Source organism: Ramlibacter tataouinensis TTB310, from assembly GCF_000215705.1.
Lineage (GTDB): Bacteria > Pseudomonadota > Gammaproteobacteria > Burkholderiales > Burkholderiaceae_C > Ramlibacter > Ramlibacter tataouinensis.
On sequence record NC_015677.1, the window covers coordinates 3188079 to 3245383 of the forward strand.

Annotated in this window: 45 protein-coding genes, 1 tRNA gene and 4 pseudogenes (2 of these 50 cut by a window edge); 13 read left to right on the plus strand and 37 right to left on the minus strand. The window is 67.4% G+C overall.

Annotated elements, in window-relative coordinates:
* The 6 genes in view from nagA to RTA_RS20405 are tightly spaced (at most 20 nt apart) and all read right to left on the minus strand, a layout consistent with a single transcriptional unit that may run on beyond the window.
* Positions 1-864, minus strand: the 5' portion of a protein-coding gene (gene nagA / locus RTA_RS15340; protein ID WP_013902335.1) for an N-acetylglucosamine-6-phosphate deacetylase. It extends 255 nt beyond the left edge of the window; 864 of the gene's 1119 nt are visible here — the first part of the coding sequence; its start codon is at positions 862-864; its stop codon lies off the left edge, out of view.
* A gap of 10 nt (positions 865-874) precedes the next feature.
* Positions 875-1918 carry an ABC transporter ATP-binding protein gene (locus RTA_RS15345; protein ID WP_013902336.1) on the minus strand — a complete coding sequence of 348 codons (1044 nt, stop codon included), beginning with the start codon at positions 1916-1918 and terminating at the stop codon, positions 875-877.
* 10 nt (positions 1919-1928) lie between these two features.
* Positions 1929-2969, minus strand: coding sequence for a Gfo/Idh/MocA family protein (locus tag RTA_RS15350; RefSeq protein WP_041675646.1), 1041 nt, complete (start codon positions 2967-2969; stop codon positions 1929-1931).
* 2 nt (positions 2970-2971) lie between these two features.
* Positions 2972-3814: a carbohydrate ABC transporter permease gene (locus RTA_RS15355; RefSeq protein ID WP_041675647.1), complete on the minus strand. Its 843-nt coding sequence runs from the start codon at positions 3812-3814 to the stop codon at positions 2972-2974.
* A 6-nt stretch (positions 3815-3820) separates the two neighbouring features.
* Positions 3821-4786, minus strand: a complete 966-nt coding sequence (locus RTA_RS15360; protein ID WP_013902339.1) for a carbohydrate ABC transporter permease — start codon at positions 4784-4786, stop codon at positions 3821-3823.
* Between the two features lie 20 nt (positions 4787-4806).
* The gene (locus tag RTA_RS20405; RefSeq protein ID WP_081466295.1) at positions 4807-6066 is read right to left on the minus strand and encodes an ABC transporter substrate-binding protein; all 1260 of its coding nucleotides are present in this window, start codon (positions 6064-6066) and stop codon (positions 4807-4809) included.
* Positions 6067-6297: 231 nt separating this feature from the next.
* On the opposite strand from RTA_RS20405, the gene RTA_RS20410 reads away from it, so the two are divergent.
* From RTA_RS20410 to RTA_RS20820, 3 genes are all read left to right on the plus strand, one after another.
* Positions 6298-7209 carry a glucosamine kinase nucleotide-binding domain-containing protein gene (locus tag RTA_RS20410; RefSeq protein WP_081466296.1) on the plus strand — a complete coding sequence of 304 codons (912 nt, stop codon included), beginning with the start codon at positions 6298-6300 and terminating at the stop codon, positions 7207-7209.
* A 992-nt stretch (positions 7210-8201) separates the two neighbouring features.
* The gene (locus tag RTA_RS20815) at positions 8202-11375 is read left to right on the plus strand and encodes a hypothetical protein (RefSeq protein WP_143762993.1); all 3174 of its coding nucleotides are present in this window, start codon (positions 8202-8204) and stop codon (positions 11373-11375) included.
* Between the two features lie 598 nt (positions 11376-11973).
* Positions 11974-14202 (plus strand): hypothetical protein, encoded by a 2229-nt coding sequence (locus RTA_RS20820; protein ID WP_013902343.1) that lies wholly within the window; start codon positions 11974-11976, stop codon positions 14200-14202.
* 112 nt (positions 14203-14314) lie between these two features.
* Here the strand turns inward: RTA_RS20820 and RTA_RS20415 are convergent, their stop codons facing one another.
* The 4 genes and pseudogenes from RTA_RS20415 to RTA_RS15390 all read right to left on the minus strand — a co-directional run bounded on the left by RTA_RS20415 (position 14315) and on the right by RTA_RS15390 (position 18329).
* The gene (locus tag RTA_RS20415; RefSeq protein WP_081466297.1) at positions 14315-15076 is read right to left on the minus strand and encodes a VOC family protein; all 762 of its coding nucleotides are present in this window, start codon (positions 15074-15076) and stop codon (positions 14315-14317) included.
* 244 nt (positions 15077-15320) lie between these two features.
* A pseudogene (locus RTA_RS20420) lies at positions 15321-15705 on the minus strand (efflux RND transporter permease subunit); the annotation flags it as partial.
* Positions 15702-16911: pseudogene (locus tag RTA_RS21505) on the minus strand (efflux RND transporter periplasmic adaptor subunit). The pseudogenes RTA_RS20420 and RTA_RS21505, both read right to left, overlap by 4 nt.
* A gap of 527 nt (positions 16912-17438) precedes the next feature.
* The gene (locus tag RTA_RS15390) at positions 17439-18329 is read right to left on the minus strand and encodes a helix-turn-helix transcriptional regulator (protein WP_013902348.1); all 891 of its coding nucleotides are present in this window, start codon (positions 18327-18329) and stop codon (positions 17439-17441) included.
* 27 nt (positions 18330-18356) lie between these two features.
* Here RTA_RS15390 and RTA_RS15395 point away from each other — a divergent pair, with 27 nt between their 5' ends.
* A complete protein-coding gene (locus tag RTA_RS15395) occupies positions 18357-19247 on the plus strand; it encodes an SDR family oxidoreductase (RefSeq protein ID WP_013902349.1) in 891 nt (296 codons plus the stop codon).
* A 294-nt stretch (positions 19248-19541) separates the two neighbouring features.
* Here the strand turns inward: RTA_RS15395 and RTA_RS15400 are convergent, their stop codons facing one another.
* Positions 19542-20018: a winged helix-turn-helix transcriptional regulator gene (locus RTA_RS15400; RefSeq protein WP_013902350.1), complete on the minus strand. Its 477-nt coding sequence runs from the start codon at positions 20016-20018 to the stop codon at positions 19542-19544.
* A 101-nt stretch (positions 20019-20119) separates the two neighbouring features.
* Here RTA_RS15400 and RTA_RS19905 point away from each other — a divergent pair, with 101 nt between their 5' ends.
* Entirely contained in the window at positions 20120-21481 is a 1362-nt protein-coding gene (locus RTA_RS19905) for an alpha/beta fold hydrolase (protein WP_013902351.1), read from the plus strand.
* An 84-nt stretch (positions 21482-21565) separates the two neighbouring features.
* Positions 21566-21967, plus strand: a complete 402-nt coding sequence (locus tag RTA_RS15410; RefSeq protein ID WP_013902352.1) for a LysR substrate-binding domain-containing protein — start codon at positions 21566-21568, stop codon at positions 21965-21967.
* Between the two features lie 34 nt (positions 21968-22001).
* Here the strand turns inward: RTA_RS15410 and RTA_RS15415 are convergent, their stop codons facing one another.
* The 6 genes from RTA_RS15415 to RTA_RS15440 form a co-directional block, all read right to left on the minus strand.
* Complete coding sequence (locus tag RTA_RS15415; RefSeq protein WP_013902353.1) at positions 22002-24206, minus strand: TonB-dependent receptor; 2205 nt, start codon at positions 24204-24206, stop codon at positions 22002-22004.
* 27 nt (positions 24207-24233) lie between these two features.
* Positions 24234-25694 (minus strand): ABC transporter permease subunit, encoded by a 1461-nt coding sequence (locus RTA_RS15420; protein ID WP_013902354.1) that lies wholly within the window; start codon positions 25692-25694, stop codon positions 24234-24236.
* 13 nt (positions 25695-25707) lie between these two features.
* Positions 25708-27105: an ABC transporter permease subunit gene (locus RTA_RS15425; RefSeq protein WP_013902355.1), complete on the minus strand. Its 1398-nt coding sequence runs from the start codon at positions 27103-27105 to the stop codon at positions 25708-25710.
* A gap of 2 nt (positions 27106-27107) precedes the next feature.
* Positions 27108-27812, minus strand: a complete 705-nt coding sequence (locus tag RTA_RS15430) for an ABC transporter ATP-binding protein (RefSeq protein WP_013902356.1) — start codon at positions 27810-27812, stop codon at positions 27108-27110.
* Positions 27813-27915: 103 nt separating this feature from the next.
* Positions 27916-28347 (minus strand): hypothetical protein, encoded by a 432-nt coding sequence (locus RTA_RS19910; RefSeq protein WP_013902357.1) that lies wholly within the window; start codon positions 28345-28347, stop codon positions 27916-27918.
* A 73-nt stretch (positions 28348-28420) separates the two neighbouring features.
* Positions 28421-28909, minus strand: coding sequence for a Fur family transcriptional regulator (locus RTA_RS15440; RefSeq protein WP_013902358.1), 489 nt, complete (start codon positions 28907-28909; stop codon positions 28421-28423).
* On the opposite strand from RTA_RS15440, the gene RTA_RS15445 reads away from it, so the two are divergent.
* Positions 28908-29510: a hypothetical protein gene (locus tag RTA_RS15445; protein WP_013902359.1), complete on the plus strand. Its 603-nt coding sequence runs from the start codon at positions 28908-28910 to the stop codon at positions 29508-29510. The genes RTA_RS15440 and RTA_RS15445 overlap by 2 nt on opposite strands.
* Positions 29511-29641: 131 nt before the next feature.
* On the opposite strand, the gene RTA_RS15450 is transcribed toward RTA_RS15445, so the two are convergent.
* A complete protein-coding gene (locus RTA_RS15450; protein WP_013902360.1) occupies positions 29642-30526 on the minus strand; it encodes a LysR family transcriptional regulator in 885 nt (294 codons plus the stop codon).
* Positions 30527-30655: 129 nt separating this feature from the next.
* Between RTA_RS15450 and RTA_RS15455 the strand changes: the two genes are divergently transcribed.
* Both RTA_RS15455 and RTA_RS15460 read left to right on the plus strand, forming a co-directional pair.
* On the plus strand, positions 30656-31390 hold the full coding sequence (locus tag RTA_RS15455) for an MBL fold metallo-hydrolase (protein WP_013902361.1): 735 nt from the start codon (positions 30656-30658) through the stop codon (positions 31388-31390).
* A 23-nt stretch (positions 31391-31413) separates the two neighbouring features.
* Positions 31414-32151, plus strand: a complete 738-nt coding sequence (locus RTA_RS15460) for an MBL fold metallo-hydrolase (protein ID WP_013902362.1) — start codon at positions 31414-31416, stop codon at positions 32149-32151.
* Here the strand turns inward: RTA_RS15460 and RTA_RS15465 are convergent.
* The 6 genes and pseudogenes from RTA_RS15465 to serS all read right to left on the minus strand — a co-directional run bounded on the left by RTA_RS15465 (position 32148) and on the right by serS (position 36622).
* A pseudogene (locus RTA_RS15465) lies at positions 32148-33190 on the minus strand (CaiB/BaiF CoA transferase family protein). The gene RTA_RS15460 and the pseudogene RTA_RS15465 sit on opposite strands and share 4 nt — an antisense overlap.
* A gap of 14 nt (positions 33191-33204) precedes the next feature.
* Complete coding sequence (locus tag RTA_RS15470; RefSeq protein ID WP_013902365.1) at positions 33205-34224, minus strand: phosphonate dehydrogenase; 1020 nt, start codon at positions 34222-34224, stop codon at positions 33205-33207.
* A 448-nt stretch (positions 34225-34672) separates the two neighbouring features.
* On the minus strand, positions 34673-34816 hold the full coding sequence (locus RTA_RS21530) for a copper resistance protein CopC (protein ID WP_143762995.1): 144 nt from the start codon (positions 34814-34816) through the stop codon (positions 34673-34675).
* A 23-nt stretch (positions 34817-34839) separates the two neighbouring features.
* Positions 34840-34938: pseudogene (locus RTA_RS21075) on the minus strand (transposase domain-containing protein); the annotation flags it as partial.
* A gap of 228 nt (positions 34939-35166) precedes the next feature.
* Positions 35167-35257 (minus strand) — tRNA-Ser (locus tag RTA_RS15475).
* Between the two features lie 48 nt (positions 35258-35305).
* Positions 35306-36622, minus strand: a complete 1317-nt coding sequence (serS, locus tag RTA_RS15480; protein ID WP_041675652.1) for a serine--tRNA ligase — start codon at positions 36620-36622, stop codon at positions 35306-35308.
* A gap of 144 nt (positions 36623-36766) precedes the next feature.
* Between serS and RTA_RS15485 the strand changes: the two genes are divergently transcribed.
* A complete protein-coding gene (locus tag RTA_RS15485) occupies positions 36767-36979 on the plus strand; it encodes a CsbD family protein (protein WP_013902368.1) in 213 nt (70 codons plus the stop codon).
* A gap of 119 nt (positions 36980-37098) precedes the next feature.
* Positions 37099-37491: a thrombospondin type 3 repeat-containing protein gene (locus RTA_RS15490; protein ID WP_143762996.1), complete on the plus strand. Its 393-nt coding sequence runs from the start codon at positions 37099-37101 to the stop codon at positions 37489-37491.
* 8 nt (positions 37492-37499) lie between these two features.
* Here the strand turns inward: RTA_RS15490 and RTA_RS19915 are convergent, their stop codons facing one another.
* From RTA_RS19915 to RTA_RS15510, 4 genes are read right to left on the minus strand one after another with little or no spacing between them, the layout of a single operon-like run.
* A complete protein-coding gene (locus RTA_RS19915; protein ID WP_013902369.1) occupies positions 37500-39899 on the minus strand; it encodes a DUF3482 domain-containing protein in 2400 nt (799 codons plus the stop codon).
* On the minus strand, positions 39896-40834 hold the full coding sequence (locus tag RTA_RS15500; protein WP_013902370.1) for a threonine/serine dehydratase: 939 nt from the start codon (positions 40832-40834) through the stop codon (positions 39896-39898). Before RTA_RS15500 ends, RTA_RS19915 begins: the two co-directional genes overlap by 4 nt.
* Positions 40824-41780: a 4-hydroxy-3-methylbut-2-enyl diphosphate reductase gene (gene ispH / locus RTA_RS15505; RefSeq protein WP_013902371.1), complete on the minus strand. Its 957-nt coding sequence runs from the start codon at positions 41778-41780 to the stop codon at positions 40824-40826. The genes RTA_RS15500 and ispH overlap by 11 nt, the downstream gene beginning before the upstream one ends.
* Entirely contained in the window at positions 41777-42256 is a 480-nt protein-coding gene (locus tag RTA_RS15510; RefSeq protein WP_013902372.1) for an FKBP-type peptidyl-prolyl cis-trans isomerase, read from the minus strand. Before RTA_RS15510 ends, ispH begins: the two co-directional genes overlap by 4 nt.
* A gap of 66 nt (positions 42257-42322) precedes the next feature.
* Between RTA_RS15510 and radC the strand changes: the two genes are divergently transcribed.
* Together radC and RTA_RS15520 are read left to right on the plus strand one after the other, a co-directional pair.
* Complete coding sequence (gene radC / locus RTA_RS15515) at positions 42323-43000, plus strand: RadC family protein (protein ID WP_041675654.1); 678 nt, start codon at positions 42323-42325, stop codon at positions 42998-43000.
* Positions 43001-43008: 8 nt separating this feature from the next.
* Positions 43009-43653 carry a Smr/MutS family protein gene (locus RTA_RS15520; protein WP_013902374.1) on the plus strand — a complete coding sequence of 215 codons (645 nt, stop codon included), beginning with the start codon at positions 43009-43011 and terminating at the stop codon, positions 43651-43653.
* On the opposite strand, the gene RTA_RS15525 is transcribed toward RTA_RS15520, so the two are convergent.
* The 9 genes in view from RTA_RS15525 to RTA_RS21510 are tightly spaced (at most 60 nt apart) and all read right to left on the minus strand, a layout consistent with a single transcriptional unit that may run on beyond the window.
* A complete protein-coding gene (locus RTA_RS15525; protein ID WP_013902375.1) occupies positions 43634-44665 on the minus strand; it encodes a M48 family metalloprotease in 1032 nt (343 codons plus the stop codon). The genes RTA_RS15520 and RTA_RS15525 overlap by 20 nt on opposite strands.
* 22 nt (positions 44666-44687) lie before the next feature.
* The gene (locus RTA_RS15530) at positions 44688-45278 is read right to left on the minus strand and encodes a LemA family protein (RefSeq protein WP_013902376.1); all 591 of its coding nucleotides are present in this window, start codon (positions 45276-45278) and stop codon (positions 44688-44690) included.
* 52 nt (positions 45279-45330) lie between these two features.
* Entirely contained in the window at positions 45331-45735 is a 405-nt protein-coding gene (locus RTA_RS15535; protein ID WP_013902377.1) for a group II truncated hemoglobin, read from the minus strand.
* 31 nt (positions 45736-45766) lie between these two features.
* Positions 45767-46462 (minus strand): alpha/beta hydrolase, encoded by a 696-nt coding sequence (locus tag RTA_RS15540; protein WP_041675655.1) that lies wholly within the window; start codon positions 46460-46462, stop codon positions 45767-45769.
* Positions 46463-46465: 3 nt separating this feature from the next.
* On the minus strand, positions 46466-46948 hold the full coding sequence (locus RTA_RS15545; RefSeq protein ID WP_013902379.1) for a Phasin (PHA-granule associated protein): 483 nt from the start codon (positions 46946-46948) through the stop codon (positions 46466-46468).
* Between the two features lie 3 nt (positions 46949-46951).
* Complete coding sequence (locus RTA_RS15550; protein WP_013902380.1) at positions 46952-47320, minus strand: hypothetical protein; 369 nt, start codon at positions 47318-47320, stop codon at positions 46952-46954.
* Positions 47321-47368: 48 nt separating this feature from the next.
* On the minus strand, positions 47369-49915 hold the full coding sequence (locus RTA_RS15555; protein WP_013902381.1) for an ABC transporter permease: 2547 nt from the start codon (positions 49913-49915) through the stop codon (positions 47369-47371).
* Between the two features lie 60 nt (positions 49916-49975).
* A complete protein-coding gene (locus tag RTA_RS15560) occupies positions 49976-56302 on the minus strand; it encodes a type I polyketide synthase (RefSeq protein ID WP_013902382.1) in 6327 nt (2108 codons plus the stop codon).
* Positions 56303-56318: 16 nt separating this feature from the next.
* Positions 56319-57305 carry the final stretch of a MupA/Atu3671 family FMN-dependent luciferase-like monooxygenase gene (locus RTA_RS21510; protein WP_438865683.1) on the minus strand. Its footprint extends 1377 nt past the window's final position, so 987 of the gene's 2364 nt are visible here — the last part of the coding sequence; its start codon lies beyond the right edge, outside the window — the gene reads right to left on this strand; the stop codon is at positions 56319-56321.

Genomic DNA, 57305 nt, shown 5'->3' on the forward strand with positions numbered 1-57305 from the left:
ACCTCCCATGCACTTCGTGACCGGTTGGCCGCCCAGCTGATAATCACCGTCGGGCATACCAGCAGCTGCCGTTGCGTCGGTTACGCAATACAAGTGCGGGATGGCCCTCAACGCTACGCGCATGGCGCCGGGATGCACATGCAGCAAGTCCGGGATCAGCTCCGCATATTCGGCGTGCGCCAAGGCTGCGCCCACCATTCCGGGCGCGCGGTGGTGAAGCGGACTCATCGCATTGAACAAGTGCGTGAAACCACCGGCGCCAGCCATCATGGCCGCGACGCCCTCTTCATAGGTTCCTTCGGTGTGGCCACACTGGACCACGATGCCCATCGCCTTGAGTTGGCGGACGAACGCGATGTTTCCCGCCACCTCAGGCGCAAGCGTCAATACTCGGATGGGTGCCCGCGCGTGCAGATCTCGCACCTCGTCGATGTTACCGACGCGCACGCAGTCAGGCTGCGCACCGAGACGCTTCGGATTCAGGTAAGGACCCTCTAGGTGCACGCCAAGGAGCCGGGCCGCGGCTATAGGCCGTCGGTCTAGCGCGCCACGCAACGCTTCGAAGGTTTGTAGAAGCAACTCGGGAGATGCCGCCACCGTTGTAGCTAGTAGCGAAGTCGTTCCATGCCGAGCATGCAGTTTGCAGATGCGTTCGATCGCTCCGGGACCGTCCATCACATCGGCTCCTGCCCCGCCGTGGACATGCAGATCGACAAAGCCCGGCAGCACTACCACATCGTCTTTGGCAGGACGGATGACGGCGTCGCCGACCACCTCAGAAACTCGGTCGTCAAAATTGATGGCGCCGCGCACCCATCCGCTCGGGGTGAGCACGCAACCGTGCTCACGGTTGTGCTGGTTCATGGACAACCCGTCAGGCGTGGGCACGCAGCGGCATTACCTCGCTGGCAATGCTTGACGGCAGCCGCTGCCCGGCCGCGTCGAAGCGCAACAGCTTGCCCGGTAGCGGAGTCACGCCTACGGTATCGCCGACCGCGGGCGCTGCTTCACCAGCCGTACGGACAGTTAACTTCCCGATATCTTTTATGGCGACGATGATGTGGCAGTCTGCCCCGAGGTACTCCACGTGCTGAACCGTCCCGCTCCAGCGTGGCCGCTCTTGAGTCAAGCGCAGGTGTTCGGGACGCACCCCGACGGTGGCGGCACCAAGAGGGGCTGCCGCATCCTCGGTGATGAAATTCATTTTTGGTGAGCCGATAAAACCCGCTACAAACAGGTTAGCCGGCTCGTTGTAGAGCTGTGCCGGAGTACCAACCTGTCCGACGCTTCCACCTTCCATAACGACGATGCGATTGGCTAGCGTCATTGCTTCGACTTGATCATGGGTCACGTAGATGATGGTCGCGCCGAGCGTGCGATGGAGTTGTGCAAGCTCTAGCCGCGTGTTAACGCGCAACGCTGCATCGAGGTTAGAGAGCGGTTCATCAAATAGGAACAGCTTCGGCTGGCGCACGATGGCGCGGCCGATCGCCACCCGCTGCCGCTGTCCACCGGACAGCTGCGCCGGCCGACGCGTAAGCAGCGGCTCCAAAGCCAGCGTCTCGGCAGCAGCCCGGACGCGACGTTGAATCTCTTCGCGCGGCACCCGCTCCTGCTTGAGCGCAAGACTCATATTGTCTGCCACGCTGAGATGAGGGTAAAGGGCATAGCTCTGGAAAACCATAGCGATGCCGCGTTTGGCAGGCGGAACTCCATCCATCAGCCTTCCATCGATTCGCAAGTGGCCCGCGCTGTGTTCGTCTAGGCCGGCGATGATGCGTAGCAAGGTCGACTTACCGCAGCCTGAAGGTCCCACTATCACCAAGAACTCGCCTTGAGCAACTTGGAGATTGACCTGGTCAAGCACCTGATACTCGCCGTACTTCTTTCCAACGTTCTCAATATCTAGAGCATGCATGATTGTTTTCCTACAGGTCGACGGCGCAGCGCTCGCGCATGCTGCGCTGCGCGGCCAGTACGATCTCAAGCGAGCGAATGGCATCCTCGTGGTGTGCCGTTAAATCCCAATCGTCTCGGATCGCGCTGGCCAAGAAGACCTGCTCTCGATCACACAGCGACTGGTGATCAACCTGTTCTGTAATGGGCAAGACAGACTCGCCCTGGGGCGTGCGCAACCTAAGTTGGCCTGCTTTGGTGTGGTTCTCGATATCTGTCGAGTCGGCCGATTCGCTCATCACCAGTGACACCGCTCCGCTTGGGCTGATCACGTCCTTGATCATGGCCGCCGTGCCGGACATCATTGGCCCCCATCCAGCTTCGTACCACCCGACTGATCCGTCATCGAACAGCACTTGCAAATGGCCGTAATTAACCTGCTCTGGCGCGATGTCATTAGCCAGCCGCACGCCCATACCGCGCACCTGCACCGGGCGCGCATCTGTAATCTGGCACATGACATCGACGTAATGAACGCCGCAATCCACGATTGGAGGCGTTGCTTGAAGCAGTCGCTTGTGGATCTCCCACGCTTCTCCCGAGGAAGGCTGATTTAAGTTCATGCGCATCACGTACGGTGGGCCCAGGCGGCGCGCCGCGCGAATAAGCTCAGTCCAGGATGGGTGATGCCGCAGGATATAGCCGATCACCAGCTTTCTGCCTGTGCGTCGCGCCACTTCGACTACCTCCCGCGCGGAACTCACAGTAAGCGCCAGGGGCTTTTCTACGAACACATGGGCGCCCGACTCCAAGGCACGGATGGCGAGTTCCGCATGGGTGTCCGTGTACGTATTGATGGATATCACATCCGGCCGTAAGGCCAATGCGGCCTCAAAGCTTTCAACCCTCGGGTACCTTGCAAGTTCCGCGGGCAATTCGACTTGGCCACGGTTGTGCAATCCGATCACTTGGTAGTCGGGCAGACTATGGTAGGCCACCGCGTGGGAACGCCCCATTTGCCCCAAGCCGATGACGGCGACTTTGAGCGCCGGAGTGGTTTGACTTCTATTCATTTTTACTTGATGGCGCCAGAGGTGATGCCTCGGATCAGCCCCTTCGAAAATACGAGGTAAAGCGCAAGCACCGGAAGAATGCTCAGCGTCAGTGCGGCTAGCACGGAGTTCCAGTCGGTGACGTCCTGACCGATGAAGGCTTGGGCACCCAAGGTTAAGGTTTTAGTGTCCTCGCCCGGCGCCAAAATTAGCGGAAACCAGAGATCGTTCCACATCGGAATCATCGTAAACACTGCCACGCTCACCATCGCTGGACGCAGCAGGGGCAGCACCAGCCAGAAAAAGATGACGTACTCCGATAAGCCGTCCACCCTGCCCGCGTTCTTCAAATCGTCCGAGACAGTTCGCATGTACTCGGCCAAGATGAAAATGGCCATTGGGAGACCCTGAGCGATATAAACCAAGACGAGCGCCGTGCGTGTATTCACCAATCCACTCGCCACCATTAGCTCAAGGATCCCCGGCGTTCCTAAGCGGATTGGCACCATGATGCCCATGGTGAAGAACAAGGCAGTAAGGCTATTGAGTTTGAACTTGTACTCGGACAGCGCGAACGCAGCCATAGAGCCAAACAGTATCGTGCCTCCAAGCGCAACGAGAGTGACACTAAAGCTGTTCATGAAATAGGCATCAAAGTTGCCGTTGGCGAAGACCGTCCGGAACCCGATGAGGTCGAATGTTCCCGTTGTCGGCGGCTCCAGAGGTGCACCGAAGATTGCATCACGCGACTTGAACGCGTTCATCACGATGATCGCGATTGGCGCCAGGGCCAGCACAGAAAAGAATGCCAAGATGGCATGTGCCACAAAGTGGTTGCCCGAAAAGTTGTCTCTTGCAGCAGACATGACCGCTTAGAACTGGTATCGCACCAGCTTGCGTTGGACGAAGAACAGGAAGCCGCAAACCACCATCAGAACAATAAGGAACATCATGGTGGCTACAGTTGCACCCATGTGTGGATCTCCTAATTGGAGCTGGGCGCCAAATAGCGTCCGGTACAACAGAGTTCCAAGAATATCGCTCGAAAAATTTGGTCCCGCGAGAACTCCCTGAGCTGTATAAACCAGCTCGAAAGAGTTGAAATTAGACACAAAGGTAAGGATTGTGATGACGCCGATTGTCGGCCATAGCAGCGGCAGGCGAATTCGAAAGAACTGCGCGAGGCCGGTGATGCCATCTACCTCTGCCGCCTCGAGTACCTCGGCAGGAATGGCCAGCATAGCCGCATAGCTCAGCACCATAGGGATGCCGACGTATTGCCAAACGGAAATGAAACCTAATGCCGTCAACGCGTATTGCTCCTTACCGAGCCAAGGCTGGAACAAAGACTCAAGACCCACGGCCGCCAGCAGTGTTGGCGCAACGCCCCACAACGGTGACAAGATCAATTTCCAGACGAAACCGATGATCACGAATGACAGCATGGTCGGCATGAAGATGGCGGTGCGGTAAAGGCCGGCGGCGCGCAAACCCCGCACGGAAAGCAGTGCTGCCAGAAGCACGGCTAGCGGAATCATCACCAGTAGGTGTATGGAAAAGAACCATATGCTGTTGGCCAAGGCGTTCCAGAACTGCGCCGCCCACCGCTCGTCTAAGATCAACACACGAAAATTCGCTAAACCGGCGTATTCCCGATCGTGCGCCGCGCCACGGAAGAACGCCAGCCGGAATGTCTCAGCCAACGGCAAGGCCATCAGCAATGTATAGATTGTCAGCGCCGGCGCTAGGAATATGGCAATGTGCCAGCGAACCGGGCGGGTGGACTGTGAGGCTTGGGCCTGCCCATTGCCCACCGGCTGAAGAATGGCGGTAGCCATGCTCTCGTTCGTGTTGTTTATTACTGAGCTGGCTTGTACCAGCTGCTGAGGCCCTTCTGAAGCCGCTGAGCGGCAGCTTCTGGCGTTAAGGTGCCATTGATGACGCCCGCACCCACAACCCAGAATTCATTCTCCAGATTGGGTGTGCCTCTAGAAAGGATTTGATAGGTCGGGCGGATAGTGGATTCACACTTACTCCTCCAGGTAAGAAATTCCTTCGCCAGCGGATCACGCAATTCCACGGGAGCTTTGTTCAAGCTGAAGAAACCCGGGAGCGCATTAGAGTACAAAGCCGCAAATTCCTTGGAAGCCACCCATTCAAGAAAGACCTTTGCCTGCGCGGCATGAGGTGACTTTGTATTTAAGCCAAGGCCGAGGTCCGGATGGTCGGAAATGAAACACTTATCGCCGGCCTTGGCGACGGGTGGCGGAAATGCTCCCATCGGGAACTTAGCCTGCTTGTTGAAGCTGGCTATCTCCCAGGAACCGGCTGGATACACAGCCGCCCTCCCGAGCGTGAACAGGTTCTGGCTGTCAGGGTAAGTCTGCGCCTCGAACCCGGTTGCCAGGTAAGGTTTCCACTTGGCCAGCAACCGGAAAGGCTCCACAAACTGCGGATCGGTCAGCTTCGCCTTGCCCGCTAGCAACGCCCGACGTCCTTCTTCACCCTTATAGTAGTTCGGCGCGATGTTCTGGTAACCCATGGATGCGGTTTCCCAACCATCCTTCGTGCCCATGGCTAATGGAACGAGCCTTAGCTTACCTTTGAGCTTCGAAAGCACATCGAAGAACTCGCCTTCCGTTGTCGGCGGACTCACCCCAGCTTTGGCGAATGCATCGCGGTTGTAGATGAACCCGTGGATAACTGAAGCGATTGGCACGCAAAAGGTGACCTTGCTGTCGTCAGTGCTCCATGCGGCTTTAGCCACCGGCGCGAAGTTCTCCATGCCCTTGAGTTCGTTGAGCGCGGCCAAACGCCCGCTCTTATAAAGCTCCAGGGAGGCGTCAAAAGGCCGGCAGGTGATGAGATCTCCAGCAGTTCCGGCATCAAGCTTGGAGTTCAGCGCGGCGTTGTACTCCGTTGGTGCTGTGGGCGCAAAGCGAACCTTGATGTCAGGATGCTGCTTCTCAAACGCGGGAATGATCTGGTCACGCCAGATCGCCAAGTCGTCATTGCGCCAACTTTCGATGGTCAAGGTCACGGGCGCAGCGCCCGCCGTAACGCTTAGGCCCGCCGTCAGCAGACCCAGAATCTTTAAGGAAAGCTTGTGTTTGCTCATGTCTCCACTTTCGTTTGATGTCGTAGCACGTCATCTGACTGAAACCTCTGCGTCATCTGAACGCAACGGCAGTGTGGCAGCCATGCCGTCAAGGCGGTTGTCTTTGCCGAGCGGAGACTGATACAAAAATGGCGTTCTGCCCGATCCGCCCTGGCTAACGCCACATCCGTATCAGCGATCGCGCGCTCAGCACAACATGTTTGGACCTCTGGTGCATCCAATGTGCGTGCTATGCAACTGGAATACAGATTAGGTGTGGATGGCGGGGGCACGGGTTGCCGTGTACGCCTCACCGATCGCTCTGGTAACGTTCTTGGCGAAGGCTACGCCGGGCCTGCTAATTTAGCGCTGGGGCTGGATTCGACACTGCACTCAGTGTTGAACGCGGTAACCCAAGCGCTCGGTGCAGCGAACCTGCCGAGCTCGGCATTGGCGCGTACCTGTGCTGGTCTTGGCCTCGCTGCAGGGAACGTCGCGAAGCTTCGGCAGGCATTCGCGCAACTCTCACTGCCATTCGGAGCAGCCGTTATTCGGTCAGATGCAGAGGTGGCTTGCCTTGGCGCCCACAACGGCCAAGCCGGAGCCATCCTGATCTTAGGGACCGGCAGTCAAGGTGTGCTCCACGAGGGCGGCCGCTTCATCACGGTTGGCGGCTGGGGCTTTGCGCTTTCCGACGCAGGCTCGGGCGCAATCCTCGGACGTGAGACGGTACGTCGAGCCTTCAGCGCCCTTGAAGGGATTGAGCCCAGCTCAGGGTTGACGGAGACCGTAATCAACCGTTTCGCACACGACCGTTCTGCCATGCTGGAGTGGGCAACAAGCGCTCAGCCCAAGAATTGGGCAGAGTTTGCACCCCTGGTCTTCGAGCGTGCGAAGCAGTTAGACCCCGTCGCGCTCGAGCTGGTGCGCGACAGCGCGCGCTCGGCCGAAAAAATGCTAGAGCGGCTGAAAGCCCTAGGCGCCCAGTGCGTTTGCCTCATGGGGGGGCTGGCAGAGCCGATTAAGCCCTACTTGAGCGCGCCATACAGTACGCTACTTGTCCCCGCACAGGGCGACGCACTACACGGAGCGTTGTTGCTAGCAGCAACGCACAAGGACGCCGTCCGGTCCGATCTCATTGAACCGTCACGGCTGACGCGCTAACGCCGACCGCGTCCAGCGGCTTACCTCGGCAAATGGCTCCTGCTGTAGCCCGGCTTAGCACGTGCTCGACTGGATCGAGGTAAGCGGCCGTAGAGTGACGTAGGTTTTTGCGTCGGTTTCCGACTTCATTCTTCGCTTTGTCCGTTCTGCGAGTCTTGTGGCAGGTCACACTGTGATTGAGCATTGCATCAGCGATGCTCAATCAACAAGGATTCGTCGTCCTGCAGTTGAAATGATCGTGTGAGACTCGTGCATTTTGTGAGGATCTCTGAAGACTAATGCCGCAATGTGTCGGACGGGGGTTCGATTCCCCCCGGCTCCACCAGAGTGCAAATGCGTGTCGTTTGCAGCCTGATGGGGCCGACCGGTTTCGACGGCGCATGAACGTTGAAGTCGACGATTCGAGAGGCGACTGCCGTAAGCAGAGCATCAAGTAATCGCCAACCAAGGCCGTTACCTGGAGCAAGCCTAGTCTTGCTTCGGAGTGGTCCCACAAGGGCCCCCAGCCCCTGCAACGTTGGAGCAGGCTCGGCAACAGAAAGGCTGGGACCTTATGACACATGTTCAATGAACTAGATTCAAGCATCTATGCCAACCACCTGCAACGCGCACATTTTGTGCATCTTGACCTTCGTGCAAGATGAACGAGCCGTTGCTGCCGCGCACGCCTTGATTTTTTCGCGCATGTGAACCCGACTTCGGAGGGCTGCACGTTATAGCCGCAACGCAGGTTCACATTCATTGATGCGAGCCCGCGTCGGGTTCGCCCGCACGGTACGGACATGCCGAGACGCGAGCATGACATGACCCATCCAACAAGGGCGGCAGGGAGCCCTCCCCGTTCGCCCGAAATCCAGCCACATGACGGCAGCAACCTTCCGACGGTACCCGAGCGAGAGAACATCCAACATGCGGACACGCGCCGCGGCATGTCGGCGTTTGATGCACCAGTTCGCACAAGCAAGGGTACGGGCCGCGCTGGAGTTAGCCGCGTGAACGTGGGCCTAGCCTCGGCCGGCCTTAACCTCAGCAAGACTACCGGCTCGTCAAAGCCCGACGTCGCCGGCAATCCTCGTGCTGACGCGGACCTTTCTGGAACTGGCCCGCTTTCGAAGACAACGCATTGGAAAATCAACCGTAAGAAGCAAGCTGCGCTTGAGGGAGTTTCCGGTATCAAGTTTGCCGCCGTGCCTTCAACCAACCCGCATAGTGCCCCCGCCATGGCTACAGAGCCAGGATTGCGGAATGGATTGGCGGAACACTTCGGACAGAGCCAAGCCACGGCCGCCCTGGTTGATCGCATCGTTGATGCGGTCCCCCAAAACACAGCTAGCGAACGCGCGCCGTTCAAACCTCAGCTGCTTCTAGGTCTCGCTCTACACACGGTGTGTGATCGCAACTTCAACGATGCGAACGCAATACTTGATCAGATCGCGGCGGGCCAGGGTTCATCGCAGGTGTTCCGCATGCAGCGCGTCCTGGCGGAAACTGCCACTGGCGCGGCCACTCTCGGCCACATGATGGGTGTGCAGGAGCCGACTAGACGCGATGGACTTCGCGATGCCTTGAAAATCTGCTCGGCAATGGAAGTTACCGGAGTGCTGCCCGCTGGTGATGCCGGCTCTGTCGTCGACGTGGTCGCCGCCGTGAGCCGAGAGAGCGAACGTCGAAGACTCAGTCACCGCATCGGCAGCGACGACGATGTGAAGCCGCAGCTGTTGTCGAAAGCACTTATCTACGCCCACGCTAAGAGCGAAGGCCGCGAATCTGAGGCGGACGTGGCACCTCATAAGGCTGCGTACGTCGCTTGGCGCAAGATGAACTTGACCGAGAGCGGAAAGGGTACCGACTTCAACCGGGCCGTTGGGCGAATGTACAAGTTCAAGACTTACGTCGACCGAGCCGACCATGGCCCGCGCACCATGACTAACCTGCTCAAAGAACTGGGCATGCTGTTTCCTCAAGCAGTGGGTAAGCATCGAGACCCACTGACGGAAGCACGTTACGGCTCATTGGGAGCCAAGATGTGGACCCTGCTCGCCGAGGCCCAAGCCTTTCGGGAGGTGGTTACCGATTCCATCAGCCCGATGCGGGATCACTTAGATGCACGCCTCGCTAAACCCGAAGTGCTGGGCAATGCTGGCGAACTGAACAAGCAATTGGCTAATGCCGCAATGCTCGACGTTTTCGCGTACCTGAAGCGCGACGATGTTGCCGTGCCCGAACAGGCCGTTCTTGCACATGCTCAAAAGCTGCATGAAGCGCTTCAAGGGGCGGCCCCGTTTCAGCCCGAAATGGTATTGGCACACCTTCGCGACTTCGCCACCCCCGGCAAGCTTCAGCGTGAGGTTATGGAGGACGAAGGTGGCTTCTTCGCAACGAAGTCGGCAACACACCTGAACAAGCTCCGGTTGCGCCTAAGTTCGCTGGAAGAGCTAAGCGAGGATTTGCGTGCCGAGTTCCCGCTCGAGAACCCAGTTGACATGACACAGCTGCTTGAGATGCGCCGTCGCAGCCAGCAACTGCGGGGTGACAACGATGCCGACCCTGTAGAACGTCAGCGCGTCCAGCACCAGCTGCTACATATGACGCCAGTGCTGCTAGGCGAGGCCCGGGCGATCGCCAAGGGAGCCGAGCCGGGAATCCCATTATTCAAGTTCTCCGATTTGATTCGTGGCTTCACCAGCGCACCGCGGATGGGTCCTACCAGCGAGGATGCCGAGCGGGTCTTAAAAGCTGTATCGGGTGGCAAGGACGAGTCGATAACCAATTTCGCTAGCGGCGGCGGCGGCGGTATCAATATCACGCCGATTGTGGCGATGAATGCCTTGTCGGCACTTGGCTACGGTGGGCCGGCCGTTCTGCCGACCATGCGTGCCGAGCACGGCAAGAAGGCCAAGATCACCGTAGGCGACACCCTGACCGGTTCACGCATGTTCATTGGCACCGAAAGCTCGACGACCATCGCGGGAGGTCTGGGCGGCGCCATCGGTTACGCGTTGCCGATGGGCGTAGCAGCGGTATTCGCTGGCTTTAGCGCAGGAAAGAGCTGGTCACCGGCCGAAGGCTTGAGCCTGACGGTGCGCATCGGCACTCCTGGCTGGGAGCAGAAAAGTATGGGCCTGGTGGACTTCATGTTCCGCCAAGCGCGCCCGGCCGAGGGAGGCACTGTGCCCGGGGACCAAAGTGAGATTTGGGAGCGCTTCAGCGATCGGTTCGGTGACGACCCGCATGTTGGCGCTAGCTGGGTCAACGACGACGCCAGTTCCAAGTTCGCTAGCGCCTCCGCCGGTGCGACCGCGCGCGCAAACACGGGGTCAGGAACGACTATCGGGGCGTCAGCTTATGTGGCACTAACTTACGGCACAAGCAAGGTCGACCGCAAGACACAAGCTGTGGCTGGCGACGTAAATACATCCGTGCGGGGCAGCGCGCTGACCGCAACAGCCGGGCTGGGTGTGCCCATCGCCACGCCGCAAGCGCCTATCAAGGGCGACGACGTGGCTGGCATGCTCGCAGTCACCCCGTTGGCCGGCGTGTCGGTGGAAACTCAGCTAAGCGGCGGCTCAGCAATCGCGCGTCTGGCACGTAATGACGATGGCAGCTTCAGCGCATTCCCCTCCCAGCTCATCATGGGGCGCAAGCGTCCGGATGAGTTGCTATCAGCCCTCAGAACACCGGAAATTCGCGCTTCTTGGCTGCAACGTTTGGTCGACCTAGCACCCACGCCGCTTGCTCAGGAAGAAGCAGAAGCTAAGCTGCAGCGCTTTGAGCAAGCTGTGGCTAAAGTCCCTCGAGGTGGCGAGCAACTGTTCGGCATCGTTACCACCATGAACCCGATCGTCAGCGACATGCGCACCGACTACGAGGAAGTGAAAAACACTCTGCGCGGCATCGGTTTGCCGCGTTCGGAAACGCGCAACCTGCGTCCGGCGGCAAGTGCCGAGATCCAGCGTCTGCAAGGCGAAGACAGCCACTTGCTGAACGATCTAGGCAATTGGCTGGATACCGCTGCCTACGCTTTCGAAAGCGGTGGCCGCACGAACAACACCTGGATCGACTTTGGCATGAAGCTTGGTAAACAGGCCTACGCCTCTGGCGACCGGCTGCCAGCCTTGTTGGTCGCAGCCCGGGACGAGGACTTCATGCCCGCAGTGCGAACCTGACTGGTGCTGCGGAACTTAGGCGACCTCGATCAGTAAACAGCTGTCGAGGGCGCCCAAGTGGTGGCGATGCGGTGGCCGAGGCTCTCCGGCGGATAACGGCAGGTATGCACGTAGTGGCAAAAGCCCGCGCGCCGGCATGCAACGGACAACACTCACCCAGCAGCTCAGGGCTCCTGCAGTGCGCTGCGTAATCACGGCAGTCCTCGCAAAGCTCGGCGACTAACAAGTCTAAGACAGTGTGCCAGCGGAAGCGCAGACGCCTTCACTGTCCAGGGACTTATGAGTGGCAGGTGCGCTGTTGGCGCGTCCGCTGCAACCTCACTGCGGAAGTAATTCGGGTTGATCGCTGTGCAGACGTCCATCCTCCGCGGCCGCAGACCCTACCTACCTACCGAAGATCCGGGAACACACTAAGCCTGATCCACAGCAACAGCAACAGCGGCATGGCGCTACGGGCTCGCCGCGTAAAGGGCTCCTGATCGATTCTGACGTTCGGATTCTCTTGCTCATCTTCGCGGGACCGTGCGCCCTGGAAGTTTGATCTAGGCACAGTGCTCCGGGGAATTGACCCTAATCCTTTTTTGCTGAGGAATCCGAAATGACCGATCCAAAGATTACTGCCGGCAAGGCTTCTCAGGTTGCATCTCAAGACTTCGCGCAAAAGTCTGGAGAACCTAGCCAACCAACTTCGTCCGGCAAATTTCTGACGACAGGTGAAGACCGCGCCGTGCGTCGCAACCCGAGTGTTTCCCGCGCCAATCGCACCAGCATCGGAGCCGCGTCCAATCGAAGCAGCATTGATGACACCGGTCCGAGCGCTGAGCACGTGCGTAAAGCATTAAAGCACTCGGCTACCGCGAAAGACACTGTTATCTTAGCCTGCGGCTATTCGCCCACTGGCGGCGGCCACACTGCCCGCTGCCTGGACGTGATCCAAGCGTCTATCGACAAGGGCCATGTAAAGCCGGGAAGTACGCTCATCTTCAACGTGCCACAGATCTGGGAAGGCAAACCGCGCAGTAAGCAGCAACTCGACAAGATTGCGGCACATGCAAAGGCTCAAGGTATTGAGGTTCTGTTGGTGCAAGCTGACAAGTCAGTGATGGGCTACCTGAAACCGTCAGGTGCTTCTGACGACGCCAAGATCATTGACCGATTTGCGAAACATGCGGCCCGTCCTACTGCTGACATTTCCCACATCGAGCAGGCACGCATCTATGGCGAAGCTTCGGACTTTGACAACCCGAATAGCATCTCGGGCAAGCATCTGGGCTTGACGCTCAAAGAACTCATTGGTGAGAAGGCGATGGGTGAACGTGTAAAAGTGTTTACCGACATGGATCACGACCTGCTTAAAGGCATGCTCAATGCAGGTGTGAGCCCTAACAATGCGGTTGACCAACAGAACCACGCGATTCTTTTGGAAGGCGAAGTCAGCAAAGACGTCGTTGATAAAAACGCGCTGTTGGCTAAAGTCCTGAGTAGCCGTGGTGCGAAAATTTCGCACATTGGCTTGGGCGACAAAAACACGCTGATTGCCCTCTCTGATATCGCCAAGAGCTTGGGCATCACTGCCGATACCACGAAGAAGGAGGCTATGCGCCTCGTCGCGCAAGAGTTGCTGGAACACGGAAACATTGCCGACCCGCAGTCGGTGTGGGACAACCGCAGCGGTATGGGCGCGGTCAAACCGGCCACAGGCGTCTTGAAGCATCCTTCTATCAAGAGCGCAGATCAAGTAAAGAATGTGATGTACGTCTATGCTCATGGTAACCAGACCTTGGTGGGCGCCGAAATTCAGAAGCAGATCGCACGGGGCGACTTGGCCGATGATGCTTATAGGAACACGCTGTTTGTGCTTTGCGGCTTCGACACTCTGAGGAAAGGTGATGGCATGAAGCTGTCGTACCTTGCGGATGGTGATGGCATCACCACCAGTGGCGCTGGTACGAATGGAGAGTTCGCCTATTTACATAAGGCTGGGGATTCCAAGTCCGGCCTGCTAGCTCTGCCAATCATCGGTCACAACGAGCAGCAGAAGAACGCGGAATACTTGAAGGAAAAGGATCCGGCGACAATGCCATTCACCGTCATTGGCAATGCGCGCGATGAGGAGAGCCTGCGCAAAGACGTTGACGCCTACGTGAAGGACCGTTTCTCAAAAATTGAAGAAAAGATGAATGGGTTGAACATGAGAAAGACGCTAGAGGCTGTAGGCGATACGCGCACCTACGTCGATCAGTCTGTGGCGCTGTTGTTCGGCGGCGAGATGAGCGCTGAATCGAAGCAAATCGTGGAAGTTGAAAAAGCGATGATCGACTCACCCGAGCTGCAGATCAATCGGCGCTACTACAAGACCGTATTTACGGCGATTGACCAGATGGTTAGCATGCTTTCTTCACCTCAGCCAGACACACCGATCAACATTCGACTGGCTAGCAAAGAGTCGACGCGCCAGTACGAATCCGTTCGGGAATTTGCCAAAAAGGTTCTGAAGAACGAGGATATGCTCGGCGGCTTTCTGGCAGCGGATAAACGACCCGGTGTGCTCGACCGGAATCTAAATCGCGTTGGGCTGCACAATGTTCCAAATGTGAAGCTTCCTCATTTTGATGAGGTCAAAAGTTTGTTCGAGAATGCAGCGAGCACGTCAGGCGCAACGCCAAGTAAGCTGCGCACGCTTGCCGAAAGGATCAAAGAGAAGATGTCCAGGGAATACCGCGCACAAGCTATCGCGCCAAGCAGCATTAGCGATCGCACCAAGCTGCGGCAAGATGCAGACGCACTCAAGGAAGAGTTTGGAGAGACCTACACCACCGGATTCTGATCGGCCCCACTGATCAGCATTGGCGCCGGCCGCTGCACTGCGTCAGGAACCGCTCCCGATCTTTGGAAGGTTGGGGCAGGTTACCTGCCGTGGCAGGGTCGGCGCTCTTCGATCAACCGCTGGGCGCCGCCGGCTCTAGCGGCTTTGGCGCTCGCACGCGCCGGTCGGTCGAACGGCCTGAACGAACTCTTGACGCAGTTGCTGGATGCGCTGTGAATCGAGACTGTCGCGCCGTCAATTCCCATGCCGCAACGTTGGCACGTCGGGGTTGCGAGACCTTGGCCACCACCTCACCTTCCAGGTAGACCCAGCGAACCTGTTCACTGCCAGACCCCTGGACGAGAAGCGGAGGGCGTCCACCGCCCCGGGCAGCACCGATGGCGTCCAGCTCATAATCGATCGACCTGACCAGATAGCCGAGGTGGTGCATGCCCTCCCCACGATCGCGCAGCCAGGTTGCATGCGGCGATCGTTCGTCGACGGGCTCGAGGAACTCCAGCAGCGTATTTCCCATCCAGACGAACCCTATGCGCAGGTCGAAACCAGTCACTCCGCTGGACACTCTTGCTGTTGGGAAGTTGGCGTCGAACTTGTACGCACGACCGAAGCCGAATGCGCCTTCGACATTAGCCAACGCTCGATCACGGTTCGCTACGACGAGTCCAATGTGGTGCACATCGGGCAGACCGGCTCCGTCGCGGCGCTCACCGCTGGCGCTGGAACGTCCGGGTCGCGCATCCTCGTGCCGGCGGCCAGACCCAGCCCCAACGCCTCCGACACTGATCGCGCTTTGGGCGTGGACCGAGCAGGCGGACACACCAAGCGCCAAGACGGAGCAACTGCAAGCTGCAAATGCAGATCTTCTGGACAGCATGAAAGGCCTCCGTGTTGTGACGGATGCATGTTAGGAGTCGCTCCCAGCGATGACTAGGCACAGAGCCTTGGATGCGTCGGTGAAATTTCCGCAGCAATCCAGAAGGGAGGCGACTGTCTTCTGCCTGGCGTGCTGTCGCCTAAGCTGAGGCATGCGCGCTAGCGACCCTGCATCGACGCAACCTGGCGCCCAGCTCCAGCCGGGCGACGTCGGCGAGGCGGACGCCCCCCCCGTCGCTGCCGGTCCCTTGCCGCCGCACGTCCTCCGGCAGGCGAGGCAGAGCCTGGGCAACCCCGTTTTGCACCCGCACGACGGCTTCATCGGGGTTGGGTACCCGCGAGGAAGGTCACGGTGGTCGCGAGCACCCCGCTGGAGCTGGCCACCGAGCGCATGTAAATCATTCCCTCGACACCGCTGATGGCCTCTTCCAGCGGCGTGGCCAAGGTCTCGGCGATGACCTTCGGATTGGCGCCGGGGGAGGCCGCGCGCACCACCACGGAAGGCGGCACCACGTCTGGATACTCGGCGATCGGCAGCAAGGGCAGCACGACCAGGCCGGCAGCGAAGATGACGATCGAGAGGACGGCGGCAAAGATCGGCCGGTCGATGAAAAAGTTGGAGATGTTCATCGGGCCTGCGGCGAAACGTCCGGGTTTGTTGCGGCGGCAGTCGGTGAGGTCAAGCCCGCGGCCTGCGCCGTCACTGGCATGCCGGAGCGCAGGATGCGGCGCATCCCCTCCACGACCAGGCGATCGCCGGCCGCGACGCCGCTACGCACGACACGCAGTCGCTCCGACGTACCGCCGAGTTGCACCTCGCGGCGCTGGGCGTTCCCGTCCGCGTCGACCACGTACACATACTTGCGGTCCTGGTCGGTCAGCACCGCGTTCTCGTCGATCAGCAGGGCATCGGAGGGCTCGTCAACGGGCAGCTGGACCCGGGCGAAGAGACCAGGCGTCAACCGCCGCTCGCTGTTACGGACGACCGCGCGCAAGCTGATCGTGCCCGTGCTGCGAGTCACGCGGTTGTCGAAAAAGTCCACCCGGCCGGCGTGCGGATGACCGGTTTCGCCCACCAGACCGACGCGCACCGGCAGTACAGTACTCCTTTTCGCTGCACGTTCAAGAAGCGCAGGTAGGTCGCTTCGTCGGCATCGAAATAGACGTGCACCTGGTCCACTGACACCAGCGTGGTCAGGATGCTGGCACCATCACCCGCAGTCACCAGGTTGCCGGCCGTGACGCGGGCACGTCCCGTTCGCCCGGCCACCGGCGCGCGCACCTGGGTCCACTCCAGCGAGGCTTGCACGATCGACGGCGGCCTGCGCCGACTGCACCTGTGCTTGCGCCCGCTCCAGGGCCGCGCGCCGTTGCTCCAACTCCTCGGCGGCGATGGCCCGCTGCTCGGCCAGCACCTGCGACCGGGCGGCCTCGCGGCGTGCCAACTCGACCTGCCCTGGCGCTCGCAAGGCCCGCCGTGGCACTGGACAGTCCGGCGCGGTAACCGCGGTCGTCGATCGTGAACAGCACTTGCCCTTTCTCCACCTCGGCTCCCTCGGTGTAGCGCACCTGCTCGATGTAGCCGGACACGCGCGGCCGCAGGTCCACGCTGGCGGAAGCCTCGACGCGCCCGTTGAATTCGCCCATCGGCGTGATCCGCTGGGCCAGCAGAGGCGCCACCGCGACAGTGGGCCGCTGGGCGGCCCCGGTACCCGTTGGCTGGTCGGTACAGGCGACCAGCGCCGCGGCGACGAACAAAGGCGCGAGCCTCAGCAGGCGCAGCGAGCCCGCCGGGCCTGTCGTGTCCGACCCGCCGGGCCGCGCGCGCGCGCCCACGGCGCCGGCGCGGCCGGGCAAGCTTCCGGTCCTGGATTTCATGGCAATGCCTTTGTTCACGCAGGCACTTGGCCCGATGTCGCCTGGAGCGGAGCGGTCCAGCAGAACGTCAGCAACGAGGAGCAGATGAACCTGTGCATGGTGCTTTTCCTGGAGTACGCCCGAGACGGCCATTCTGTGCGGCCCCCTCAATCGCTCCAACAAATAGCCTGTCTATCTCTGTATTTGTCCGGTGAATCACCGGCGAACGCTTGACGCTTCTCGCGCTCAAGCAGGACTGCTGGGAGCAGCCGAAACCGCCTGACCGAGCGCCTTGAAGCGGGTAGCCAGAAAGTCCACCAAGCGCCGCACGCGTGCTGCGGCTTTGTAGAGAAGTCCAGCGCCGGCAAGGGCTCACTGGTGCGCGATGGCCGCATCGTCGGATTCACGATCACCGACGACCTGAACCTCCAGCCACTGGCCGTTCTTCTCGAACCGCCAAGCCGCATATCGCCTTCCGCTCAGGTGAAATGCCCGTATCGCAGCCGTCAGGCCAATCGAGGCTGATCGGAGAGTAGTGACTCGATGGCCTTCGCGTCGGCCCCTGACTTCGGAGTGAAGACAATCATCGTCAGCCCTTCTGCGCCGGCAACGGCAAATGCCGAGTACTCGAGCGCCAGGGCGCCGACCACTGGATGCTGGATTCGCTTTATACCGCTTCCGTTGCTGCGCATTTCGTTCTCGGCCCAAAGCCGGCGAAAGTCAGCGCTGGTTTCCTGGAGTTCGTCGGCTAGCGCGACGGCCTCGGGGCAGTCACCAGCGCGCGCGGCGTCGACGCGAAACACGGCCAGCGCGAAGCGCGCATCCGCCTCCCAGTCTGGCAGCGAGGCGCGAACCGCGTCCTCACTGAAGAGGCGCCGGAGAACGTTGCGTCCACCCGCCGGCAAGGACGGGTAGTCGGCAAGCACAGCGACCGCGGCGGCGTTCCAGCCCACGATGTCCCAGTTCGGACTTTTCACAATGGTCGGGCTTGTCGTCAAGGCGTCCAACACCCGCTGCAGGGATGGTGTGACAGCCGCTGATGGCGCTGGCTTGATCGGGGGTGGCCGGTGCTGTGCCAGGAGAAAAAGAACCTCACGTCCGGCCGCGTCCAACTCGAGCGCCTGGGCAAGGCGTTCGAGAACCTCCTCTGAGGGCGATCCACCCCGACCCTGCTCGAGCCATGTGTACCAGATGACACTGACATTCGCGCGCATGGCGACTTCTTCACGCCTGAGTCCGGGCGTTCGACGGCGGCTGTCGGTTCCGGGCGGTGGACGCAGGCGCGCCCGCCGATCACGCAGGAACCCCCCAAGTGCAAGAACCGGGCTCCGCATCGTGTTACCCGCCATACCGGTATGCGCCGTCGACTTTTCAGGCACTGAATTTAGGGCAACCATGGATTCCTACTTTATCCAGGAATCATTATGAAGATCTTTGTCACCGGAGCCACCGGCTTCATAGGCGGGGCCGTCGTGCGGGAGTTGCTGACGGCTGGGCACCGAGTTGTCGGCTTGGCTCGTAGTGACGCTGCAGACAAGACGTTGACGCGGATGGGCGTGGAAGCGCATCGGGGCGAGTTGGCAGACCTTGACAGTCTGGCTGCAGGTGCTCGCGCTTGCGATGGCGTGATCCACACCGCGTTCATCCATGACTTTGCTCAATACGAGGCCAATGCGCGGACCGATCAGCGAGCATTGAAAGCCATGGCGGACGCGCTCGAAGGGACGAACAAGCCCCTGGTCGCCACTTCGGGGACCGCAGTGCTCGCACCGGGGCGCATCGGCACGGAAGCAGATTCGCCAGCGCCCGACGGGCTGGGCAGCATCCGCGCGGCATCGGAAGTGGTGCTGGCTGCTGCCGACCGAGGCGTTCGGGTCAGCATCGTGCGCCTGCCGCCGTCGGTCCACGACAGGGGTGATCATGGCTTTGTGCCGGCGTTGATCGATGTCGCTCGGCGCACTGGCGTTGCCGCCTACGTCGGCGACGGCGACAACCGCTGGCCCGCTGTTCACCGGCTGGATGCAGCGCGCTTATTCCGCCTGGCACTCGAAAAGGCACCGCCCGGTGCCCGCTTGCACGGCGTCGGCGAGGAAGGCGTCCCCATGCGCTCGATCGCTGAGGCGATCGGCACAGGACTTGGTATTCCCGCACGCAGCATGTCGGCGGACGAGGCGGCGGCACACTTCGGTTGGATGGCGCTGTTTGTGGGCATTGATAACTCCACTTCCAGCGCTCAGACGCGTGCTTCTTTGGGATGGCAGCCACAGCAGATCGGCCTGCTAGACGACATGCAAGCAAGCGGCTACTTCTCTTGAGCCTTGCCGCGTCCTACCGTCGAGCTTGGCCGGGTGGTCGATGCTCTGCGCTTCAGCAAGTTAGCCACGGTTCGCGTTGGCGGCAGCGCTGGGTGGCGACGAGATGCCGCGCACGTCGAGTGCGAGGGCGCGAACGCATGAGCCGAAATCGTTCGCTCGGGTTGGGCTTGGTCACGCCCGAGGTATGTCCAGAATCCGGAGCTACGGCGACTTGAAGCCGCAGCACGCGAGCGGCGCGCTGGTTTGTGGATAGACGCTATGCCCGCCTTGGAACAGCCGGCCTCCCGCCAGCCTCTATCCGTCATCTGCTTCATCGCTGACGAGATGCCTTTCTCGATCTTGTCCGCGGAACGGCGCATGCCGAACTATGCGCGAAGCCTCGTTGTGACCGTGTCCGTCGGCGCATTGGTCGCGCGTGTCAAATTCTTGCTGCGCGCGTTCGACCTCGCCCTCATGTGCGAGTGTCCAGGCGCACAACGCAAACACCGGGTCCTTGAGCGTTCGGCCCAGTGGCGTGATCGAGTATTCGACTGCGATCGGCGAGGACGTGATCACGCGACGCGCGATGAGGCCATTGCGTTCCAAGCGCCGCAATGCCTGGGTCAGGGCCTTTTGAGTGATGCTGCCCAGGCGTCGCTTAACGGCATTGAACCGCGACGGCTCCGTGCACAGCACCGTGAGGATCATGACGGACCACTTGTCCGCTATCTGATCCAGGATGACGCGCGCGGCGAACTCGTCGATCAGCGCTTGCTTCGGCGATTCAGGCATGCGTGGTTTCCTCGTGTATCTCTAGGCGACTTCAGGTGCGTGATTGACCTTAGATATCCGAAAGATACTATGAACCGCTCCAAATCACGGAGTGTTGTCAGATGTCAAAGCAAGCCCAAGATGCAGCGGTGATCATTGCCGGTGCGCAAGTCAGCAGCTCAATCAGGAGTCTGGAAGCTCGTGACGATCCGCCAGCAGGCAACGGGTGGGGTTCTCTGATCGGCGCATTGATGCTGCGTGCCTTGCAAGCCGCATGTCTGGCGCTCGGGATCGCAACCGCGAGCTTGGCCGCGCCCGTCGAGGCTGCTGCGCCAGGCGCTACCTTGCTGATCTCGTCAACAAAGCATCCCCTCCCCCCGGATATCAGCGCAAAGGCCACGCTGCTCGTTCACACCATGCCGAGCATCCGCGGCGAGGCGACGCGTGCCACGACCCTGCTGTTCGTGCCTCCCGGCACACCGCCGCCAGGCGGCTGGCCGATCGTTGCCTGGGCGCATGGTACGACCACCCCCGGGCAGAAGACCTGCGCTCCCAGCCTGAGCCCGGAGCTCGACGGAGGGCTGACACGCGACGGCTTCAAAAGCGACTACACCTTCCAGATCGGCAGTCTGGTGCAAGCGGGTCACGCCGTTGTGGCGCCCGACTTTGAAGGTCTGGGCGCGAGCGCGAGCGTGCCGTATCCGTACTACAGCGAAGCGAGCCTTGCCCGATCGCTGATCGCGGGCGTGCGCGCGGCGCGGCAAGCTGAACCGACCCTGTCGGGTCGCTATGCGGTGGTTGGCCACTCCGACGGAGGGCACGCGGTGCTGGGCGTCGAAGCGCATGCCCATGAAGCACCCGAGCTGGCCTTGGTCGGTACCGTGGCGTCCGTGCCCTACACGTCGATCGCCGCAACCGCCGCAAGCTTCAGCACGACGGCGAGAACGGCGACTGAGAAGACCACCCTCGAGAACGCACGAATGATGGAGCAGTTTCAAGGTGCGCTGATGACGGTCGGGCTGATGGTGCAATCACCCGACTTCGATCCGGGCGCGATCATGGGCGGCGACTTGAAGCGTGTTCTGCCAGCGTTCCGCTCGCGATGCTCCGTCAAGGCCATAGCCCTCCTCGACAGCGCGATCAAGGCGAAAGGAGCCGCCTTTGCCGGCCTCAAACCCGGTTGGGCCGCGCATCCCCGCATGAGCGCATTCCTTGCGGTCAACGATCCAGCGGCCAACCCAGGGTTCACCTTGAGTCGGCCGACATTGATCGTTCAGGGAACGGCCGACCCGTTCGTGCTCGAGCCACTGACCGCGAAATTCGTCGCGAAGCTTCAGTCCACCGGTGCAACTGTGACCTACAAGCGCTACCCCGGTGCCGATCATTTCAGCATCATCAGAGAGGCCGAGGCAGACGTGCTCGCGTTTCTGCGGGAGCGGTTTCGGCTGCACGACCGGGCTTCGGGGGCCGGTAGGACGCCCTGACGATATCGGGGGCGATAGTGCGGCGCTGCGGCTGGCAGGCAACGGCTAGGTGATCGCCGTGCATCAAGGTGTCCGCGATCAGAGGTGTGCGCCATCCCGGCAGGACACCGCCTGGCCGAGCGGCGCACCATCCGGCCCGCGGACCTGGACAGAGAGCGGTTCATCGCCCTGTCACCCGAGGACACGGTGCGCCGCCGCCTGAACCAGGTGCTGGAGGCAGCGGGCGTGCGGCCCACCGTGGTGGTGGAAACGCCCAACTCCGCCACGGTGACAGCGCTGGTCCAGCGCGGCATCGGCGTGGGCTTGACGAACCCGTTCGCCAACGATGCGGCAACCCGGGGCGTGGTCTTCCGCCCGTTCCAGGCCGACGTGCACTTCAGGACATTGCTGATCTTCCGCCCGGACACCCAGAAGTCCCGCCTCGTCAAGGAGCTGGTCGCCTCGCTCATCGCGGCGCGGAACACCAGGCCGGGCGAACCGGTCTGACTGCACCGGTCTGACTGCGCAGCCGCCGCGGCCGTCAGAAGTCGAACTTCGCCGCCACCTCGAACGTCCGCCCCGGCGCGATCAGCACCTGGCTGGTGGCGCGGCCGGCGTAGTTGGCGTACAGCTTGTCGGTGAGGTTGCGCACGCGGAAGCTGAGCAGCGCCGGCTTGAGCCACCAGCTCACCGCCGCGTCGGCCACGGTGTAGCCGTTGATGCGGATGGTGTTGGCCGTGTCGGTGTACATGTGGCTGGTGCGGTTGACGCCCAGGAAGAACTCCACCGGCACGTCAGCCAGCCGGTAGGTGGCGAAGACGTTGGCCACGCGCTCGGGCACGTTGGCCGGCGTGTTGCCCACGCGCGAGACGCCGCCGGCCTCCACCAGGCTGTCGAACCGCGCGTCCAGCGCCGCGTAGTTGCCCGACAGCGTGAGCTGCCGCGTGGCGCGCCAGGCGGCCGCCAGCTCGATGCCGCGCGAGGACTGCTGGCCGTTGTTGACCGTCACGTTCGGGTTGGCCGCGTCGCGCGAGAGCACGTCGTCCAGCTCGATGCGGTAGACGGCCGCCGTCCACTCCAGCCGGGCCTCAGGCAGGCTCTGCTTGAAGCCGACCTCGACCTGCTTGCCGCGCGACAGCGGGAAGGCCGCGTTCGCGGCAGACAGCAGGAACAGCGCGCTCACCGGCACCGTGGCATTGGTGTACTGAGCGTAGACGGTGGACGACTTGGTGATGTCGTAAACCGCGCCGAGGCGCACCGCATTGGCGCTGTAGCGCTGGTCGAACTGCGTGAAGTTGCCGGTGTTCAGGTCGCGAATGCTGCGCTCCACCTCGATGCGGTCGTGCCGCAGCCCGCCGACGAGGGTGAGGGCGTCGGTGACGGAGAGCGCGTCTTCCACGAAGGCCGACGCCACCTGGGTGTCGGAGGTCACGTCGGTGCGGTTGCCGGCACCCGTGGTGAGCGCCGGGTCGCGGTTGAACACGCCCACCTCGGGGTTGAGCGCATCCACCTGCAACGTCGCCACGGTCGCAGGTGAGCCGTTGGAAAAACGCCGCTGGCTATCGAAGCCGGTCTTGCTCAGCTCGCTGCCGATGGTGAAGCGGTTGCGCAGGCCGGCCAGCTTGCCGTCGTGGCTGGCATCCAGGCGGTTGAAGACGTAGTTCTGGTCGTGCGTGATCAGGGTCTGGTCGCGGTTGATGCGGCCGGGCGCCACGAACACCGCGCTTTCGGAGCTGAGGAACACGCGGTCGGCCTTGTTGGCCGAGAGCTCGTTGCGCACCGTCCACTGCGACGTCGGCCGCCAGGTCAGGCGGCCGCGGAACCAGTAGGTGTCGGACGAGTTGTCCTGGTCCGCGATGTTGTAGTTCAGGCCGACGAGCCGGCGATCGATCACGCGGCCGTCGGGCGTGCTCACCACGCCGGTCGGCTGCGTGGCGAACGAGGCCGGCACCAGCGGCGTACCGTAGTAGGCCTGGTTGTCGTCGCGCAGGTAGTCGAACGACAGATCCAGCCGCAGGGCGCGGCCCAGGTCGAACGCCAGGCCGGTGGTCAGGTGATCGATCTTCTCGCCGTTGTTGGCGATGGTGCCCACGCGCGTGTCGTTGCGGCTGTAGTCGATGCGGTAGGCGCCCGCCTCGCCCAGCGCGCCGCCCAGGCCGGCCGCCGCGCGGTAGGAGCCGTAGCTGCCGTAGCTGACCAACGCCTCGCGGCTGGGGTTCTCACGGTCCGGCCGCTTGGTGATGAAGTTGATCACGCCGCCGATGGCGCCATCGCCGTACAGCACGGAAGCCGGACCCTTGAGGATCTCGATGCGCTCGTAGTTCCAGGTGTCCTGCACCCGGTTGACGAAGCCGGCGCCGGAGGAGCGCATGCCGTCGTACAGGTAGGTGATGTTGGAAAAACCCCGCGTCTGCACGGTGGTGGGCGAGGCCGGCGCCCCGCCGCCGGTGACGCCGGCCGCACCGCGCAGCGCCTCGGAGAACGTGCGCGCGCCGCGCTGCTGGATCACGTCCTGCGACAGGATCTCCACCGAGGCTGGCGTCTCGCGCAGCGTCAGGCCCAGGCGCGACGCGGTGTTGCTCGGCGTAGCCAGCTGCAGCGTGCTGCCGTCGCGGCTGCCCTGCACCTCCACGGCGCGCAGCTGCGCCTCGCTCGCCGGCTGAGCCCAGGCAGCGCCGCAAGTGGCCAGTGCAGCGGCCTGCGCGAGCAGGGTGGTCTTGAACTTGGTGTTGATGTTGGTGTTCATTTCTTCTCCAATCGGTTGCGTTCGGGTTCAGACCACGCTGTAGCGCCGCAGGCGCCAGAGCGCCAGGCCCAGCAGAAAGGCGCAGGGCAGCAGCAGCAGCGCGAGCGAGCGCGCCGCCTGTACGCGCAGCAGCGCGTTGCTCTCTTCCTGCCAGACAAAGCGCGGGATGGACGCAAAATCGGCCTCGGCCAGCGCGATGCCGCCGTCGATGCGCGGCGTGAAGAAGCCGCGCCAGGCCGCGTGGTAGCCATTGATCTGCTGCATGAAGTGGCCGTAGCGCCGCGCGCCGGTACCGGCCAGCGCCGTCATCGACTCGTAGGCCAGGGCGGCCGGCGAGACGAAGCTGTAGCGCGCCACCAGTTGCTGCTGGCGGGCCTGTTGCGCGTCGAAGCGGTCCAGCTCGGGCTGGATTTCCTGGTCCACCTGCTTCTGGATGCGCCAGCTGGCCAGGGAGCGGCCGCTCATCTCGATGCGGCCGTTCCTGGGCACCAGCACGTCGGGCTCGGCCATGTAGCGGTAGTCGGCCGCCAGCAGCTTGCTGTAGCGGTTCATGGCCTCCACCGTCACCAGCCGGGTGCGCGTGGCCAGCTCGGTGCGCGAGGGTGCGGGGCTGACCGTGGTGACTACCAGGTTCAGCAGCACCGGCGCGATCAGCACCAGCACCACCCAGGCGATGACCAGCACCATGGCGTTGGTGGCCGAAGCGCGGCCGAAGGCGTTGACCGCCACGACCAGCGCGAACCAGAACAGCGCGTAGGCGCCCACCAGCAGCGCCCACCACAGCGTGGCCTCGCCGGCCGCCAGCGCCTGCGGGCGCGCCAGCAGCAGCACCGCCACCGGCACGCCCACCGCCAGGCCGAGCAGCACGCCGGCGCGCACCGCGATCTTGCCCGCCACCAGCGTGCCCAGCGCCAGCGGCTGCGACAGCAGCAGCCGGAGCGTGCCGCTCTCGCGCTCGGCCGACAGCAGGTTGTAGCTGAGCGCGAAGATCAGCAGCGGCAGCAGGTAGACGATGACGAACGCCAGGTCGAAGTGCCCGGACAGCAGGTGCCAGGGGTTCTCGATGTCGTTGTTGTGGATGAAGTGGATCTTGCTCTGGTGCGTGACCTTGAACTGCCCGGGGAACAGGTCGGTCTGCCCCAGCGCCACCGGCGTGAGCGGCGCGCTGGGCATGAGCGCGTGCTGCGCGCCGTAGCCGCTGGCCATGCGCGCCGGGTCGGCCGGGTTCTGGAACGGCGCCGGCTTGTCCTGCCCCGCCAGGATGCGGCGCAGGAAGGCCAGCTGCCCGGCGCGGGTCTGGGCGTCGTCGGCCACGATGGCCGCCTGCGCGCGGTCGCGCAGCGCCGTCTGGTGCAGGCCGTTGTAGAGGGCATAGCCGATCAAGAGCAGGAACAGCCCGCCGGCCAGCCACAGGCTGCGTTCGGCCAGCAGCAGGCGCAGTTCCTGCGCCATCACCAGGCGCAAGCGCGCGGCATCGAACTTCGTCATGTGCGTTGCTCCTTCAGATCGCGCGCTGGCGCCGCACCGCCCACAAGGCGAAACCGAGGGCCAGCAGCAGGTTGGCGGCCAGGACGGCCAGCGTGTGCGCGTGGCGCGCCAGCGCCCAGCCGGCCGGCGGCGCGTGGTAGTGGAACGGCGGCACCTTGGCCCACAGATCGGGGCCGGCCTGGTAGGCGAAGTGCTGGTCGCCCAGCGGGTCGGCATGGGCCACCAGGTCCGTGCTCATCACGTCCTGGATCAGGCGGCGGTGCCGCTCGGCGGCGTTGGTGAAGTCGCGGTGGTGGCCGAAGTCCGTTCCGGCCAGCCCCATCGAGTACGCCCGCACGGCCAGCAGCGGCAGCAGCAAGCCGCTCCACTCCTGCACGCGCTGCTGCTGCTCGTAGGTGTCCCACAGCCGGCCGTAGTGCCGGTCGTAGACGCCATAGGCCGACTGGTCGTCGATCTGCAGCGCCAGGCCCCACTGGGACAGCGGCACGTCGCGGCCCCAGCGCTCGGTGGTGCCGAAGGCCTGCTGCCACACCTTGTCCGAGGTGGCCTTCAGGTTGGCGCCCAGCTCCTTCTGGAACTCCAGCTTGGTCGGGCTGGGGTAGGCCAGGCGCGAGACCTCGGACAGCACGCGCGGCGCGATCACCACCGCGCCGATCCACAGCCCCAGCAGCACCGTGATGGCGATGCGCGAGCTGGACGCCAACGCCGACACGCCCAGCACCAGGAACACGAAAGCGCCCAGGTACAGGGCGTAGCCCAGCGAGAGTGCGGCGAAGCGGGCCAGGGCATCCAGCCGTTCACCCGCTTCGGCGCCCCAGGCCACCGCGGCCGCCGCGGCCAGCGCCGCCGGCACCAGCAGCAGCGCCAGGCTGCCGGCCAGCGCCAGCGCCTTGCCCGCCAGCAGCCGCCAGGGCGAGACGCCCAGGCTCAGCGTCTGGCGCAGGATGCCCTGCTCGCGCTCGCCGGCCAGCGCGTTGAAGCCCAGCACGATGACCAGCAGCGGCCCCAGGATCTGCAGCACCCAGGCCGGCGACAGGTCGCCGAAGCGCTGCAGGCCGGTGGCGTCCTGCGCCGGGCGGAACTTCACCTCGGCCTGGCGGTGCGCCTGCAGCCACAGCGTGCCGCCGATGTAGGGGTTGATGCCCGGGTCCACGATGGCCAGCGCCGGCTCGGGCCGGAAGGCGTGCAGGCCCTGGTGGGCGGCGTCGTGCGGGTGGCGGCGGTCCTGCCGCAGCCAGTCCTGGTAGTCCAGCCGGCTGGCCACCGCCTGCTCGGCGCGCACCTCGCTCTGGCGCGCGTAGCCCACGGCCAGCGCCGTGAGCACCAGTAGCAGCACCAGCCCGCCGGCCCAGGCCAGGCGGCCGTCGCGCCAGCGCTCCAGGATGTCCTTGCTTGCGATCAGCAGCGCCATGGTCAGCTCCTCATGTGCTGCAGGTAGAGCGCCTGCAGGTCGGTGTCGCTGATGCGCGCGCTGTCCAGGCTGTCCACCAGGCGGCCGCGCTTCATGATCCCCACGCGGGTGGCCGTGTGCTTGGCATGGAACAGGTCGTGCGTGGTGGTCAGCACCGCCACACCGCTGTCGGCGGCCTTCCTCAGCAGCGCCGAGAACTCGCTGGCGGCCTGCGGGTCCAGGCCCGAGGTGGGCTCGTCCAGCAGCAGGGCCCGGGCCTGCTTGGCCAGGGCGACCGCGATCCAGATCTTCTGGCGCATGCCCTTGGAGTACTGCGACACGCGCTTGTCGGCGGCCTGGGCGTCCAGGCCCACCTCCTTTATCAGCTGCAGCAGCCGCTCGCGCGGCAGCGGTTTGCCCAGCGCCAGTGCCGAGAAGTAGCGCAGGTTCTCCAGGCCGGAGAGCACGCCGTACAGCATCACCTGCTCGGGGATGTAGGCCACGTGCTGCTTGGTGGTCACGGGGTGGCGGGTCACGTCCACGCCGTTGATCCGCACCTCGCCCTCGTCCGGCGCGATGAAGTTGAGGAACAGGTTGATGGTGGTGGTCTTGCCGGCGCCGTTGGCGCCCAGCAGGCAATAGATTTCGCCGGGCTGGATGTCCAGGTCGAGGTGGTCCAGCGCGGTCTGCGCGCCGTAGCGCTTGGTCAGGCCGAGGGCTTGAAGCATGGGAGCTCCTGGTGGACGGAAAGGCGGAACGGATCGGCAGCAGCCATCCGCCCGCGTCATTGGGACGGCCGGCTGGTGCGGCGGAGCGCGAACGCGCGGGGTGCTAGAGGAGCGGAGGCGGGCCGCGCGCGTGGAAGGGCGCAGCAGGCGTGGCCGGGACGGCGAGAGCCGGTTTTGCGAGCGGGGCGGGAGCGGCGGGCGCCGAATCGCCCAGCACGGCGAGATGGAGTACCACGTCGCCGTGGCTCTGCTGGTCGAAGAGACGGCAATCGCCGCTCTCCTCATGCGACGCCATCAGTTCGGCCAGCCACCCGATTGCGTGGGCGTACGCGTCCTCGCCATGGGCGTCCGCTACCTCGTGGTCAGGCGCATGGGCATGCGCCAGCGCCGCCGCAGGGCCCGCTCCCAGGGCGGGCGCATGCAGCACCCGGTGCACCAGGCCCAGCGACTGCGCCAGCAGCAAGGCCAGCACCAGTGCCACAACGCCGGTGCAGCGCAGCGGCGACACGGGGTCACGCAGGATCTGGCGGAGCATCAAGCCGCTCCGCTTTCGATAGCTGCTCCCCAAGCACCGTTGCGGGCTGGAGGTTGATTTGGATCAAGACCCATCATCGACTGCCCCGGGGCTGCGCTTCCGTGGCACAGCCTGCGCAGCGCCCATGCACTGCCACCTCGACGGAATGCCCTTCGTGGCCGGCGGCCTCCAGCGCCTTGAGCACCTGCCGTGCCGCGGCGCCCAGCTTGTCGGCGCCATCGTCCAGGCGGAACTGCCGGTGGCAGTCGTCGCACTCGAAGCGCGGCACGGCTTCCCCCTCGGGCGCCGTCACGGCCAGCGAAAAGCGGGAGACGCGCTGCGCATCCACGGCACGGCGCAGCAGGCCGGCGGCGACGAAGCGGTCGAGCAGGCGGTACACCGTGACGCGGTCGACCGCCGCGCCCTCCCCGGCCAATGCGTCCTGCACTTCGGCGTGCGACAACACCGGGTCGTCACCCTGCGTGAACAGCCGCGCGAGCGCGAGCGTCGCCGCCGTACGGCGCAGCCCGGCCGAGGCCAGGGCCTCGTCGATCAGGGCATCGGTTTGCGGTGTGAAAGGCATGGGCATCGGAGGCGAGCAGGCGAAAGCCAATAACGCAACGCAGTTGCACTACACTAACTTTCGCAACACGGTTGCAATTCTAGCCACGAGCCGAGCCGCGGCGCTACCTTCTTTTTTGACGATGATCCTTGCCTCCACCCTCGCCGCCACGCTGCTCAGCGGCCTGCTGTCGGTGCTGCTCGCCGCGACAGTGGCCCTGACCTGGCTGCCGCGCTTTGCCGACCGCATGGTGGCCTTCGCCGTCGGCCTGCTGCTGGCCTTCGCCTTCACCGAGCAAATAGGGACAAGGTCTCCCAACCCCGAGGCTCGCAACTTGGCTAGCTTCCCGTCTGTCTCACCATTCGTGAGTACGGCCACGCGAAAGCCGCAAGTCCCTCATTGCACACAGCAGTTCGGGGGCGCCGGGCACTACATGCTGCGGCTTCCCATACCCATCACGGTAGGCACGTTCGCAGCGCTCGAGCTGCTGATGTTCCGCGTCGATGCCGAAATCTGCGAGGAGGCGGCGCATCCTCGTCGCCCGGGCTTGGTGCAGATCGAGCTCGCCGCGAAGCATTGCGTGGTACGTGGTCCGCAAATGAAGCTCATGCCGCCGTTCTAGCGCGCTCAGCGTCTGGGACAGCAGGAGAGGCATTTCCGACTGGAGCGAACGCAGCCCGGCGCGGCGATGGAACTGGTCGTCGTACAGCGTGTCATCCAGGTCAAAGAGAGCCACCCGTGAGCTAGCGTTCATCACGACAGAGCGGCTACTTTCAGCGCGCCCTGCAGGAACGCGCGCGGCATATCGAGGCCAAGTGTGTCGTCGGGCACCATGGCATGCAAAGTCTTCTCCACCTTGGCGCCGCCCAACGGCAGCGCAACCAACCAGCCTTGCTCCGTCTCGAGGCGGACGGCCGACTCCATGACCAGCGAAACACCCAGGCCCGCCATCACAGCCCGTTTGACTGCTTCGGTGCTACCTAGGCTCATCGTGGTCGCCAGGTCTCCCACCAATGAACCGAACAGGTCCCGCAACAAGGTGGCGGTGCCCGTCCCAGGCTCGCCGGCGACCATGGGGGTCCGAAACAGCTGCTCAGGACTGACCTCGCGCTTGCGCTCCCACGGGTGACCGGGAGGAACGATGACCACCATCTTCTCGCTGCCCCACTTGAAGGAGCTCAGGCCAGGGCGAGGCTGCACCCACTCCACCAACCCGATCTGGGCCATCCCGGTGCGGACCTGCTCCTGAACTTCCGAGTTGCGGCCGACGCTCACTTCGACGGCGGGCCGCTCCTCAGGGGAAAACAGGTCAGCGAAGCGTTTCAGCAGCCCGGGCAGGTGGTAGGCGCCGATGTTGCTGCTGGCGGCGATGTTGAGTGTCTGGGTGGACAAGGCACCGCGAGCCCGGCTCTCAAGAGCGAGCAAGGCGCGCGCGTGCGGCAGGAACCGCTCGCCCTCGACGGTGAGCTTGCATTCGCTGCGGCTTCGTTGGAGGAGCTGCTTACCCAATGCTTCTTCCAGCTTTCGGATGTGCTGGCTCACCGTGGGTGGCGCTAGGCCCAGGCGCTCGGCCGCGCCCAGGAAGCTATTTGCGTCAACAACGGCGACAAAGGTATTGATCTGTTCGATGTTCAGCATTGGAGGCTCCCCGGTTGCCAATCCCGCTGAAGGGATATTACCTGAACTTCGCGATTCACAAGTCGACGAATTAACAGTTTTCGAAACCGGCATCATCTGTTATCGTCCGCGCAGCAGGAAGGAGCGCACATGAGATTCAAGGTCATCGGATGCGGGGACGCTTTTGGCAGCGGCGGGCGATTCAACACCTGCTTCATGCTGACGTACGGCGGCGAACAGGTCCTGATCGATTGCGGCGCCAGTTCGCTGATTGCCCTCAAGCGCGCCGGCCAGAACCCGGACGCCATCGGGACCATCTTGATCACGCACTTGCACGGTGACCATTTCGGCGGTTTGGTGTTCCTGCTGCGGGAGGCCACTCTGATCCGCCGCCGTAGTCGCAAGCTCACAGTTGCCGGCCCGCCCGGGTTGAAGAAGCGACTGAGGGTTTCGATGGAAGCGTTCTTTCCGGGCGGGTGGGAGCCCAAGCCGGACTTCGGCCTGGAGATCGTCGAGCTGGAGGCTGGAGTGCGGCGCGAACTCGGTCCAGTAGCAGTCACGCCTTTTCTGGTGGAACACGCATGCGGCGCCCCGCCCTTCGCACTCCGGGTTGAGTTCGGCGGCCGGACAGTCAGCTATACAGGCGACACCTCTTGGGTGGATAACTTGATCGCCGCCGGCCGTGGCGCGGACCTGTTCGTTTGTGAGGCCTATTTCTTCTCCAAACCCATCAATAAGCACCTGAGCTATGAGGTGGTCCTCGCGCGCCTGGCGGACATCGCGCCCAAGCGGCTGCTGCTGACTCACCTCAACGATGACATGCTGGAGCGGGTGAAGGACGTGCAGCACGAGGTCGCCGAGGACGGGCTCGAAATCGAACTCTGAGCGCAACAGTGCAAAGGAAAACCATGCAGCTCAAATTCATCGGCAGCGGCGACGCCTTCGGCAGCGGCGGCCGCCTCAACACCTGCTTCCACGTCACCGGCGAGAGAGCCAACTTCCTCATCGACTGCGGCGCGTCCTCTCTTGTGGGATTGAAGGCGCAGCAAGTGGCGCTCAATCAGATCCAGGCCGTGTTTATCACGCACTTTCACGCGGACCACTTCGGCGGCATTCCCTTCTTCATGCTGGACGCGCAGTTCTTCTCCAGGCGCACGGAGCCGCTGGTTATCGTCGGGCCGGCCGGGCTGCGCGGCTGGTACGAGCGCGTCATGGAGACTGCGTTCCCGGGCTCCTCCAAGACCCAGCCGAAGTTCGAACTGTCCCTGATCGAGGTCGCACCGGGTGAAGTCGTGGAGGTCGCCGGAGTGGTCGTGCGCCCCTTCCAGGCCCACCATGGAAACCCCGGCGGACCGTTCTTTTCCTATCGGCTCGAGGCTGAGGGGCGGTCTGTAGCCTACACGGGAGACACCGAGTGGACAGACGCGCTGGTCGCCGCGGCGAGCGGAGTCGATCTTTTCGTGGCTGAAGCCTACTTCTACGACAAGAAGGTCAAGCTGCACCTAGACCTCGCCACCCTGGAGGAACATCTTCCTGCCATTCGACCCAAGCGTCTGGTGCTCACGCATATGAGCGACGACATGCTCGAGCGGGTCCCAACCCTGTCTTACGAAACGGCACGGGACGGCATGGTCGTCGATTTCTAATGGACGGGCTGCTCGAGCTCCCGCCGGATCTCGGCGGAATGCTCGCCCAGGGCCGGTAGGCGGTGACAGATGGCGAATCCACGGCCGTCGAGGCGCACCGGCGACGCGAACGTCCGTGTGGCGTGTCCACTGGGCAAGGTGATGGCTTGCAGCCAATCCATGTGGGCCACCTGCGGGTCCGACAACGCCGCGGCATAGTCGTTAATGCGCGCGTGCGGCACGCCCGCGCGCGCGAATGCAGCGATCCAGTGCTCTGTCGGTCGCACCTTGAAGCGCTCTTCCAGCAGGGACTTGAGTTCCTCCTGGTGCGCCGCGCGATCCCTGGTAGTTGCAAATCGCGGGTCTTGGGCCAACTCGGGCAGGTCTACCACCTCGCAGACGGCCAGCCACAGCTTCTGGTTGCCAGCGGCGATTGTGAAATGGCCGTCCGCCGCCTCGAACGCGCGGTAAGGTGCATTGCGCGGATGCGCTGAACCGAGCTTGCCCGGCTGCGGCCCGTTCCGAAAAACTCGCTTACCTGAAGAGCCGCGATGCCCAGCGTACAACCGAACATCGGGATGTCGAGGTGGCCGCCCGGGCCGCCCGTGCGCGCGCGCGCCAGCAGGGTTGCGATCGATAACGCGCCATACAGTCCTGAAGCGAAATCGGCAACGGGTACACCGCATTTGACGGGCGCGCCGCCGGGTTCGCCCGTGACGCTCATCAGCCCGCTGGCAGCCTGGATCGTCAGGTTGAAGCCGCCCTCGGTCGCCCTAGGCCCCGTCTGCCCGAAAGCCGAGATGGAGCAATAAACCAGATCGGGGCGCTCATCCAGCACTATGGAACGCTTGTTCCGGTTCGACGAAGCGAAGTTCTCGCTATATCCCTCCGTAAGGGGTGGCCACTGACGCAGCGCGTCCCCTTCGTGCGGCTCGACCTTGATCACGTCGGCGCCCATGTCGGCCAGCAGCATGCTGCAGAAAGGGCCTGCCGCGACGGAGCAAAACTCCACGACCTTGACGCCGGCCAGCGGTGCGTCATCTCGAGTCGGGCGGTCCATATATATCCAGTACCTCAGCCCACTTGATTGATGGCGCCGTGCGGGCGTTCACCGCGCAGCGCCTCCAGGACGTTGAGGGCAGCATCGCGTTCGATCTTCCTGCGAACCTCGGTCACAGCCGAGCCGATGTGCGTCGTGAGCACTGTCTTGTCTGCCATGGCGATCAGCTCGGGGTGGACTTCCAGCGGCCGGTCACTGCGGGCCCAGTCCTCGAACTCGAAAACGTCCGCAGCGTAGCCGCCGAGTTGCCCCGACTTCAACGCACGTACCACGGCCTCTTCGTGGACGACGGAGCCGCGCGATGGATTGACGAGAAGGCACCCTCGTTTCACGTGTGCGAGGCGCTGCTCGTCCAAGTAGTGAAGCGTCCCTGGCACGAGCGGCAGCGCGCTAACCAGAAAATCCGACTGCGAGAGTACCTCGCCAGCCGTCGCCCAGCGTGCGGTGGACGGCAGCTGGCGAACCGGATCGGGGTCATATACCAGCGTGCGGCATTGGAATCCCGAGAGCTTGCGCGCGATCGCGGCGCCCACCGCCCCGCCACCCAGGATTCCGACGGCACTGCCGTCGATCGAGCGGCCATAGAACGTTGGGCGCCAGCCTTGGAAGCCGCCGCTGCGCAAATGCGCGTCGGCACCCAGGATGTGCCGCCCGAGCGAGATCATGAGTCCCAATGCAAGCTCTGCCGTGGGTTCCGTGAGCAGGTCTGGTACGGCTGTGATCCAGATCTTGCGACGCGTGCACGCCGCCACATCGAAGTTGTCGAAGCCCTTCAAGGCGCAGCCGACGATCCGGAGCGACGGGCATTCACGGAGGAAGTCGTCGTCGATGCGGTCCGGCATGAACGCGACGATTGCCTGTGCATCCAGGCAAAGCGCCAGCAACTCCGGCCGCGCCAGTGGCCCCGGACCGGGATTGGAAACCACCTCGCAATGTGACGCCAGCAGCTCCAGCGTTTCGGGGAATGCGGGGTTAGTCACTACCACTTTCGGCTTTCGCATGTCGATTCCATGTTGCTTGGGGATGAAAACCATGGTACATAACATTCGCGATCTGCAAGTTGTAGATTCTAAGAATCACGCTTCATGAATCATTGTGCTATCGTGAGCCTACAACTGCTAGGAGACCACCATGAGAGCTTTCCCTCGCTTGCGCCACCGAATCGCGGCTGTGCTCTTAGGGCTGGCGGCCACCGCGGGACAGCGGCAGACCGCTACCCCAGCAAGCCTGTGCGCCTGATCGGCAACTACCCACCGTCCGGTGTCGTCGACCGCGTCGCCCGCGCGATGTCCGACCGGCTGACTTCGCTGCTGGGGCTCCCAGGTGGCGAAGGCCTACGGCGGCACCATCACCGCCGCCTCGTCTGAGCAACGCGGCACGTCATTTAGGGCTTCGCTGCCAGTCAGCGGCCTATAAGCAAGTCTTACTGGCGTCTTCGCTGTCAGCACCATCGCGGCGCATCGCAGCAGAGTAGTGTCCGTGTCAGGCGTAAAGTAAGCGGTCGGGAAACGTAGTCCCCTTAGTCATGTGACCATCTGCAGAGAGAACGTGCCACTCAAACTTGTAGGCCCTACCTACCAAGGGCGCGGCGAGTGGCACGGTAAGCAGTAAGTGGCGGGGGTCCATCTTGACGGGATCAGAGAGGTTGCCTAAGCCAGTAGCGGCTGCCAGCGGTGCGGGAGCAACTCGCCGATGCGGCTTGCCGGCTGCGTTGGCAGCCGCTGCATGACGTCCTTCAGGTAGGCATGGCGCTGCAGGAGCAGCACCAGACCGGCCTGTGCCGCGCTCAGAGCGGGCTGAGCCACCATTGATGGACCTGCAACATGGCCCTCAAGCCGGCACCCTAGCCCAGGGCCGCAGCCCGCGACGTCGGCGTCGCAGTGGACGATCCTGGACCTCAGAAGACAAAAAGCCTTGATGAATCAAGGCTTTTTGCTGCTTTGGAGGACTTCGTTGGACCTGTGTGGACAGGTCCTTGGCGGAGCAGGAGGGATTCGAACCCTCGATACGGTGAAACCGTATACCGGATTTCGAGTCCGGCGCATTCGACCACTCTGCCACCGCTCCTGTTTCTTGCCGGTTCGCGTGGTGCGAAGCCGCAGATTCTAACCCGACTCAGCCCGCGCGCAGCACGGTCGCCCCGCCCAAATAGGGCCGCAACACCTCGGGCACTGTGACCGAGCCGTCGGCATTCTGGTAGTTCTCCAGCACCGCCACCAGGGTGCGGCCCACGGCCAGGCCGGAGCCGTTGAGCGTGTGGACGAGCTCGTTCTTGCCGCCCTGGGCGGTTTTGTAGCGCGCCTGCAGCCGCCGCGCCTGGAAGGCCTCGCAGTTGCTGACCGAGCTGATCTCGCGGTAGGTGCCCTGCGCCGGCACCCAGACCTCCAGGTCGTAGGTCTTGGCCGCGCCGAAGCCCATGTCGCCGGTGCACAGCAGCATCACGCGGTACGGCAAGCCCAGCTGCTGCAGCACGGCCTCGGCATGGCCGGTCATCTCTTCCAGCGCCTCGTGGCTGCGCTCGGGGTGCACGATCTGCACCATCTCCACCTTGTCGAACTGGTGCTGGCGGATCATGCCGCGGGTGTCGCGCCCGGCGCTGCCCGCCTCGGAGCGGAAGCACGGCGTGTGCGCCGTGAGCCTGATAGGCAGCTGGGCCTCGGCCAGCACCTCGTCGCGCACCAGGTTGGTCAAGGTCACCTCGCTGGTGGGGATGAGGTAGAGCGCGCCGTCCTCCGAGGCGGCCTCGCCTTCCTGGCCGCCCTTCTTGGCGGCGAACAGGTCGGCCTCGAACTTGGGCAGCTGGCCGGTGCCGCGCAGCGTTTCGGCGTTGACGATGTAGGGGGTGTAGCACTCGGTGTAGCCGTGCTGCTGCGTCTGCACGTCCAGCATGAACTGCGCCAGCGCGCGGTGCAGCCGGGCGATGGGCCCCTTCATCACCGAGAAGCGCGCGCCCGCCAGCTTGACGCCGGCGCCGAAGTCCAGGCCCAGGGGCTCGCCGATGTCCACGTGATCGCGCACGGGGAAGTCGAACGCGCGCGGCGTGCCCCACTCGCGCACCTTCACGTTGCCGTGCTCGTCGGCGCCCAGCGGCACGCTCTCGTGCGGCAGGTTGGGCACGGCCAGCAGCAGGGCCTGCAGCTCGGGCTGGATTTGCTCCAGCCGCGCGGCCGAGCGGTCCAGTTCGGCCTTGATCGCGGCCACCTGCGCCATCACCGCGTCGGTGGATTCGCCCTTGGCCTTGAGCTGGCCGATCTGCTTGGACAGCTGGTTGCGCTGCGCCTGCAGCTCCTCGGTGCGGGTCTGGATGGTCTTGCGCTCGCTCTCCAGCGCGCGGAACGCCTCCACGTCCAGGTAGGGCTGCGGCGTCTTGCGCGTGGACAGCCGCCGGACCACCGAATCCAGGTCCTTGCGTAGCAATGCGATGTCGAGCATCGGGCGATTCTAGGGGCGCGGCCCGCGTGTTCTTGCGCGGCCGTAGGCCTGGGCGCACAGGTTTGCGGGCGGGGCGCCTGCATGAGCAGGCCGGTAGCCGGCCTATCTTGAAGTTCTCGATTGATTGATTGAAAGGAGTTCACCATGAACAAGGATCAGATCAAGGGCCGCGTCAAGGAAGCCGCCGGCGAGCTGCAGGAGCAGGCGGGCAAGGCCGTCAACAGCCCCGAGCAGGAGGCCAAGGGCCATGCCCGCGAGCAGGGCGGCAAGGTCCAGAAGACCTGGGGCGACGTGAAGGACGACGTGAAAGAGGCGCGCGAGGACATGCGCCCCCGCGACGACGCCAAGCGCCCCTGAAGGCGCCGCACCGTCCCGCCGGCACAGCCGGTAACAGCCGCATACCCCGGCGACACCCGCCGGGGTGGCGGCTCGGGCCCAATGCAGGGGTGACGGGCGCCAGCCCCAAGGAGACCCTCATGCGATTGCTTGCCGCCCTGGGCGCTGTGGCCGTGCTGTCAGGCTGCGCGGTCTACGCCCCTCCTCCGTATTACGAAGGCGCCGCTTACGGTGGCCCGGTGTACCCCGCCGCCACGGCCTACCCGGGGTGGACGGTTCCCTACCCGCATTCGGGCTACGCCCATCCCGGCCCCGGCTACTACGGCTACTACCCCAGCCGCCCGCATTCCCACCCCCACGGCGGTGGACGGGGCTACCGCGACCGGGACCGCGACGGCATCCCCAACCACCGCGATCGCGACCGCGATGGCGACGGCATCCCCAATCGCGTCGACCGCGACCGCAACAACGATGGCGTGCCGGACCGGCATGGCCCCCGCGGCCTCAGGTTCCTGAACCTCCATCCCCGCTGAAGCAGGATTCAGGCCTCGCGCGCGCCGTACAAGCGCGCCAGCACGCGGTCGGCCAGCAGCGTGAGCTGCTGCACCATGCCGGGCCGCAGGTCCAGGCCGTCGCGCGCCTGGCGGGCCTGGGTCCAGAGCGCGGTCAGCTGCGCGCGTGCCTCCTCCACGACGGCGGCCACCTCGGTGCGCCACATCACCGGGGCCTCCAACGGCTCGGCCCCCGAGTAGCGGCCGTGGTGGATGGCCATCAGGTACTGCAGCAGGGCGCCCTGCGCCAGGGCCTGCAGCATCTCGTCGCTGAGGCGCACCGCCGCCTCGGTGCCGGGCGCGGAGCGGTTCTTCCAGGTGGCGGCCGCCAGCGCCGCGCCGCCGCCGATCAGCGCGCCCAGCGCCGCGGCCGCGCCCAGGGTCAGGCCACCGGTCATCAGGTCCACCGTGGCGCCGGCGGCCGCGCCGCTGGCCGCGCCGGCCAGGCCGGCCTGGGGCGCATGCACCGACTGCTGGACCCGGAAGGCCTCGCCGCCCGGCAGGGCCGGCGTGGCGCTGCCGCCCGGGCCGGCCATCTCCAGGCCGTGCAGGCGCAATAGCTCGGCAAAGGCCTGCGCCTGGGCCTGGCCGATGCGCTGCAGCAGCGCCGCCATGGCGGCCTCGCGCGCCTGCTGGCCGGCCTCGCGCTCGGCCGGATCGACCACCCGGCGCAGCGACAGCGGTCCGCCGGGCAGCGGCTGCGACTCGCGCGCGGCCAGCAGCAGCGGCTCGGCCAGCAGCCGCAGGGATTCGTCCTGGCGCTGGCGGTGCCGTTCGCGCCAGCACTGCATCAGCCGCACCGCGCCGGCCGCCTTGTGCCGCGGCAGGCGGCGCAGCACGGCCTCGCGCAGCGCCGCCTCCTGCACCCAGCAGCGCCCGCAGCGGTCCAGCGGCAGCACCTCGGCCTCCAGGCGCTCGCGCTCGGCGGCCGCGCGCAGCGCATGCGCCTCAGCCGTGTCGCCGGCGGTCAGCACCAGCAGCGGCCGGCCCAGCCGGCGCAGCAGGGGGGCCGCGGCTTCCAGCTCCGCCGGGTGGCTGGCCGCCACCAGCACCAGGTCGACGTCGTCGGGCAGGCGTTCCGGCGCATCCGCCGGCGGCGGCGCTGCGGCACCGCGCCGGGTCCAGCGCGGCAGCGACAGCCAACTGCGCGCCGCCGACACCTGCTCGGCCGCGGCCGCCTCGCGCGCCGCCAGCTCGACCATGCACAGCTCATCGCCCCGTGCCGTCTCCAGCACGGTCCAGGGCAGGCCCGCGCCCGGCGGCGGGCTGCCCGGCCGCGAGCTGGCCTGGCGCAACAGGCGCAGCAGCACCTGGGCGGCGTCGGGGTCGGGCAGCGCCAGGCCCGCCACCACCCGCGCCGGGCTGACGCGGGCCAGGGTCTCGGCAAAATAAGGCTCGCGCAGGTCGATGCGAATGGCGCGCCCCAGCCAGCGCCGGCGCACCGCCGCGTACAGGGCCAGCAGGCCGCGCGGCAGCACCACCAGCAGGCCCAGCAGGCCCAGGTACAGCCCCAGCCAGCGCCGGGCCTCCTCGCGCGGCACCTCGACGCCGGAGCGGAAATGCATGCGCTCCAGGTCCGCCAGGCTGAAGGGCTCCAGCGGCAGCAGCGCCACCACCGGCGCGAACAGCACCCGCAGGAAGGCATGGACCTGGGGCAGGTCCAGCAGCGTGCTCTCCCAGCCTACGCGGTACTCGCGCACCAGCCCGCCCAGCACCATGGACAGGGCCACGCCCACGCCCCAGGCGGCGGCCGAGGCATGCAGCACCTGCTGGATGCGCCAGCCCTCCAGCGCGCCGGCCACGCGCCACCAGCGCAGGCGGTACTGCGCCGCCACGTCGGCGCGCAGCCGCCCGCGCAGCGGCGCGGAGGCGCCCTCCAGCCCCGGCGCATTCGCCAGCCAGCCGCGCAGCAGCGCGGCCAGGCCGCGGCCCCGCGCCGGCCGCGGCAGCAACGGCGCGAGCAGCAGGCCCAGGTAGACCAGCAGGTTCCAGAACAGGAAGGCCAGCAGCGGCGGCGACAGCATGTTGACCTGCCGCGGGTTGTCGATGCGCTCCAGGCTGGCGCCCAGCAGCAGCGCCAGCGCCGGCAGGCCCCAGGCCAGCAGCGTCTGCCAGGGCTCGCCGTGCTGCAGGGCCGCGATGCGCGGCTGGCGGTTCTCCACCGCGGCCAGCAGGCGGCGCGCGCGCTCGCCCAGGTACAGGCCGGGCTCCGGGCCCTGGCGGCGCGCCGGGTCGCGCGTGGCCTCCAGCGCGGCCTGGTCGATCTGCTCGCGCTCGCTGCCACCCAGCAGCTTGCCGTCGGTGTCGGCGATCTCCACCGCCTGCGCCAGCAGCAGCCGGCGCGCGGCGCGCTCGTCGAGCGTGAGGGTGGTGCCCTGCTCGCCCGTCACGCCAGCGTGGCCGGGTCGAGGTTGGCGCCGCAGACCACCAGGCAGACCTTCTCGTCGCGGCGCGGCACGTAGGCGCCGGTGCGCAGCGCGGCCAGGCCCAGCGCGGCGGCGGGCTCCACCGCCAGCTTCATCTGCTGCCACAGCCACAGCTGCGCCTCGCGGATGGCGGCGTCGGGCAGCAGCAGCGCGTCCTTCACATGGCGCTGCGTCACCTGCCAGGCGATGGCGCCGATGCGCTTGGCGCCCAGCGAGTCGGCGGCGATGCCGGAGACGGCCACGTCCACCGGCGCGCCGGCGGCGCGGGCGCGGTGCAGGGTCGGCGCAAGCTCGGGCTCCAGCGCCACCACGCGGGCGCGGTCCTCGAACCAGCCGGCGATGCCGGCGATCAGCCCGCCGCCGCCCACGCTGACCAGCACGCTGTCGGGCACGCCGCCGCCCTGGGCCTCGATCTCCTGGGCCAGCGTGCCGGCGCCGGCCGCCACCTCGGGCTGGTCGTAGGCATGGGTCATCAGGGCGCCGGTCTCGCGCTGGCGCGCCAGGCAGGCCTCCAGCGCCTCGGCGTACACGGCGCCGGTGACCACCACCTGCGCGCCCAGCTCGCGCAGCTTGGCCTGCTTGGCCGGGCTGGAAATGGTGGGCACGAAGACTTCGCAGTGCACGCCCAGCGCGCGGGCCGCCGCGGCGGTGGCGATGCCGGCATTGCCGCCGGACGCCACGATCACGCCGCTGGCCGGGATCTCGTTGGCCAGCAGCCGGTTGAGCATGCCGCGGGCCTTGAAGCTGCCGCCCACCTGCAGGTGCTCGAGCTTGAGCCAGACCCGGTCGCAGGCCACGCCCAGCGCCGCGCCGGGCAGCTGCCACAGCGGGGTCTCCAGCAGGAAGTGCCGGTGGCCCGCGTCGAAGCGGGCGCGGGCGGCCGCGATGTCAGCGCGCATGGGGGGCGTCCGGCAGCTTCAGCCCCTTGGGCAGCGGGAATTTCACCGTCTCCTGGATGCCGTCCATGCGCCGCACCGAGACCGCGCCCAGGGAACGGATGCGCTCGATCACCTCCTGCACCAGCACCTCGGGCGCGGAGGCGCCGGCGGTCAGACCGACCCGGCCCTTGCCGGCCAGCCACTGCGGCTGCAGCTCGGAGGCGTTGTCCACCATGTGGGCGTCCACGCCCAGCTTGCGCGCCAGCTCGGCCAGCCGGTTGCTGTTGGAGCTGGTAGGGCTGCCCACCACGACCACCACGTCGACCTGGCGCGACATCACCTTCACCGCGTCCTGGCGGTTCTGGGTGGCGTAGCAGATGTCCTGCTGCTTGGGCTCGCGCACCTGCGGGAAGCGCGCGCGCACCGCCGCCATGATCTCGGCCGCGTCGTCCACCGACAGCGTGGTCTGCGTCACCACGGCCAGCCGCCCGGTCTGGGCCGGCTGCACGCGCGCCACGTCGGCCACGTCCTCCACCAGGTGGATGCCGCGGTCGAGCTGGCCCATGGTGCCCTCCACCTCGGGATGGCCCTTGTGGCCGATCATGATGAACTCGTAGCCTTCCCGGGCCAGCTTGGCGACTTCGACGTGCACCTTGGTCACCAGCGGGCAGGTGGCGTCGAACACCTCGAAGCCGCGCGCCTGCGCCTCGGCCTGCACCGCCTTGCTCACGCCGTGGGCCGAGAACACCAGGGTGGCGCCGGGCGGCACGTCGGCCAGGTCCTCGATGAAGATGGCGCCCTTGGCCTTGAGGTCGTTGACCACGAAGGTGTTGTGCACGATCTCGTGACGTACGTAGATGGGCGCGCCGAATTTCTCCAGAGCGCGCTCGACGATCTCGATGGCGCGGTCGACGCCCGCGCAGAAGCCGCGCGGCTCGGCCAGCAGGATCTCGGACGGTTGGCTCATAGCACCCCGATCAGCTGCACTTCGAAGCTCACCGGCTGGCCGGCCAACGGGTGGTTGAAGTCGAACAGCACCGCGTCGCCCTCGCCGTCGCGCCCGACCTGGCGCACCGCGCCGGCGTACGAGCCCAGGCCGTCGGGCGTGGGGAACTGGACCACGTCGCCCACGGCGTAGCGCTCGTCGGGGTCGCCCATCTGATTGAGCAGGCTGCGCGCCACCCATTGCAGCATCTCGGGGTTGCGGTCGCCGAAGGCCTCGCCGGCGGCCAGCTCGAAGCGCGTGTGCGTGCCCTCGGGCAGGCCCAGCAGGCGCTGCTCGACCGCGGGCGACAGCTCGCCCGAGCCCAGCGTCAGCGTGGCCGGCTTGCCGCCGAAGGTGTTGATGATGTCGCCCGCCGGGCCGGCCAGGCGGTAGTGCAGCGTGAGGAAGGAGCCCGGCGCCACGCACGGGGCGGCGGCGGGGGCGGCGGAAGTGGCCATGGACGTCCCGATAAACTGGTCCCGATTCTAGGTGGGCGCCCCGCCCGCCGCTCCTTGCTTGCACCCATGCCCCTGAAGGACCTGCCCACCGAAGCCCAGCCGCGCGAGAAGCTGCTGGCCCGGGGCGCGCCCGCGCTGTCCGACACCGAGCTGCTGGCGGTGCTGCTGCGCACCGGGCTGGCCGGCCAGGGCGTGTTCGCGCTGGCGCAGGCGCTGCTGGACGCCTTCGGCGGCCTGGCCGGGCTGCTGCACGCGCAGCCGGAGGACCTCAAGCGCATCAAGGGCCTGGGCGGGCCGGCCAAGCGGGCCGAGCTGGTGGCGGTGCTGGAGCTGGCGCGCCGGGCCATGGCCGAGCAGCTGCGCGAGCGCGAGGTCTTCAGCTCGCCCGGCGCCGTCAAGCACTACCTGCAGCTGCACCTGGCGCACAAGGGCCACGAGGTGTTCGCCGTGCTGTTCCTGGACGCGCAGAACCGGCTGATCGCGATGGAAGAGCTGTTCCGCGGCACGCTGACGCAGACCAGCGTCTACCCGCGCGAGGTGGTGGTGCGCGCCCTGCAGCACGAGGCCGCCGCCGTGGTGCTGGCGCACAACCACCCCAGCGGCACGGTGCAGCCCTCGCGCGCCGACGAGACCCTGACGCAGACGCTGCGCGCCGCGCTGGGGCTGGTGGACGTGCGCGTGCTCGACCACGTGATCGTGGCGCCGGGCGGTGCGCTGTCGATGGCGGAGCGCGGATTGCTCTGAGGCCGGCCATGAAAGCCAAGTCGCTCCAGGACCTGCAGGCCATCCAGCGCAAGCTGGCCGAGCAGCAACAGCTGCGCGCCGAGCAGGAGGCCGCGCGCCGGGAGGCCGAGCGCAAGGCCCAGGCCGAGAAGAACCTGTTCGTGCGCGCCGCCGGCGCGGTGCAGCCGCTGCCGCGCCATCATGGCCGGGTGGTGCTGGTGCCGGAGCCGCCGCCCCCCATCCCCGTGCAGCAGCAGCTGGACGACCAGCGCGTGCTGCGCGAGGCCATCAGCGACGAGTTCGACGCCGGCACGCTGCTGGACGTGGACGACGCGTTGAGCTTCCGCCGGCCCGGCGTGGGCACGGACGTCACGCGCAAGCTGCGCCGCGGCCACTGGAGCATCCAGCGCGAGATCGACCTGCACGGCCTGCGACGCGAGGATGCGCGCGAGGCGCTGGCCGAGTTCATCCGCGTGGCGTGGCGCGAGGGCATCCGCTGCGTGCGGGTGGTGCACGGCAAGGGCCTGGGCTCGCCCGGCAAGACGCCCGTGCTCAAGGGCAAGGTGCAGAGCTGGCTGGTCCAGAAGAACGAGGTGCTGGCCTTCGTGCAGGCCCGCGGCGACGAGGGCGGCGCCGGGGCGTTGGTGGTGCTGCTCAGGCCGTCGCCGGGGTGAGGTCGGCGGGTTGGGTGGCGGCCCCGTCGGCCTGGAGCGGCAGCGCGGGCATGGCCCGCCCATAGAGCCGCTGGATGCGCAGCGCCAGCGGCGGATGGGCAGCCAGCCAGCCGCCGCGCTCGGCCGCGCCGCTCACCAGCAGCAGGTGCTGCAGCACCGGCTTCCAGGCCGGGTCGGTACCGGCCGCGCCGGCAGCCGATTGCTGCTGCTGCGTCAGCGCCTTGCGCAGCACGCCGCCCAGGCCGTCGCGGCTGCGGGTCCACTGCACGGCGCGGGCGTCGGCCAGCAGCTCGCGCTGGCGCGCCACGGCGGCCTGCAGCGCGCGGCCGGCCCACCAGCCGAACGAGCCCATGGCCATGATCGCGCTGCCGAACAGCACCGCCAGGCCGCCGCGCTCGCGCACCTGGTCGCCGAACCGCCAGACCAGCTCCAGCCCGGTCACCATGCCGGCCAGCTGCGTGTTCAGCCGGGTGTCACCTTCGTGGATGTGGCTGCACTCGTGCGCCACCAGGCCCTGCAGCTCGTCGCGCGTGAGCCAGTCCAGCGCGCCCTGGGTCACCACGACCACCGATGCGGCCGGGTCCAGGCCGGCGGCCAGGGCGTTGATCGCCTGCACCCGCGGCAGCACCATCACCTCGGGGCACGGCATGTGGGCGGCGATGCAGACCTCCTCCACGATGTTGCACAGCCGCTGCTCGGCGGCCGAGCTGCCGGGCCGCGCCTCGCGCGCGCCGATGCGGCGCAGCAGCCGCTCGGTGCCGCCGGGCAGGGCCAGGTTGGAGGTCTCGATCCACCAGCCGCCCAGCACCAGCAGCAGGGTCACGCCGATGTTCACCGCCAGGAAGCGGTGCGGCAGCCCCAGCTCCAGGGGCAGCAGCGCGTCCAGCAGCTGCCAGCACAGCCACAACGCCGCGTGCACGGCCGCGGCGGTGGCGGCCACGGCCAGGATGAACAGCAGCACCAGGCGCAGCGTGCGCGAACGCGCCGCGTCCTGGTGCTCGAAGATGCGCATGGAGGAAGGCTGGCGGCGCGGCTCAGAACGCCACGCGCGGCGCCTGGCGTTCCGCCTCGCTCTGCGTGGCCTGCAGCATGGTGGCCGGCAGGAAGCCCAGCAGGCGGGCCACCACCAGGTCGGGGAAGCGGGCAGCCGCGTCGTTGTACGCCAGCGCCTCGTCGTTGTAGGCCTGGCGCGCGAAGCCGATGCGGTTCTCGGTGCTGGTGAGCTCCTCGCCCAGCGAGCGCATGGTGGCGTCGGCCTTGAGCTCGGGGTAGGCCTCGGCCACCACCATCAGCCGCCCCAGGCTGCCGGCCAGCGCGGCCTCGGCCACGGCCAGCTGGGCCAGCGCCTGCGCGTCGGCCGGCTGCTGGCGCACGCTGCCGGCGGCGCTGACGGCGGCGCCGCGGGCCCGGGTCACCGCCTCCAGCGTGGCCGCCTCGTGCGCCAGGTAGCGCTTGGCCACTTCCACCAGGTTGGGCACCAGGTCGTGGCGCCGCTTGAGCTGCACGTCGATCTGGCCGAAGGCGTTGGCGATGCGGTTGCGCCGCTGCACCAGGCCGTTGAACACCCAGACCGCCCAGACCAGAGCCACGCCCAGCGCGGCCAGCACCCACCACGTCGTTGCCATCGCGTCCCTCCTCGTTGAGACGGGCGCATTATGGGTTGGTGCCGGCTTTAGCTCAACCGTTTCGGTTGCGCATCCAGTCGGCGGTCTGGAAGAACGAGTCACGCAGCCGGGAGCGCAGCGCCTCGGGCACGCCGGTCTCGCCCATGGCCTGGTCCATGCAGGCCAGCCACTGGTCGCGCTCCTTGATGCCGATGGTGAACGGCATGTGCCGCATGCGCAGCCGCGGATGGCCGAAGCGCTCGGTGTAGTGCTGCGGCCCGCCCAGCCAGCCGCACAGGAACCAGTGCAGGCGCTGGCGTGCGTTGCCCAGCTCGCTGCCGTGCGCCGCCCGCAGCGCCGCATAGCCGGGCTCCAGGTCCATCAGGTCGTAGAAGCGCTCGACCAGCGCGCGGACCTTGTCTTCCCCGCCGATCCACTCGAACGGGGTGTCGAAGGGCGGTTTCTCCTGAATCTGCATGGCCCGATTGTCGGGCAGGCCCCATGCCCCGTCAGCGCAGCAGCCACTGCACCGCCGCCTCGGCGATGCCGGCGGGGATCTCGTGGCCGCCGTCGAACTCGCGGTAGTCCACCGCATAGCCCGCGCGGCGCAGGCTGGGCACGATCACGCGGCTGCAGCGGGCGATGGGCAGGACCCGGTCGGCGGTGCCGTGCGAGACCAGGACTTCCGGCTCGCCTTGCGGCGCGGTGGGCGGCACGAAGCCAGGCGACAGCGCCAGCACCCGCCGGAACAGCCCGCCGTTGCCCAGGCCCAGCGCCAGCGCGCAGGAGGCGCCGTCGGAGAAACCGCCCACGTGGATGCGGGCGGCGTCGAACGCATGGCGCTGGAACACCCAGCCCAGCGCCTCGTCGATGTGGGCGGCATCGGGACCGGCGCGGCCCAGCACCGCGTCCCAGGTGTAGCTGTCCGACGCGGGCGCCAGCACCGGCAGGCCGGCCCGGGAGGCATAGGGCTCGAGCAGGGCCAGTCCCTGCTCCGGCTCGCCGCCCGAGCCGTGCAGCATGACGGCCAGGGCGGACGGCGCGCGGCCGTCCTGCCCTGCCGGCATGCGCAGCCAGGCCGGCCGGTGGTCCGGGCCCGCCCCCGCGGCGGTGTCGATGCGGTACAGGCCGGGCGCCAGGCGGGCCGCCGTGGCCCGGGGCCGGGCCTGCAGCAGCACCGTCGCCGTCCGCGTCGGTGCCTGCATTGCTCAGGCGCCGTCGGCGGCGCGCGGGGCCGCTCGCCGGCCCGCGCCGCCATCGGCGGCCGCGGGCATGGCGGCGGCGGCGCCGTTGGCCACGCTCCGGGTCATGGCCGAGGCGGCGGATTCCATGGCCGGCCGCATCGCGGCGGCGTTTTGCATCCCGGACGACACCAGTTCGCTGACCAGCGCCTGCAGCTGGCTGGCCTGGGTCTGCAGCAGGCGCATCATCTCGGTCTGGGTCTCCAGCATGAGCTGCGTGGCGCGCTGCGTGTACTCGGCCGCGCCGCGCATCATCTGCCTGGGGTCGGGCGTGCCCGGCTGGGCGGGCGCCCCGCCGGCGCCGCCGTTGGCGCCGAACAGGCCCTGCGCGGCCTGGGTCTGCAGCTCGAGCAGGCGGGTCGCCGCCTCGAAACTCTTGAGGCCGATGGTCTGCGAGCTCTCCAGCAGCGCGCGGTGGGCGGCCATGAGGTTGTCGGTGGGGTTGGGCATGGTTTACCTGTTGTCGGTTGAATGGGTGGCGGCGTCGACGTCCAGTCCGTCGTGGCGGGCCAGCGTGGCTGCGGCGTGCGCGCGCTGCGCCTCGTCGGCGAGCATCACCACCAGCAGGTGGCTGCCGTGCCAGACGGCGTTGGCGAAGTTCTGTTCATAGGGCACTTCCGGCCCGGTCAGCGGGCCTTGGGGCGGGCCGCCGTGCAGCGTGCGGCCGTTGCCGATCCAGAAGTTCCCCTCGGTCGGCCCGGCCTCGTCGTTGAGCACGCGCAACTGGATGGCCTCGGGCGGGATGCCGCCGCGGACCAGCTCGGCCTGGGCCTCGGCGGCGTCCTCGAAGCGGGTGAAAGTACATAGCAAGGGATCAGTCATGAGGCCCCATCGGCAACCGGCATGCCCGCTCCGCGGCGCCGGCAGCGGCTACTGCGCCGCGCGCCGCAGCGTCTCGACCACCGGGCGCGTCAGGACCTCGCGCATGCCCCACCAGCCCGCCGCCAGCGCGAGCACGGCGCCGGCCAGCGCCCCCAGCAGGGGCACCAGGGGCGAGGCGGTCCACTGGAAGTCGAAGGCGTAGCGCGCCAGTCCCCAGCCCACCACCGAGGCCACCATGCTGGCCAGGAAACCCGCCAGCAGGCCCACGCCGGCGAGCTCAGCGCGCTGGACCTGGCGCAGCAGGCTGGCCTGCGCGCCCACGGCCCGCATGATGGCGAACTCGCGCGCCCGCTCCTCGCGCGTGGCGGTCACGGCGGCGAACAGCACCACCACGCCGGCCGCCAGGGTGAAGCCGAACAGGAACTCCACAGCGCGGATCACCTTGTCCAGCACGCCCTGCACCTGGTTGATGGTGCTGGTCATGTCCACGCTGGTGATGTTGGGAAACTGCCGCACCAGCCGGTTGTCGAAGCCGGCGCTGTCGGGCGCGCGGAACGCGCCCATGTAGGTGGACGGCACATCGGGCATGCGGCTGACCGGGTAGATCACGAAGAAGTTGGCCCGCATCGAGCCCCAGTCCACCTGGCGCAGCGAGGTGATCCTGGCCTCGTTCTGCACGCCGCCGATGTCGAAGCGCAGCACGTCGCCCAGCTGCAGGCCCAGGGTCTGCGCGATGCCCTCCTCCACGCTGAGCGCGCCGGCCTCCTCGGGCCGCCACTGCCCGGCCACGACCTCGTTGTGCGGCGGCGGCTGCGCGACGTGCGACAGGTTGAACTCGCGGTCGACCAGGCGCTTGGCCCGGTCCTCGGTGTAGTCGTCGGGCGAGACCGGCCGGCCGTTCACCGCCACCAGCCGGCCGCGGATCATGGGGTACCAGTCGTAGCGCTTCACGCCCGCCGCCTGCAGGGTCTTCTGGAAGTCCTGCTCCTGCTCGGGCATGACGTTGATGACGAAGCGGTTGGGCGCATCCGGCGGCGTGGCCTGGCGCCAGCTGGCGATCAGGTCGGTGCGCAGCAGCACCAGCAGCACCAGGGCCAGCAGGCCGACGGCCAGCGCGCTCACCTGCACCACGGCATAGGCCGGGCGCGCGGAGATCTGGCGCGTGGCCAGCACCAGCCAGCGCGGCGCCGTCTGCTCGTTGACCAGGCGCCGCAGCAGTTTGACCGCCACCCAGCTCAGGCCGGCGAACACCAGCACCGCCCCGGCGAAACCGCCCACCGCGATGCCGCCCAGCTTGAGGTCGCTGCTGGCGGCCAGCAGCAGGACGGCAAAACCGATCACGCCCACCGTGAGCACGGCGGCCGATGCCGGCTTGAGCCCGCCCACGTCGCGCCGGATCACGCGCAGAGGCGGCACCTGGGCCAGCTGCAGCACCGGCGGCAGGCCGAAGGCGAACAGCAGCGTCAGGCCCATGCCCAGGCCGAACGCCACCGGCCACAGGCCCGGCGCCGGCAGGCTGGCCTCGACCAGGCTGCCCAGCAGCAGCACGAACACGAAGTGCACGGCGTAGCCGATGGCCACGCCCAGCGCGCTGGCGCCCAGGCCGACCACGGCGAATTCCATCGCGTAGCTGGTGGCGATGGTGCGCTGGCTCTGGCCCAGCACGCGCAGCATCGCGCAGTCGTCCAGGTGGCTGGCGGCGAAGCCGCGCGCGGCCAGCGCCACCGCCACCGCGCTGAGCAGGGCGGCCAGCAAGGCCACCAGGTTCAGGAATTTCTCGGCGCGGTCCAGCGTCTGGCGCATCTCCGGCCGGCCGCTGTCCAGCGATTCGATGCGCAGGCCGCGCACCTCGGGCTTGGCGGCTTCCTGCTCGGCCCATTGCACGAAGCGCCGCACGTCGGCGTCGCGCCCGGCCACCGCGAAGCGGTAGTTCAGGCGGCTGGCCGGCTGCACCAGCCGGGTGGCCGGCAGGTCGGCCTCGTTGAGCATGACGCGCGGGGCGAAGTTCATGAAGCCGGCGCCGCGGTCCGGCTCGATGGCGATGATGCGGGCGATGCGCAGCTGCGCATCGCCCAGCAGCAGCGGATCGCCCACCCGCAGCGCCAGGGCCCCCAGCAGGCCGGCATCGACCCAGGCCTCGCCCGGCGCGGGGATGTCGCGCGTGGCGGCGGCCGGCGCGTCCTGCGCAGCCTGGACCTGCAGCGTCCCGCGCAGCGGGTAGCCCGGCTCCACCGCCTTCAGGGCCACCAGCCGGGCGGCGCCGCCCTGCTCGTCGGGCGCGCGCGCCATGGTCGGGAAGCCCAGCGTGGTCACGGCCTGCAGCCCCAGCTCGCGGGCGCGCGCCGCGAAGGCCGGCGGCGCAGGGTTGTCGCTGGAGACCACCGCGTCGCCGCCCAGCAGCTGGCGCGCGTCGCGCGACAGGCCGCCCTTGAGCCGGTCGGCGAAGAAGCCCACCGCGGTCAGCGCCGCCACGGCCAGGGTCACGGCCACGATGACCAGCCGCAGTTCGCCGGCGCGCAGGTCGCGCCACAGCGTGCGCCAGCCGAGCTGCCAGGCCGAGAGGGGACGCGCGGGGAGGCTCGCCGATGTGTTCATCGGCGGGACCTTACCCCAAAACCCCCGGCCCGCCGGAGTGCGGGCCCTTGCGCCGGCGGCTCAGCTGACCTGCAGCCGCGTCAAACCACCGGGGCCGGTGCCGGCCTCCTTCCCGGACGGCTGCTGCGGGCCGGCCGCGCCGTCCGCGGCGGCCAGTTCCTGGCGCAAGCCGTCGATCAGCTGCGACACGCCCGGCTCGTTCATGACCGAGAAGTGCGAGCCGGCGATCTGCACGATGCGGATGTCGCCGCGCACGTACTCCTCCCAGCCCAGCCGCATGCCGGCCTGCAGGTACTGGGTGTCGCTTTCCGTGGCCTTGAACAGGGCCAGCGATCCCTCGTAAGGCCCGGGCTGGTAGCGCGCCTGGGCCGCCACGAAGTTGCGGAACAGGTGGAAGTCCACCAGCTCCGGCGGCAGGGGCTCGCCACGGGCCAGCTTCTCCAGCGCCACCGCGTAGGTGGCCTCCTTGCGCTTGCTTTCGCGGCGGCGCTCCGGCCAGGCCAGCAGGAAGGGCAGCGACCAGTGCCGCATCAGCCACAGCTTGCGCAGCAGCGGCACCGGCTTGCGCGCGGCGGTGGGCGACAGCGTGTCGATCATCGCCAGCAGCTCCACCTGGGCGCCGTCCTTGCGCAGCATCTGCGCCATCTCCAGCGCGATCACCCCGCCGGCCGAGTAGCCGGCCAGCCGGTACGGCCCTTGCGGGTCCACGGTGCGCACCGCCTGCACGTACTGCGCGGCCATCTCCTCGACGGTGGACAGCGGCAGCAGCCGGCCGTCCACGCCCTGGGCCTGCAGGCCGTAGAACGGCTGCTCCGGGCCCAGGCGGTCGGAGATGACCTTGAAGTTCAGCACGTTGCCGCCCGCGCCGTGCACGCAGAACAGCGGACGCCGGCCGGGCTGGCCGCGGCAGATCTCCACCAGCGGCGACCAGGCGCGCTTGCCCAGCGGCACCACGGTGGCCGGCGCCTTGGCCGGTGCGGCCGGCGCCTCGCTGGCCGCGGGCGCCATGGCGATGCCGCCATGCTGCGCCACCAGGGCCGCCAGCCGCCCCAGCGTCGGCGCCTCGAACAGCGTGGCCAGCGGCAAATCCACCGAGAACTGCTTGCGGATGCGGGCGAACAGCCGCACCGCCGCCAGCGAATGCCCGCCCAGGGCGAAAAAGTCGTCCTCGCGGGTCACCTCGTCCACGCCCAGCAGCTCGCGCCAGGTCTCGGCGATGGACGCCTCCACCGGGTTGAGTTGCGGCGCGGACGCGCCGGACACCGGGCCGGACGCGCGCGGCGCGGGCGCCGGGCGCGCCGGCACCGCCGCCGCCATGGCCCGGCGCACCGCCGGCAGCGCCACCGAGGACACCATCACGCTGCGCAGGCCATCGGCGAACAGGCGCTCGAACAACGCCGGCGCGTCCTGCGCCAGGATGCCGTGGGCCAGCAGCGTCTCGGTCAGGCCGCCCTCGCGCCTGGCGCGCGCGGGCTCGCGCCGCGACACCGCGTCCGACTCCACGCCGCGCAGCGAGAAGCCCTCGAAGGTGGCCAGCGGCTCGCCCTCGGGGCCATGCAGGCTGACGTCGAAGCCGGCGAAGCGCGCCTGCGGCTGGCCGCGCAGCTCCACCCGGCTGGTGAAGCGCGCCGGCAGCGGCGCGGCCAGGCGGATGCGCTCCACCGACATGGGCACGAACAGGCAGCGGCCGCGCTCGGCCTCGTCCAGCAGGTGCAGGCCGAAAGTGGCGGCCATGTCCAGCAGCGCGGGATGGCAGTGGTAGGCGGCCAGGTCGCCGGCGAAGCGGTCGGGCAGCTCCATCTCCGCCACGGCGCGCCGGCCGTCCAGCCGCATGCGCGCCAGGTTCTCCCAGCGCGGACCGAACACCAGGCTGCCCGTCTGGGGCGGCCGTCCCGGCCGCCAGGAGCCGCCGGCCGCCGCCGGGCCGGCGGCGAGCCGGCCGTTGAACAGGCCCACCGTGGCGCGGGCATGCTCGCGCCAGCGCTCCTCGCCGTCGCCGCGGCTGCGCACCAGGAAGGAGTAGTCGGTGCTGCCGGCCGCGGCGGGGCGCAGCGTGACGCTCACCCGCCGCGGCGCGTCGCGTTCGAACAGCATGGGCTCTTCGAAGGACAGCGACCGGATCTCGACGCCCGCGCCGGGGTGCAGCACGGCCATCGCGGCGCTGGCGATCTCCACGTAGGCGGTGCCCGGCAGCACCGGCCGGCCGTCCACCGTGTGCTCGGACAGCACCCACATGCGCGACGGCGCGTACTGCGCCTCGAAGGCCGTGGCGCCCTCGGCGTCGCGCCGCATGCCGAGCAGCGGATGCAGCACCCCGCCGGCGCTGGCCGCGGCGCCGGCGCGGCCATAGGCGCGCGCGGCCATGCCGGTGTCGCCCCACACGCCCCAGCGGATCACCAGCCCGTCGGGCCGGGACTGGGCCAGCGCGTCCAGGTAGGCGTTGGCCGCCACGTAGTCGATCTGCCCCGGCGGCCCCAGCTCCACGCTGGTGGAGGAGAACAGCGCGAACAGCTCCAGCTCGCCCGGGGGCAGCAGCTCGTGCAGCACCTGCGCGCCCACCGCCTTGGCTCCCAGCACGCGCTGCATGCCCTCGGCGGTCTTGCCGGCGAGGGGGCCGTCCTGCAGCTCGCCGGCAGCATGGAAGATGCCGTGCAGCGCGCCGAAGCGCACCCGGCAGTCGGCGATGACCTGCGCCATGCGGCGCTTGTCGGTCACGTCGGCGGAGTACACGGCGACCTCGGCGCCGGCCTCCTCCAGCGCCACCAGGCGGCGCACCAGCAGGGTCTCGGCCGAGTCGTCGGCGCGGCCGGCCACCGAGCGCCAGTGCACCTTGGCCGGCAGCGGGCGCCGGCCCACCAGCGCCAGGCGCGCCTTGCACTGGGACGCCAGCCAGGCCGCCAGCTCCAGCGCGATGCCGCCCAGGCCGCCGGTGATCAGGTAGACGCCGCCGCTGCGCAGCCGGCTGGGCGCGTCCGCGCCGGGCCTGGGCGCGCGGCCCCAGTCCAGGCGCCGGCGCTGGCCGGCCCGCCAGGCCACCAGGTCGCCGCCCTCCTCGGCCTGCGCCTCGGCCACCAGCAGCGCGGCCAGCTCGGACCAGCGCGTGTCGTCGGGATCCAGGTCCACCAGCCGGGCCTGCACGTTGGGCAACTCGCGCGGGATGACCCGGCACGGCCCCAGGGCCAGGGCCTGCTGCGGCCGGCGCACGGAGCCGCCTTCGGGCGCCTGGCTGCCGGCGGTGGCCACCGTCAGGCGGATGGGATGGGAGACGTCCAGGCCCTGCAGCGCCTGGGCCAGGTGGACCAGGCTGTCGAAGGCGCCGGCGCGGCCCGCCGGGCCGGCGGCCGCGGTGCTGTCCAGCGGTCCCAGGTGGACGATGCGCTCGGGCAGCCCGCCCTCCTGCTCCAGATGGCCGAGCAGGCGGGTGAAATCGCGCGGCTCCTGCACTGCCAGCACGTAGCGTGCGGCGTCCTCGCGCTGGAAAGCGTTGCCATGGCGCGCCCACACCGCCGATGCGCCGGCCGCGGCCAGCCTGGCGAGCAGGGCCTGGGCCAGCGGCTGCGGGCCGCCGACCACCAGCCAGCGGCCGGCTGCCGGCGCCGCGGCGGCCGGCAGCGGCACTTCGCGCCACTGCGGCACCTGGAACCAGTCGTCGTGCGAGGCCAGCCGCTGCAGGGCATGCTCGGGCCGTGCCGGGGCAGCCGCTTCCACGGCCCCCGTGCCGGGCTCGATCCAGTGGCGCTGGTGGTCGAAGGCGTAGGTGGGCAGCGGGATGCGGCGCGGGCGCTGCGAACCGCGCACGGCGGCCCAGTCCAGCGCCACGCCGCGGGTCCACAGCGCGCCCGCCGAGGCCAGCATCACCGGCACGTCGCCGCCGGGTTCCTGCGGCTTGCCGGTGGAGCCCGCGATGGCGCGGCCGGCTCCGGCGCCGTTGTGGCGGGCCAGGGAGCACAGGCCCTGGCCGGGCCCGACCTCCAGCAGCACCGCGCCCGGCAGGCGCTGCAGCAGCTCGCCCAGCGCCTGGGCGAAGCGCACCGGCTGGCGCAGGTGGCGCACCCAGTAGCCGGGGTCGGCCAGCTCGGTGCCATCGCTCCAGGCGCCGGTCAGGGTCGAGGCGAAGCCCATCTGCGCCGGCTGGAAGCGGATGCGCTGCACGCGCTCGCGGAAGTGCTCGATCACGCCGTCGAGCTGGCGCGAATGCGCCGCCACGTCGATGCGCAGGCGGCGAGCCTCCAGGCCGCGCGCGGCCAGTTCCTGCTCCAGCCGCGCCAGCGGCTCGCGCGCGCCGGAGGCGATGCACAGGTCGGGCGCGTTGACGGCGGCGATGTCCACGCCGAAGCGCTCGGCCAGCGGCCGCAGCTCCTGCTCCGGCAGGTCCACGGACAGCATGCCGCCGGGCGGCGCCTGCTCGAACAGCTCGCCGCGCAGCATGACGATGGCCAGCGCGTCGGCCACCGACATCACGCCGGCCAGGCAGGCCGCGGCGTATTCGCCGGCGCTGTGGCCGATCAGGGCCGCCGGCTGCACGCCCCAGCTGCGCCACAGGCAGGCCAGCGAGTACTCCAGCGTGAACAGCGCCGGCATCGCGTAACGCGGCCGCTCCAGCAGCGCCGCCGCGGCGGCGTCGCGCGGGCCGCACTCGAACATGATGCGCCGCAGGTCGGCCGGCGCCTCGGGCGGCATGGCGGCGAAGCACTCGTCCACGGCGGCACGGAACGCCGGCAGCGCCAGCAGGTCGCGCCCGGCGCCGGGGAAGTGGGCGCCTCCGCCGGGGAACATCATCACCACCGGCGGCGCGTCCTTGCCGGCCAGGCCGGTCACCGAGCGCGCCTGGCCCTGCGACTCGAAGGCGGCCCGCAGGCCGTCGAGGTCACGCGCGACCACGGCGCAGCGGTGGCTGAAGGCGCGGCGGCCTTCCTGGGTGGTGAAGGCCGCGGCCGCCAGGTCGAACTCGGGCGGCGGCTCGGCCAGGAAGTCGCGCCACTTGGCCTGCAGCGCCTCCAGCGAGCCGGGCGAACGCGCCGACAGCGTCAGCACCTGCCAGGGCAGCGCCGGCTCGGCGACGGCTGGCAGCGGCGGCTCTTCCACGATCACGTGTGCGTTGGTGCCGCCCACGCCCAGCGAGTTGACGGCGGCGCGGCGCGGCGCCTGCGAGCGCTGCCAGGGCAGCGCCTTGTCCAGCACGCGGAAGGGCATGCGCGCGTCGAAGCGGCTGTTGGGCTTGCGGAAGTTCAGGGTGGGCGGCAGCAGCCCGTGGCGCAGCGCCTGGCAGACCTTGATCAGCGAGGCCACGCCGGCAGCGGTGTCCAGGTGGCCGATGTTGGTCTTGAGCGAGCCGATGCCGCGCCCGCCCGGGCCGGCGTCGCCATAGGCCTGGGTCAGCGCCGCGACCTCGATCGGGTCGCCCACCGGCGTGCCGGTGCCATGGGCCTCGATGTACGACACGCTGGACGGCTCCACGCCCGCCACCGCCAGGGCCTCGGCCGCGGCGGCGGCCTGGCCATCCACGCTGGGCGCCAGGTAGCCGGCCTTGCCGCTGCCGTCGTTGTTGACCGCCGAGCCGCGGATCACGGCGTAGATGTGGTCGCCGTCGCGCAGCGCGTCCTCCAGCCGGCGCAGCACCACGATGCCGGCGCCGCTGCCGAAGATGGTGCCGGCCGCCTCGTCGTCGAAGGCGCGGCAATGGCCGTCGGGCGCCAGGATCTCGCCCTCGGCGAAGTGGTAGCCGCGCCGGTGCGGCAGCTCGATGCTGGCGCCGCCGGCCAGGGCCATGTCGCACTCGCCGGACAGCAGGCTCTGCGCCGCCGTGTGCACCGCCACCAGCGAGGTCGAGCAGGCCGTCTGGATGCCCACGCTCGGACCCTTGAGGTTGAGCAGGTAGGACACGCGCGTGGTCAGGAAATCCTTGTCGTTGCCGGTGTGGCGCAGCAGGAACAGGCCCATGGACTTGACCAGCTGCGGGTTGGACAGCAGGTTGTAGGGCAGGTAGGACTGCATGCCGCAGCCGCCGAACACGCCGATGGCGCCGCCGAACTTCTCCGGCGGGTGGCCGGCATCCTCCAGCGCTTCCCAGGCGCATTCCAGGAAGTGGCGGTGCTGGGGGTCGAGCACGGCGGCGTCGCGCTTGGAGAAGCCGAAGAACTCGGCGTCGAACATCTCCATGTCGGGCAGCACCAGGCTGGCGCGCACGTAGTTCGGGTCGTCCAGCTCGGCGTCGCTGACGCCGGCGGCGCGCAGCTCGTCGTCGGACAGCCACTGGGTGGCCTCGCGGCCCTCGCGCAGCAGCCGCCACAGCTCGGCCGCCGAGCGCGAGCCGGGGAAGCGGCCCGCCAGGCCGACGATGGCGATGCTGCCGGGCGGGACTTCGTAGGCGTTGGAGGATGTGCTCATGGGCGTGCGTTCCTCATCAGGAAACCGGGGTCTGCTGGGCGCCGCTGCGCGATCGCATGGCACGCCGGGCCTGGGCGCGGCTCAGGCCGTCGGACACGGCGGTGGCGTTGCCGCGTCCCGCCAGGTGGGCGGCGATCGCCGCCACCGTGGGCAGGCGGAACATGTCGGTGATGGACACCTCCTGCCCGGTCGCCTCGCGCAGCCGCCGCTGCACCTGCACCACCAGCAGCGAATGGCCGCCCAGGTCGAAGAAGTTGTCCTGGGTGCCCACCTCGGACAGGCCCAGCACCTCGGCCCAGATGGCGGAGATGGTCTGCTCCAGCTGGCTGGAGGGCGGCGCCGGCGGCTTGGCGGCTGCGACCGGCTTGGACTGGGCCAGCGCGTTGCGGTCCACCTTGCCATTGGGCGTGAGCGGGAAGGCCGCCATCACCAGCACCGCCTTGGGCACCATGATCTCCGGCAGCTCCTGCGCCAGATTGCGCCGCAGGGCCTCGGCTTCGGGGGTGGCGCCCGCCTTGGGCACCACATAGCCCAGCAGGAAACTCTCGCCCACGCTGTCCTGCCGGGCCAGCACCACGGCCTGCTGCACGCCGGGCTGGCGCATCAGCGCGTTCTCGATCTCGCCCAGCTCGATGCGGTGGCCGCGGATCTTGACCTGGTGGTCGATGCGGCCCAGGAACTCGATGCGCCCATCCGGATGGCGGCGCACCAGGTCGCCGGTGCGGTAGAAGCGGCTGCCGGGCTGCGCCGCATCCGGGGTGAAGCGCTCGGCGTTCAGCTCGGGCCGGCCCAGGTAGCCGCGGGTCACTCCCTCGCCGCCGATCAGCAGCTCGCCGGGCACCAGCGCCGGGCACTCCTGGCCCCGGGCGGTGCGGATGGACAGCTGGGTGTTGGCGATGGGCTGGCCCAGCGGCACGAAGTCGCCGAGCTGGTCCAGGTCGCAGGTGGTGGACCAGACCGTGGTCTCGGTCGGCCCGTACATGTTGACGAAGCGGCCGGGCAG

Bases quoted from the DNA above. Each gene is read 5' to 3' on its own strand.
- RTA_RS15345 (WP_013902336.1), bottom strand. From the start codon at position 1,918: ATGCATGCTCTAGATATTGAGAACGTTGGAAAGAAGTACGGCGAGTAT.
- RTA_RS15350 (WP_041675646.1), bottom strand. From the start codon at position 2,969: ATGAATAGAAGTCAAACCACTCCGGCGCTCAAAGTCGCCGTCATCGGC.
- RTA_RS15355 (WP_041675647.1), bottom strand. From the start codon at position 3,814: ATGTCTGCTGCAAGAGACAACTTTTCGGGCAACCACTTTGTGGCACAT.
- RTA_RS15360 (WP_013902339.1), bottom strand. From the start codon at position 4,786: ATGGCTACCGCCATTCTTCAGCCGGTGGGCAATGGGCAGGCCCAAGCC.
- RTA_RS20405 (WP_081466295.1), bottom strand. From the start codon at position 6,066: ATGAGCAAACACAAGCTTTCCTTAAAGATTCTGGGTCTGCTGACGGCG.
- RTA_RS20410 (WP_081466296.1), top strand. From the start codon at position 6,298: ATGCAACTGGAATACAGATTAGGTGTGGATGGCGGGGGCACGGGTTGC.
- RTA_RS20820 (WP_013902343.1), top strand. From the start codon at position 11,974: ATGACCGATCCAAAGATTACTGCCGGCAAGGCTTCTCAGGTTGCATCT.
- RTA_RS20415 (WP_081466297.1), bottom strand. From the start codon at position 15,076: ATGCTGTCCAGAAGATCTGCATTTGCAGCTTGCAGTTGCTCCGTCTTG.
- RTA_RS15390 (WP_013902348.1), bottom strand. From the start codon at position 18,329: ATGGTTGCCCTAAATTCAGTGCCTGAAAAGTCGACGGCGCATACCGGT.
- RTA_RS15395 (WP_013902349.1), top strand. From the start codon at position 18,357: ATGAAGATCTTTGTCACCGGAGCCACCGGCTTCATAGGCGGGGCCGTC.
- RTA_RS15400 (WP_013902350.1), bottom strand. From the start codon at position 20,018: ATGCCTGAATCGCCGAAGCAAGCGCTGATCGACGAGTTCGCCGCGCGC.
- RTA_RS19905 (WP_013902351.1), top strand. From the start codon at position 20,120: ATGTCAAAGCAAGCCCAAGATGCAGCGGTGATCATTGCCGGTGCGCAA.
- RTA_RS15415 (WP_013902353.1), bottom strand. From the start codon at position 24,206: ATGAACACCAACATCAACACCAAGTTCAAGACCACCCTGCTCGCGCAG.
- RTA_RS15420 (WP_013902354.1), bottom strand. From the start codon at position 25,694: ATGACGAAGTTCGATGCCGCGCGCTTGCGCCTGGTGATGGCGCAGGAA.
- RTA_RS15425 (WP_013902355.1), bottom strand. From the start codon at position 27,105: ATGGCGCTGCTGATCGCAAGCAAGGACATCCTGGAGCGCTGGCGCGAC.
- RTA_RS15430 (WP_013902356.1), bottom strand. From the start codon at position 27,812: ATGCTTCAAGCCCTCGGCCTGACCAAGCGCTACGGCGCGCAGACCGCG.
- RTA_RS19910 (WP_013902357.1), bottom strand. From the start codon at position 28,347: ATGCTCCGCCAGATCCTGCGTGACCCCGTGTCGCCGCTGCGCTGCACC.
- RTA_RS15445 (WP_013902359.1), top strand. From the start codon at position 28,908: ATGGGCATCGGAGGCGAGCAGGCGAAAGCCAATAACGCAACGCAGTTG.
- RTA_RS15440 (WP_013902358.1), bottom strand. From the start codon at position 28,909: ATGCCTTTCACACCGCAAACCGATGCCCTGATCGACGAGGCCCTGGCC.
- RTA_RS15450 (WP_013902360.1), bottom strand. From the start codon at position 30,526: ATGCTGAACATCGAACAGATCAATACCTTTGTCGCCGTTGTTGACGCA.
- RTA_RS15455 (WP_013902361.1), top strand. From the start codon at position 30,656: ATGAGATTCAAGGTCATCGGATGCGGGGACGCTTTTGGCAGCGGCGGG.
- RTA_RS15460 (WP_013902362.1), top strand. From the start codon at position 31,414: ATGCAGCTCAAATTCATCGGCAGCGGCGACGCCTTCGGCAGCGGCGGC.
- RTA_RS15470 (WP_013902365.1), bottom strand. From the start codon at position 34,224: ATGGTTTTCATCCCCAAGCAACATGGAATCGACATGCGAAAGCCGAAA.
- RTA_RS21530 (WP_143762995.1), bottom strand. From the start codon at position 34,816: ATGGACCCCCGCCACTTACTGCTTACCGTGCCACTCGCCGCGCCCTTG.
- serS (WP_041675652.1), bottom strand. From the start codon at position 36,622: ATGCTCGACATCGCATTGCTACGCAAGGACCTGGATTCGGTGGTCCGG.
- RTA_RS15485 (WP_013902368.1), top strand. From the start codon at position 36,767: ATGAACAAGGATCAGATCAAGGGCCGCGTCAAGGAAGCCGCCGGCGAG.
- RTA_RS15490 (WP_143762996.1), top strand. From the start codon at position 37,099: ATGCGATTGCTTGCCGCCCTGGGCGCTGTGGCCGTGCTGTCAGGCTGC.
- RTA_RS15500 (WP_013902370.1), bottom strand. From the start codon at position 40,834: ATGCGCGCTGACATCGCGGCCGCCCGCGCCCGCTTCGACGCGGGCCAC.
- ispH (WP_013902371.1), bottom strand. From the start codon at position 41,780: ATGAGCCAACCGTCCGAGATCCTGCTGGCCGAGCCGCGCGGCTTCTGC.
- RTA_RS15510 (WP_013902372.1), bottom strand. From the start codon at position 42,256: ATGGCCACTTCCGCCGCCCCCGCCGCCGCCCCGTGCGTGGCGCCGGGC.
- radC (WP_041675654.1), top strand. From the start codon at position 42,323: ATGCCCCTGAAGGACCTGCCCACCGAAGCCCAGCCGCGCGAGAAGCTG.
- RTA_RS15520 (WP_013902374.1), top strand. From the start codon at position 43,009: ATGAAAGCCAAGTCGCTCCAGGACCTGCAGGCCATCCAGCGCAAGCTG.
- RTA_RS15525 (WP_013902375.1), bottom strand. From the start codon at position 44,665: ATGCGCATCTTCGAGCACCAGGACGCGGCGCGTTCGCGCACGCTGCGC.
- RTA_RS15530 (WP_013902376.1), bottom strand. From the start codon at position 45,278: ATGGCAACGACGTGGTGGGTGCTGGCCGCGCTGGGCGTGGCTCTGGTC.
- RTA_RS15535 (WP_013902377.1), bottom strand. From the start codon at position 45,735: ATGCAGATTCAGGAGAAACCGCCCTTCGACACCCCGTTCGAGTGGATC.
- RTA_RS15540 (WP_041675655.1), bottom strand. From the start codon at position 46,462: ATGCAGGCACCGACGCGGACGGCGACGGTGCTGCTGCAGGCCCGGCCC.
- RTA_RS15545 (WP_013902379.1), bottom strand. From the start codon at position 46,948: ATGCCCAACCCCACCGACAACCTCATGGCCGCCCACCGCGCGCTGCTG.
- RTA_RS15550 (WP_013902380.1), bottom strand. From the start codon at position 47,320: ATGACTGATCCCTTGCTATGTACTTTCACCCGCTTCGAGGACGCCGCC.
- RTA_RS15555 (WP_013902381.1), bottom strand. From the start codon at position 49,915: ATGAACACATCGGCGAGCCTCCCCGCGCGTCCCCTCTCGGCCTGGCAG.
- RTA_RS15560 (WP_013902382.1), bottom strand. From the start codon at position 56,302: ATGAGCACATCCTCCAACGCCTACGAAGTCCCGCCCGGCAGCATCGCC.